The organism is Chryseobacterium sp. MEBOG06 (assembly GCF_021869765.1).
Lineage (GTDB): Bacteria > Bacteroidota > Bacteroidia > Flavobacteriales > Weeksellaceae > Chryseobacterium.
This window is the reverse complement of sequence record NZ_CP084580.1, coordinates 4,958,266-5,015,936: the sequence shown is the minus strand read 5'-3', so window position 1 is coordinate 5,015,936 and position 57,671 is coordinate 4,958,266. Positions and strand designations below refer to the sequence as shown.

52 protein-coding genes, 2 tRNA genes and 3 pseudogenes (2 of these 57 only partly in view) are annotated in these 57,671 nt (G+C 36.5%); 31 read left to right on the top strand and 26 right to left on the bottom strand.

From position 1 onward, the window contains the following. Positions 1-750, bottom strand: partial view of an aminodeoxychorismate synthase component I gene (locus tag LF887_RS22865; protein WP_236856549.1) — the 5' portion only. The gene continues 228 nt to the left of window position 1, outside the view; the window shows 750 of its 978 coding nt (coding positions 1-750); its start codon is at positions 748-750; the stop codon falls past the left edge of the window. Between the two features lie 44 nt (positions 751-794). On the opposite strand from LF887_RS22865, the gene LF887_RS22860 reads away from it, so the two are divergent. The 4 genes from LF887_RS22860 to LF887_RS22845 all read left to right on the top strand — a co-directional run bounded on the left by LF887_RS22860 (position 795) and on the right by LF887_RS22845 (position 3,666). After that, complete coding sequence (locus LF887_RS22860; RefSeq protein ID WP_236856548.1) at positions 795-1,520, top strand: hypothetical protein; 726 nt, start codon at positions 795-797, stop codon at positions 1,518-1,520. Between the two features lie 72 nt (positions 1,521-1,592). Further along, positions 1,593-2,324, top strand: coding sequence for a beta-carotene 15,15'-monooxygenase (locus LF887_RS22855; RefSeq protein WP_236856547.1), 732 nt, complete (start codon positions 1,593-1,595; stop codon positions 2,322-2,324). Positions 2,325-2,333: 9 nt separating this feature from the next. Then, positions 2,334-3,389, top strand: a complete 1,056-nt coding sequence (locus LF887_RS22850; RefSeq protein WP_236856546.1) for an AI-2E family transporter — start codon at positions 2,334-2,336, stop codon at positions 3,387-3,389. Between the two features lie 40 nt (positions 3,390-3,429). Next, positions 3,430-3,666, top strand: coding sequence for a DUF3820 family protein (locus LF887_RS22845; protein ID WP_262912496.1), 237 nt, complete (start codon positions 3,430-3,432; stop codon positions 3,664-3,666). 66 nt (positions 3,667-3,732) lie between these two features. On the opposite strand, the gene uvrB is transcribed toward LF887_RS22845, so the two are convergent. From uvrB to LF887_RS22830, 3 genes and pseudogenes are all read right to left on the bottom strand, one after another. Next, positions 3,733-5,727 (bottom strand): excinuclease ABC subunit UvrB, encoded by a 1,995-nt coding sequence (gene uvrB, locus LF887_RS22840; protein WP_236856545.1) that lies wholly within the window; start codon positions 5,725-5,727, stop codon positions 3,733-3,735. Positions 5,728-5,958: 231 nt separating this feature from the next. Beyond that, positions 5,959-6,225, bottom strand: coding sequence for a hypothetical protein (locus LF887_RS22835; protein ID WP_236856544.1), 267 nt, complete (start codon positions 6,223-6,225; stop codon positions 5,959-5,961). A 38-nt stretch (positions 6,226-6,263) separates the two neighbouring features. Continuing rightward, positions 6,264-6,598: pseudogene (locus LF887_RS22830) on the bottom strand (BlaI/MecI/CopY family transcriptional regulator). Between the two features lie 107 nt (positions 6,599-6,705). Between LF887_RS22830 and LF887_RS22825 the strand changes: the two are divergent. Next, positions 6,706-7,923 carry a PQQ-dependent sugar dehydrogenase gene (locus LF887_RS22825; RefSeq protein ID WP_236856543.1) on the top strand — a complete coding sequence of 406 codons (1,218 nt, stop codon included), beginning with the start codon at positions 6,706-6,708 and terminating at the stop codon, positions 7,921-7,923. A 114-nt stretch (positions 7,924-8,037) separates the two neighbouring features. Here the strand turns inward: LF887_RS22825 and LF887_RS22820 are convergent, their stop codons facing one another. The 8 genes from LF887_RS22820 to LF887_RS22785 form a co-directional block, all read right to left on the bottom strand. Continuing rightward, positions 8,038-10,476 (bottom strand): TonB-dependent receptor plug domain-containing protein, encoded by a 2,439-nt coding sequence (locus LF887_RS22820; protein ID WP_236856542.1) that lies wholly within the window; start codon positions 10,474-10,476, stop codon positions 8,038-8,040. A gap of 164 nt (positions 10,477-10,640) precedes the next feature. Next, positions 10,641-11,798, bottom strand: a complete 1,158-nt coding sequence (locus LF887_RS22815) for a pyridoxal phosphate-dependent aminotransferase (protein WP_236856541.1) — start codon at positions 11,796-11,798, stop codon at positions 10,641-10,643. Between the two features lie 3 nt (positions 11,799-11,801). Next, positions 11,802-12,881, bottom strand: coding sequence for an FAD-dependent monooxygenase (locus LF887_RS22810; protein WP_236856540.1), 1,080 nt, complete (start codon positions 12,879-12,881; stop codon positions 11,802-11,804). 306 nt (positions 12,882-13,187) lie between these two features. Beyond that, positions 13,188-14,564, bottom strand: a complete 1,377-nt coding sequence (locus tag LF887_RS22805; protein WP_236856539.1) for a tryptophanase — start codon at positions 14,562-14,564, stop codon at positions 13,188-13,190. Between the two features lie 96 nt (positions 14,565-14,660). Then, positions 14,661-15,278, bottom strand: a complete 618-nt coding sequence (locus LF887_RS22800; RefSeq protein ID WP_236856538.1) for a DUF502 domain-containing protein — start codon at positions 15,276-15,278, stop codon at positions 14,661-14,663. A gap of 24 nt (positions 15,279-15,302) precedes the next feature. Then, on the bottom strand, positions 15,303-15,881 hold the full coding sequence (locus LF887_RS22795) for a tRNA-(ms[2]io[6]A)-hydroxylase (RefSeq protein ID WP_236856537.1): 579 nt from the start codon (positions 15,879-15,881) through the stop codon (positions 15,303-15,305). A 74-nt stretch (positions 15,882-15,955) separates the two neighbouring features. Continuing rightward, on the bottom strand, positions 15,956-17,044 hold the full coding sequence (locus tag LF887_RS22790; RefSeq protein WP_236856536.1) for an acyltransferase family protein: 1,089 nt from the start codon (positions 17,042-17,044) through the stop codon (positions 15,956-15,958). A 117-nt stretch (positions 17,045-17,161) separates the two neighbouring features. Then, positions 17,162-18,049 (bottom strand): metalloprotease, encoded by an 888-nt coding sequence (locus LF887_RS22785; protein ID WP_236856535.1) that lies wholly within the window; start codon positions 18,047-18,049, stop codon positions 17,162-17,164. Between the two features lie 185 nt (positions 18,050-18,234). On the opposite strand from LF887_RS22785, the pseudogene rplU reads away from it, so the two are divergent. The 5 genes and pseudogenes from rplU to LF887_RS24490 all read left to right on the top strand — a co-directional run. Beyond that, positions 18,235-18,594: pseudogene (rplU, locus tag LF887_RS22780) on the top strand (50S ribosomal protein L21); the annotation flags it as partial. Between the two features lie 40 nt (positions 18,595-18,634). Beyond that, positions 18,635-18,892 (top strand): 50S ribosomal protein L27, encoded by a 258-nt coding sequence (gene rpmA / locus LF887_RS22775; protein WP_236856533.1) that lies wholly within the window; start codon positions 18,635-18,637, stop codon positions 18,890-18,892. 174 nt (positions 18,893-19,066) lie between these two features. Then, positions 19,067-19,234, top strand: coding sequence for a hypothetical protein (locus tag LF887_RS22770; protein WP_236856532.1), 168 nt, complete (start codon positions 19,067-19,069; stop codon positions 19,232-19,234). 216 nt (positions 19,235-19,450) lie between these two features. Then, the gene (locus LF887_RS22765; protein ID WP_236856531.1) at positions 19,451-20,644 is read left to right on the top strand and encodes a T9SS type A sorting domain-containing protein; all 1,194 of its coding nucleotides are present in this window, start codon (positions 19,451-19,453) and stop codon (positions 20,642-20,644) included. A gap of 170 nt (positions 20,645-20,814) precedes the next feature. Next, positions 20,815-20,982, top strand: coding sequence for a bacteriocin-like protein (locus LF887_RS24490; RefSeq protein WP_410680551.1), 168 nt, complete (start codon positions 20,815-20,817; stop codon positions 20,980-20,982). 99 nt (positions 20,983-21,081) lie between these two features. On the opposite strand, the gene LF887_RS22760 is transcribed toward LF887_RS24490, so the two are convergent. Next, complete coding sequence (locus LF887_RS22760; protein ID WP_236856530.1) at positions 21,082-23,613, bottom strand: DUF5686 family protein; 2,532 nt, start codon at positions 23,611-23,613, stop codon at positions 21,082-21,084. 445 nt (positions 23,614-24,058) lie between these two features. On the opposite strand from LF887_RS22760, the pseudogene LF887_RS24350 reads away from it, so the two are divergent. Then, positions 24,059-24,151 (top strand): annotated as a pseudogene (locus LF887_RS24350) (transposase); the annotation flags it as partial. A gap of 100 nt (positions 24,152-24,251) precedes the next feature. On the opposite strand, the gene LF887_RS22755 reads toward LF887_RS24350, so the two are convergent. From LF887_RS22755 to LF887_RS22735, 5 genes are all read right to left on the bottom strand, one after another. Further along, positions 24,252-24,328: transfer RNA gene (locus tag LF887_RS22755), tRNA-Asn, on the bottom strand. 380 nt (positions 24,329-24,708) lie between these two features. Next, positions 24,709-27,906: a S41 family peptidase gene (locus LF887_RS22750; RefSeq protein ID WP_236856529.1), complete on the bottom strand. Its 3,198-nt coding sequence runs from the start codon at positions 27,904-27,906 to the stop codon at positions 24,709-24,711. A gap of 388 nt (positions 27,907-28,294) precedes the next feature. Further along, a tRNA-Asn gene (locus LF887_RS22745) sits at positions 28,295-28,368 on the bottom strand. A gap of 81 nt (positions 28,369-28,449) precedes the next feature. Then, positions 28,450-29,940 (bottom strand): RIP metalloprotease RseP, encoded by a 1,491-nt coding sequence (gene rseP / locus LF887_RS22740; RefSeq protein ID WP_236856528.1) that lies wholly within the window; start codon positions 29,938-29,940, stop codon positions 28,450-28,452. A gap of 106 nt (positions 29,941-30,046) precedes the next feature. Beyond that, on the bottom strand, positions 30,047-30,487 hold the full coding sequence (locus tag LF887_RS22735; RefSeq protein ID WP_236856527.1) for a DUF6646 family protein: 441 nt from the start codon (positions 30,485-30,487) through the stop codon (positions 30,047-30,049). A gap of 234 nt (positions 30,488-30,721) precedes the next feature. Between LF887_RS22735 and LF887_RS22730 the strand changes: the two genes are divergently transcribed. Next, the gene (locus LF887_RS22730; RefSeq protein ID WP_236856526.1) at positions 30,722-31,474 is read left to right on the top strand and encodes a nitrilase-related carbon-nitrogen hydrolase; all 753 of its coding nucleotides are present in this window, start codon (positions 30,722-30,724) and stop codon (positions 31,472-31,474) included. A gap of 45 nt (positions 31,475-31,519) precedes the next feature. Here LF887_RS22730 and LF887_RS22725 read toward each other — a convergent pair whose 3' ends face one another. The 4 genes from LF887_RS22725 to LF887_RS22710 form a co-directional block, all read right to left on the bottom strand. Further along, positions 31,520-31,819 carry a thioredoxin family protein gene (locus LF887_RS22725; RefSeq protein ID WP_236856525.1) on the bottom strand — a complete coding sequence of 100 codons (300 nt, stop codon included), beginning with the start codon at positions 31,817-31,819 and terminating at the stop codon, positions 31,520-31,522. A gap of 17 nt (positions 31,820-31,836) precedes the next feature. Next, positions 31,837-32,211: a rhodanese-like domain-containing protein gene (locus LF887_RS22720; protein ID WP_236856524.1), complete on the bottom strand. Its 375-nt coding sequence runs from the start codon at positions 32,209-32,211 to the stop codon at positions 31,837-31,839. Between the two features lies 1 nt (position 32,212). Continuing rightward, complete coding sequence (locus LF887_RS22715) at positions 32,213-33,622, bottom strand: MBL fold metallo-hydrolase (protein WP_236856523.1); 1,410 nt, start codon at positions 33,620-33,622, stop codon at positions 32,213-32,215. Between the two features lie 200 nt (positions 33,623-33,822). Next, complete coding sequence (locus LF887_RS22710; protein ID WP_236856522.1) at positions 33,823-34,884, bottom strand: hypothetical protein; 1,062 nt, start codon at positions 34,882-34,884, stop codon at positions 33,823-33,825. Positions 34,885-35,028: 144 nt separating this feature from the next. On the opposite strand from LF887_RS22710, the gene LF887_RS22705 reads away from it, so the two are divergent. The 13 genes from LF887_RS22705 (at position 35,029) to LF887_RS22645 (ending at position 50,230) form a co-directional block, all read left to right on the top strand. Then, the gene (locus LF887_RS22705) at positions 35,029-36,555 is read left to right on the top strand and encodes a helicase HerA-like domain-containing protein (protein WP_236856521.1); all 1,527 of its coding nucleotides are present in this window, start codon (positions 35,029-35,031) and stop codon (positions 36,553-36,555) included. Between the two features lie 158 nt (positions 36,556-36,713). Next, positions 36,714-37,937, top strand: coding sequence for a PolC-type DNA polymerase III (locus tag LF887_RS22700; protein WP_236856520.1), 1,224 nt, complete (start codon positions 36,714-36,716; stop codon positions 37,935-37,937). Between the two features lie 261 nt (positions 37,938-38,198). Next, on the top strand, positions 38,199-39,401 hold the full coding sequence (lysA, locus tag LF887_RS22695; RefSeq protein WP_236856519.1) for a diaminopimelate decarboxylase: 1,203 nt from the start codon (positions 38,199-38,201) through the stop codon (positions 39,399-39,401). 360 nt (positions 39,402-39,761) lie between these two features. Continuing rightward, positions 39,762-41,495, top strand: a complete 1,734-nt coding sequence (locus LF887_RS22690; RefSeq protein WP_236856518.1) for a thiamine pyrophosphate-dependent enzyme — start codon at positions 39,762-39,764, stop codon at positions 41,493-41,495. Between the two features lie 130 nt (positions 41,496-41,625). Further along, a complete protein-coding gene (locus LF887_RS22685; protein WP_236856517.1) occupies positions 41,626-42,108 on the top strand; it encodes a hypothetical protein in 483 nt (160 codons plus the stop codon). Between the two features lie 3 nt (positions 42,109-42,111). Beyond that, a complete protein-coding gene (locus LF887_RS22680) occupies positions 42,112-42,531 on the top strand; it encodes an energy transducer TonB (protein ID WP_236856516.1) in 420 nt (139 codons plus the stop codon). A gap of 169 nt (positions 42,532-42,700) precedes the next feature. Then, positions 42,701-43,450, top strand: a complete 750-nt coding sequence (locus tag LF887_RS22675) for an energy transducer TonB (RefSeq protein ID WP_236856515.1) — start codon at positions 42,701-42,703, stop codon at positions 43,448-43,450. A gap of 109 nt (positions 43,451-43,559) precedes the next feature. Further along, positions 43,560-44,996, top strand: coding sequence for a tRNA (N6-isopentenyl adenosine(37)-C2)-methylthiotransferase MiaB (miaB, locus tag LF887_RS22670; RefSeq protein WP_236856514.1), 1,437 nt, complete (start codon positions 43,560-43,562; stop codon positions 44,994-44,996). A gap of 9 nt (positions 44,997-45,005) precedes the next feature. Continuing rightward, positions 45,006-45,524 (top strand): hypothetical protein, encoded by a 519-nt coding sequence (locus LF887_RS22665; RefSeq protein ID WP_236856513.1) that lies wholly within the window; start codon positions 45,006-45,008, stop codon positions 45,522-45,524. Then, positions 45,496-46,293, top strand: a complete 798-nt coding sequence (locus LF887_RS22660) for a tetratricopeptide repeat protein (protein WP_236856512.1) — start codon at positions 45,496-45,498, stop codon at positions 46,291-46,293. The genes LF887_RS22665 and LF887_RS22660 overlap by 29 nt, the downstream gene beginning before the upstream one ends. A 33-nt stretch (positions 46,294-46,326) precedes the next feature. After that, complete coding sequence (locus tag LF887_RS22655; RefSeq protein ID WP_236856511.1) at positions 46,327-47,616, top strand: sigma-54 interaction domain-containing protein; 1,290 nt, start codon at positions 46,327-46,329, stop codon at positions 47,614-47,616. 57 nt (positions 47,617-47,673) lie between these two features. Beyond that, positions 47,674-48,225 carry an LptE family protein gene (locus tag LF887_RS22650; RefSeq protein ID WP_236856510.1) on the top strand — a complete coding sequence of 184 codons (552 nt, stop codon included), beginning with the start codon at positions 47,674-47,676 and terminating at the stop codon, positions 48,223-48,225. 1 nt (position 48,226) lies between these two features. Further along, complete coding sequence (locus LF887_RS22645; protein ID WP_236856509.1) at positions 48,227-50,230, top strand: tetratricopeptide repeat protein; 2,004 nt, start codon at positions 48,227-48,229, stop codon at positions 50,228-50,230. A gap of 46 nt (positions 50,231-50,276) precedes the next feature. On the opposite strand, the gene LF887_RS22640 is transcribed toward LF887_RS22645, so the two are convergent. The 4 genes from LF887_RS22640 to LF887_RS22625 all read right to left on the bottom strand — a co-directional run bounded on the left by LF887_RS22640 (position 50,277) and on the right by LF887_RS22625 (position 52,790). Next, entirely contained in the window at positions 50,277-50,876 is a 600-nt protein-coding gene (locus LF887_RS22640) for a DUF4126 domain-containing protein (RefSeq protein ID WP_236856508.1), read from the bottom strand. A 192-nt stretch (positions 50,877-51,068) separates the two neighbouring features. Next, complete coding sequence (gene rnpA, locus LF887_RS22635) at positions 51,069-51,446, bottom strand: ribonuclease P protein component (RefSeq protein ID WP_236856507.1); 378 nt, start codon at positions 51,444-51,446, stop codon at positions 51,069-51,071. Next, positions 51,446-52,171 carry a ThiF family adenylyltransferase gene (locus LF887_RS22630; RefSeq protein ID WP_236856506.1) on the bottom strand — a complete coding sequence of 242 codons (726 nt, stop codon included), beginning with the start codon at positions 52,169-52,171 and terminating at the stop codon, positions 51,446-51,448. The genes rnpA and LF887_RS22630 overlap by 1 nt, the downstream gene beginning before the upstream one ends. Next, a complete protein-coding gene (locus LF887_RS22625) occupies positions 52,164-52,790 on the bottom strand; it encodes a TatD family hydrolase (protein ID WP_236856505.1) in 627 nt (208 codons plus the stop codon). Before LF887_RS22625 ends, LF887_RS22630 begins: the two co-directional genes overlap by 8 nt. A gap of 96 nt (positions 52,791-52,886) precedes the next feature. Here LF887_RS22625 and LF887_RS22620 point away from each other — a divergent pair, with 96 nt between their 5' ends. The 6 genes from LF887_RS22620 to LF887_RS22595 form a co-directional block, all read left to right on the top strand. Next, complete coding sequence (locus LF887_RS22620; RefSeq protein WP_236856504.1) at positions 52,887-53,516, top strand: TetR/AcrR family transcriptional regulator; 630 nt, start codon at positions 52,887-52,889, stop codon at positions 53,514-53,516. Positions 53,517-53,619: 103 nt separating this feature from the next. After that, positions 53,620-54,615: an outer membrane protein assembly factor BamD gene (locus LF887_RS22615; RefSeq protein WP_236856503.1), complete on the top strand. Its 996-nt coding sequence runs from the start codon at positions 53,620-53,622 to the stop codon at positions 54,613-54,615. 42 nt (positions 54,616-54,657) lie between these two features. Then, a complete protein-coding gene (locus LF887_RS22610; RefSeq protein ID WP_027372958.1) occupies positions 54,658-54,981 on the top strand; it encodes a DNA-directed RNA polymerase subunit omega in 324 nt (107 codons plus the stop codon). 121 nt (positions 54,982-55,102) lie between these two features. Then, a complete protein-coding gene (gene coaBC / locus LF887_RS22605; protein ID WP_236856502.1) occupies positions 55,103-56,308 on the top strand; it encodes a bifunctional phosphopantothenoylcysteine decarboxylase/phosphopantothenate--cysteine ligase CoaBC in 1,206 nt (401 codons plus the stop codon). Positions 56,309-56,344: 36 nt separating this feature from the next. Beyond that, positions 56,345-57,250: a DUF4835 family protein gene (locus tag LF887_RS22600; protein ID WP_236856501.1), complete on the top strand. Its 906-nt coding sequence runs from the start codon at positions 56,345-56,347 to the stop codon at positions 57,248-57,250. Positions 57,251-57,345: 95 nt separating this feature from the next. Then, a protein-coding gene (locus LF887_RS22595) for a DNA repair protein RecN (protein ID WP_236856500.1) crosses the window boundary here: on the top strand, positions 57,346-57,671 show its 5' portion. Its footprint extends 1,324 nt past the window's final position; the window shows 326 of its 1,650 coding nt (coding positions 1-326); it begins with the start codon at positions 57,346-57,348; its stop codon lies beyond the right edge, outside the window.

Here is a 57,671-nt window from a genome sequence, read left to right as displayed (position 1 = left end):
GGACTTTGGGGCGCCTAAAATAGAGCCTGCAGGAAGCAGTTTTTGCATAATACTTCCCAACTTTCCATCAAATTCAGATTTTACTGTTCCTGAGATCTCCGAGCTCATTGCATACAGATCCTTTTGCCGGGTTTTGATGAAATCAATATGCTGAAATTTATCAACCTTTACTTCATCGGCTACCCTACTCAGATCATTTCGCAGTAAATCCACTACGGTGTAATGCTCTGCTTTTTCTTTTTTATCATTCTTCAGTGTTTCTGCTGCATTTTCAAGAGAAGCATCAATAGTGCCTTTCATGGGATATGTCAGAATTTTGCCGTCAATAATTTTTACAAAAGTTTCCGGAGAAAAAAATACAAAAAAATCTTTATAATACAGTTTGTATTTCGCATTTGAGTGATAAAAAATTTCCTTCAGGCTTAAATTAGTCTTAATTTCAGTTTTTCTGGTATAATTTACTAAATAAGAATTTCCCAGTCGAATATTTTTCTGAACTTTATCAAACCCGGTTTTAAAGCTTTCCAGCGTTTCCGGAAAAAATTTCCATTCTACTTTTTTATCTAATTCATGCTGTTTTTTTGTGGTTGAAAATTGCTGAAAATCAACAAGTAAACTTGATTTTACTATTTCATTCTCTCTATAGATTTCAACATTCTCACAAAGAAAGTCGATAACAAAGAAATAGGGAACCTTCTGAAGTGAAAGTTCGTCCATTTCCATAAATTTTTGATGATTCACTGAAAACATTCTGCAAAAATAATTATTGATGTTTACTTTTGCATAAATTTTTTATGATGCAGAGCAAATATCCTCAGAAACCGGGAATAGATTTTATATTGAAGCAGGCTTTTTTTTATTGGAATAAAACACTGATTTTTCAGTTAATATTTTCAATCCTTTATTTTGGAATTTTTCTAACAGTCATTTTCGTTGCTGATTTAAAGTACGATATTATAAACCAGTATATAGAAACTACCAAGTATGCAAAAGATGGGGCGGAGATATATGCATCAGAGCTTACAAAACTTGCCGCAACTGAAAATTTTCAGATGTTTTCTCTGGCAATAATCGGGACTACTATTTTCTTATATCCTCTTAATCTGGGATTTTATCAGATTTACAGAAAAATTGATCTTAATGAAAAGCTGGAACTGGGCGATCTGCTTGTGGGATATAATGGTCTTAATTTCTTTAAATACATTGGGTATTATATTTTCTGGTTTTTTATCTACAGATTTACAGTTCCTACAGTAGTGCTTGCTATAATTTGGGTGGCAGTAACCCTATTTGTAGCACCACTAATGTTTTTTACTGATAAAAGAATTTTTGAAGCCATCTCATTGAACTTTAAGGCACTCAAAATGTATTATGTAGAAATATTGGTGTGTACAATTGTTGCTTTTCTGTTTAAATATTTGGGATTCACTCTATTTTTGGTAGGAGGTCTTTTTACATTTCCATTCTGGAATGCGATGATTTATTCACTATATAAAAGTGTTTTTTCAGAAAAAAGCTAAATTTCAATCAGTTTTAATATGTTTTGTTGCCAAAAAAAGTTAATTTTGGTAAAATCATAAAATATTAAAACTATGTCTGAATTTAACGAATTTGATCAGCAGGGTTCTGTCCCGAACAGGGAAACCGGATCAATTATTTCTCATGCTTTCGAAATGTATAAAGGGGTTTTTGGCTACGGAGTGGTTGCCATGATTATCTATATGTTGGGCGGATATGTCATTCAACTTATCTTCGGAATAGATTCTGCTTCTATGGTAGAAGAAATGAGAACTTCAGGAGGGCAATTTAACTACTGGAGTATGCCGGGAGTTCCATTGTATATGACTGCTTCTGGTCTTTTTGGGCTGGTGCTGTCCCCTTTGTATGTTGGCCTGATCTATATGGTGAATAAATATAATACCAAAGTTCCGATTGAGTTTTCCGACCTTTTTATTGGATATCGTCAGAATTTTGTTAATATTTTATTATACAGTTTCCTTTCAGGGTTAATTTCTGCAGTGGCAGCAGCACTGTGCTTTTTCCCTCTTTTCTTTGTTTATCCTTTACTTTTAATAGGATATCCTGTTCTTTTGTTTGAAAATGCTTCTGCTACTGATGCTTTGGCAAAATCTTTCAATATTGCAAAAGAGAATTATGGAACGTTCTTATTAACGGCTATTTTAGGAATGCTTATTTCTATCGCAGGAATTGTTCTTTGCGGAATAGGGCTTATTCTGACTGCACCGTTTATTATGATCGTGATGTACTCTACTTATTGTGCATTCTTAGGAAAACCAAGGCAAATTACATATAACAAACAGTAAAAAAAGAGTATGGATAAGGAGAAACAGATAAGCAGTACTGCTATAAAGCAAATTTCTTTGCTGGCTATTATTTTAATATTGGCAGGCTTGATTTGTTTTAATCTTTCCTTGTTCATTCCTTCCGTTTTAGGAGCGATCACTATTTATGTTGTCTGTAGAAAATATAATTTTTATTTGCAGGAAGAGAGAAAATGGAAGCCGTCACTTGCCGCATTTGCATTGATGTTTGCAAGTCTCATTGTCCTTATTTTACCAATCTACTTTATTGCTGATCTTATCATTGATAAACTGGGAAATGCACAGGCCTATATGGATAAGTTCAATGTTTTTCTGGATAAAATACACGATTATATTGATAAGAAGACGGGATTTGACATACTGAGTAAGGAAAATATGAATAAGCTGAAGGATTTCATTGGAAAATTTTCAACTTCAGCGGTCAGTGGAACATTCAATACCCTTACAGTGGTGATGTCCATGTATTTTATTCTTTATTTCATGCTGGAAAAACCAAAACTGTTTGAAAAGATTTTGACCTCTTCTGCGCCATTGAAAAGATCCAATGTCTCTTTGATCGGAGATAAAATGAGAAAACTTATTATGGCCAATGCTATTGGAATTCCGGTAGTGGCAGTAGGCCAGGGTATAGTCGCACTTATTGGATATCTTATATTCGGGGCACCGGGGGCGGTCTTGCTTTTTGCGCTTACGGCTGCAGCATCGGTAATTCCTGTAGTGGGAACGGCAATAGTCTACGTTCCGGTATGTATCTTTATGATTGCAGAAGGAAACACAGGTCAGGGGATTGGGCTTGCTATTTACTGTGTTGTAGTGGTAGGGCTTACTGATAATCTGCTTCGTTTTACGCTTTTAAAAAAGCTTGAAAATATACACCCACTGAATACCGTGTTTGGAATTATCATGGGAATGAACCTTTTTGGCTTTATGGGGCTTATTTTTGGCCCTATCCTGATTTCTCTTACATTGCTGCTGATTCAGGTCTATAGAAATGAATTTTCGGACGATAATGCACCTCCTGATCTTGAATTACCCAATGTGGATTGAAAATGATCTTAGATAAAAATTAATTTAATTATATAAAAACGTGGAAGGGGTAAATTCGGAAATATTAAAAGAAATATGTATTGTTAAAATGCCTTTCGGAAAATATGAAGGTACAGTTCTGGCAGACCTGCCGATAAGTTATCTGGAATGGTTTAACCGTACCGGAATGCCCAAAGGAAAATTAGGGATGCAGCTTTCAACGGTATATGAGATCAAATTGAATGGTCTGATGGATCTTCTGGTACCAATAAGGGCAGCTGTGAGAAATGGGAGGTAGAATCAAAATATAACTTAATATAAAATTTTGGCGGCATCGAAGATGCCGCCAAAATTTATGTATCAATTAATTAGCTTTCAAAGCTGCAATTTCATCTCTTAGCTTAGCTGCTTTTATAAAGTCAAGATTTTTAGCTGCGGATTCCATTTCTTTCTGCTTTTGGTCAACTATTTTATCTATATCTTCACCGGTATAGCTGGCTTTTGTCTCAGCAACTTTTTGCATGATTTCTTTCTGGGTATATTTCTGATCAGGGAAATCTTTACTTCTTCCGACAAGGTTTTCAGAAATCTTTTTATTTAAAGCCTGTGGTTTCTGTCCATGTTCCTCATTATACTGGATCTGTTTTGCACGGCGGTATTCTGTTTCATCCAATGTAGCCTGCATTGATTTGGTGATCTTATCCGCATACATGATGGCTTTTCCATTGATATTTCTCGCGGCACGGCCTACGGTCTGAATCATTGATCTGCGGCTTCTCAGCATTCCTTCTTTATCTGCATCCAGAATGGCAACCAGTGAAACCTCCGGTAAGTCAAGACCTTCTCTTAGTAAGTTAACTCCGATCAGTACATCAAAAAGCCCTAAACGCAGATCCTGCATAATCTGAATTCTTTCAAGAGTCTCCACGTCAGAGTGAATGTATCGTGTTCTGATTCCAAATTTTGTAAAGTATTTGGTAAGCTCTTCGGCCATTTTCTTCGTCAATGTTGTTACCAATACCCTTTCATCAACGTCTGATCTTTTCCGAATTTCTTCCATTAAATCGTCAATTTGATTCAATGAAGGTCTTACTTCGATAATTGGATCGAGTAGTCCTGTAGGTCGGATAATTTGCTCAATATACGCTCCTCCGGTTTTTTCCAGTTCATAATCTGCAGGGGTTGCAGAAACATAAATAACCTGGTTCTGAATGGCTTCAAATTCCTCAAACTTTAAAGGTCTGTTATCCATAGCTGCCGGAAGTCTGAATCCATATTCCACTAGGGCTTCTTTTCTGCTTCGGTCACCACCATACATGGCATGAACCTGTGGAACGGTTACGTGGCTTTCGTCAATAACCATTAAAAAGTCTTTAGGGAAATAATCAAGCAGGCAGAAAGGTCTTGTTCCGGGAAGTCTGCCATCCAGATACCTTGAATAGTTCTCAATTCCGGAGCAATACCCCAGTTCTTTGATCATTTCAAGGTCCAGTTCTGTTCTTTCCTGAAGCCTTTTTGCTTCCAGAGGTTTTCCGATAGAGCTAAAAAAATCTACCTGTTTTACCATATCATCCTGGATATCCTTAATTGCTCCATTTAAAGTTTCTTTTGAGGTTACAAAAAGATTGGCAGGGTAAATCTGTATTTGATCAAAATTTTCCTCTACATTTCCTGTAACAGGATCAAAGCTTTGGATCTTTTCAATTTCATCTCCGAAAAATTGTATTCTGATAGCATTATCAGCGTAAGCTGGAAAAACATCAATAACATCTCCTTTTACACGGAATGTACCTCTTTGAAACTCATTAAGTGTTCTGGCATACAGTGCATTAACTAATGAATGAAGAAGTGCCGTTCTAGTCAGTTTTTCCCCAATTGCTATGGAAATTAATGATTTATGAAACTCTGTAGGATTTCCGATACCGTAAATACAGGATACGGAAGCTACAATTAAGACATCTCTTCTTCCTGAAAGAAGACTTGCTGTTGCAGAAAGACGTAATTTTTCAACTTCTTCATTGATACTCAGGTCTTTTTCAATATAGGTTCCGGTAGTAGCAATATAAGCTTCCGGTTGATAGTAGTCATAATAACTTACAAAGTATTCTACAGCATTTTCAGGAAAAAATTCTTTGAATTCCATGAAAAGCTGTGCTGCCAGAGTTTTATTATGTGCCAAAACTAAGGTGGGACGCTGAACATTTTTTACAACATTCGCAACAGTAAATGTTTTTCCGGAACCGGTTACCCCAAGAAGTGTCTGATATTTCTCACCGATCTCTATTCCTGCGGTAAGTTTGTCAATAGCCTGAGGCTGATCTCCGGTAGGTTTATATTCTGATTGAAGCTTAAAATCCATAGAAAAGAATGTATACAACAAAAATACGAAAGAAATTTTTAGGCAGGATAATGTTTTGAAGATGAATATTTTGTTATTAAAATTTTCGCCAAATTTTTATGATAGTATATTGTTATTTATAAACACTAAGAAATCAGTGAGGATAAATAAAATTCGTGCATCCCTGTTTTTTAATCATGGATGCACGAATATCATTGTTGAAAATGCATTATGAATTCAGCACTTCTGTTTTTATTTACGTTCAAAAGTCATTGTAGCTGGAATTTTCAATACAGATGCTATCGTTTTGCCATCTTTTGTGGCAGGCTTCCAAGATGTTTTATTGCTAATGTCAGTAATCGTTTTAAGGAATTCCTTATTAAAATTTTCATTGTTACCGGAAGTAGCGATACGAGTTGCCTTTCCTGTTTCATCAATGTGAATGTATGCCGTTGAGGCTATCGAACCTTTTAACTGATCTATATTAGAGAGGTCTATTTTTTTCCTATCTGTGTTCATGACTATTCTTTTATCTGCTCATCGATAATATCCCGGAGTTATTTCAACTGTTTCTGGCTTAGCTTGGCATTGGAGGTAAAAAATGAAGCAAACTGAGTTACAGAGCTGTTAAAAAAACGATCTATCATGAAAGTCATTTCTTCCTTGAAATATTTCCCTTTTTCTATTTTTGGATAGTATTCACGGGAATTTCCATACAGTGTATAGCCTGCCAGCTCCTTATTCTGCATTCTTTTTAAGAGGGTTGCAATTGTGGTGGCAGCAGGCTTGGGCTCCGGGTAGGCTTTTAAGATATCCTTCATGAAAATCTTTTTTTCTCCCAAAGGATTTCCATTAGAATTTTTTCTGAAGCAGTAAGTTTAATCTCTTTCATTCTACAAGATTGTAATTTGTTCTACAGATGTAGAATAAAAATTTAATTACATAAATTTTTATGGCATTATTTTTCCATTCTTTATTCAATCACCTAATTGTAATATTATGAAAACCAATCAATTTTATGTTGTATTTCTAAGTATGTTTTTTATTTTGTCTTCCTGCAGTAAGAACGATGTAAAGGCTCAGAAAACAGGAAAAGATGGCAGTGTGGAAACGGAAAAGCCTAATTCTGAATACAAACCCGCTTTCCCGGGGCAGACAAGAATAAAGGCAGTAAAAACAAATACTTTATACAATGTGGAGATCATAAACCAAGAACTGGGAAAGCCTTGGGGAATCATAAATTTACCGGACGGAAGATTTCTTATTACAGATAAAAGAGGTTATATGAACGTTGTCTCCGCAGACGGAAAACAGATGTCAAAAATTGAAGGTTTTCCTAAAGTAGATTCAAAAGGTCAGGGTGGAATGCTGGATGTAGCTCTTGATCCAGATTTTAAATCCAATTCGATTATTTATTTCAGTTTTTCGGAACCATTTGGGAAAGGAAATCTAACTTCTGTGGCAAAAGGAAAATTGTCTTCAGATTTTAAAACGATTTCAGTGATCAAGGTGATTTTTCGTGCAGAACCTTCTTATGACGGTGATAAGCATTATGGAAGCCGTCTGGCTTTTGATAAAGATGGAAATTTATTTGTAAGTACAGGAGAAAGGTCAGATAAAGTAACGAGAGTATATGCACAGAAAACAGATAATTATTTAGGGAAAATAATCAAAATTACAAAAGACGGAAAGCCGTCACCCGGAAATCCGTTCATTGGAAAAGAAGGTTATAAACCGGAAATTTATGCCTATGGAGTCCGGAATCCGCAAGGTCTGGCAATAGACCCAAATGGAAATCTATGGGATGTGGAGATGGGCCCTAGAGGAGGTGATGAAATCAACCTGATTCAGCCTGGAAAAAACTATGGATGGGGAGACGTTACATACGGTATTGAATATTCGGGAGATAAAGTGGGGAAGGGGATTACCCAAAAAGAAGGTACAGAACAGCCGGTCTATTACTGGGATCCGGTAATTTCTCCAAGTGGAATTACTTTCTATACCGGAAATATAGATGAATGGAAAGGAAACCTTTTTATCGGATGCCTAAGTGGTGAACATATTAACCGGATCGTCATGAAAAATAATAAAGTAGTGGGGGAAGAGCGGCTTTTAGAAGATCAAAAGGAACGTTTTCGGGATGTATTAAATGGAATGGATGGAAATCTGTATGCGGTAACGGATAGTGGTAAGTTGTACAAGATTTCAAAGAAATAGAATAAGAAGAAAATATTAGTAGATATTTAATTTCTTTTTAGCTTAGGATATAAGATGGGCTGTCACTATTTTTGAGGCAGCCCATTTTTTTGTAAGAAAAATATAGATTGTCAATTAAAACTTAAAATTCAGTCTTGCAAAAATTTGTCTTCCTGAGAAACCCATTTGTACAGGATCAAAGATTCCTCCTCCTTCTGTATTTCCGGTAGTTACCTGAGTGGTTTGTAATGTTGGATATCTGTTAAGCAAGTTCTTACTTCCCAAGGTAAGATTTAGGCTTTTTGAAAACTCATATCCGAAAGAAAGATCAGTAGTTACCTTTGGATTGTAAATCTGTTCAAAGTCATCATAGCCTATTAAAGTTACCTTATCAAATCTTACCAATTGCAGATTGACATTGAACTTGCTGATTTTATAGTTGAGATTAAGATTGATTTTTGTTTTGGGAGCAGAAGCAAGAATAAACGCTCTTTCTCTCGGACTTAAATAGATATCTTCTTTCCCCTTCAGCTGATCTGAAGTATTCACACGGGTGATCTCCATATCATTATAGTTCCCTGCTAAAGTGGCCGTCAGTTTGCCGGGACCTATGTTTTCATTATAGCTTAAAATAAGGTCAATACCTTTAGTACGGGTATCTATAGCATTAGAGAAAAATTGTGCCTGGTCAATATATGGATAATCTGCCTGCACTGAAGCGGGAAGATCATCTCTGGAGAAGTTGCCGGTAAGAACAATTCTGTTTTTGACATTGATATAATAACCATCAATAGTTGCCGTGAACTTTCCGGTATTATAAGTAAAGCCTGCACTTCCGTTCAATGATGTTTCCTGTTTCAATTGGGAAATACCCACTCTGCTAGCCAGATCACTATCATTGGATGCCAGCTGAATAGTAACCAGTTTTCCACCCTGAAAATTCGTAAACTGCTGACTGTAATATTTCTGAGCCAAAGACGGAGCCCTAAAGCCTGTGGAAAAAGATCCTCGGAAAGCAAATTGCGGGGTAATGGCATAGCGCGTTGCAAATTTACCATTCAGAGTGCTTCCGAAATCATTATAATTTTCAAATCTTCCGGCGGCACTGATCATCCAGTTTTTGGTAATATCAAGCTCCGTGTCTACATAAGCAGCAAAATTATTTCTGCTTTTGCCAATGTCTGTAGAATATCCCGGAAATCCCTGAGAACCTCCCGGTCTTACCTCTCCACTTAAAGGGTTGGTTACCAGTAAATTTTGAGGAGTATGAGTTGTTACAATATTCCCGTTAACGTCATACATTGCGTAAGAAGCCTCTTCTCCTTTAATAATATTGAATTTCTCATAACGGAATTCTGATCCGAAAGCAACGTTAAGCCCTTCCAGTACTTTGAACATCCTGGTTGCATTGAATCCTGTTGTATTCTGCAGTAATGAATGCCCACCTGCGTCGAAACTGGTAGGAGAGTTTACTCCTAAAGTTGCATTAACGGTACTGTTAATATTATAAATAAACCTATTATCTCCGAATGCATTATAAGCATCTACTTCCCAATTGGCAACGTTGAATTTCAGACCGTTATCAAAAGTGAAATCCGTGATATTGGTATTTTCAATCGGATTAAAACCATTAGGATAGATCTCAGGAATGTTGCCGTCCGCATCCGGAGTCCTTGTCCACGCATAGGCTTTTGTATTTCTGTGAGAAAACCCCTGGCGGGAATAGAACTTTAACCCTTCAGATAGAGGAATTTCAATATTTCCGAAAAAATAGATATTCTGGGCTTTTGCATCTCCGAAGCGTTGTCTTGGCGCTGGAGAAGGATCATTGTAGATAGCCGGATTTGCATTTCTGATGGCATATTCTTTATTAATAAACTCTGCGGTAAAGTTACCAAAGCCTCCTTTCGATCCTATTTTCGTTCCCAGATTTCCACTGAAGTCAAAGGTGCCTCCATCAATCTTATGATCAGATACAACATCATTGTTCCCCGGGCTTTTAAAAAGGTTCATACCATAGAATGCGTTTCCTTCAAAGCCTTTATCACGATCATTAAGAATAACATTGATCACTCCGGCTATAGCATCAGAGCCATATTGCGCGGCAGCCCCGTCACGGAGAACTTCCACTCTTTTTATAGCACCAATAGGAATAGTATTCATGTCATATCCTGTGTTTCCTCTTCCTTTTGTTCCGAAAAGATTGATCAGTGAAGACTGGTGATATCTTTTTCCGTTGAGTAGGAGAAGAGTCTGGTCAGGACCAAGCCCTCTTAAGGTAGCAGGATCTACGGCATCGGCACCATCTGAGCCCGATTGTTTGTTAGAATTGAAAGAAGGGGCGGCAAACTGTAGTAGCTGGTTGACCTCTACCTGACCTGTGGCCTGGCTTACCTGTTTGATGTCAATGATATCAATAGGAACGGGGGTGTTGATAACCGTTCTTTTTTTATTCCGGCTTCCGGTGATGGCGACTTCGTCTATCTTTGACTCATTGAGGGTATCTCTTACCTGCTGGGCATACGATAGGGTAGAAGCTCCAAAAAAAATGATGCTGATGTATTTTATCTTCATATTGATAAATTTGAGTGGTGATTTACTCAAATTTATCAATATTTATTTTTAAATCAATACAGTATTTCAATATTTGTTGATAATGTATTAATTATTAAAGAAGCTTATTGAGTGTTATTGAAAAATAATAACATTTTTATGAAATTCAATGAAAAATTTTAATATTAAAAGCTTGAAATAATTCTATTTATTCCTTCTTCTAAGATTTCCTGCGAAGTGGAAAAACAAATTCTTACATGTCCTTCAGATCCTTTTCCAAACCATCTTTCCGAGCCGGGCACAATGGCTACTTTTCCATGGTGTAAAACGTGTTGCGCAAATTGATCACTGGACATTCCGTTTTTAATTTTCGGAAACATAACAAAGGTAGCTTCCGGAAGGCTGGGCTGAAGAATTTCGGCACCGTTCAGCAGTTTAAAAGCCAGATCCCGGTTATTTTGTAAATGATTCAGAAATTCCCGATACCAGGGCTTAGCTTTTTCCAATGCTACGCTTCCTGCAATTTGTGACAGCGTAGATACTCCTTCTATAGTAGAATTAAAATTGGATTTCTCTGTAAAGTCTTCCAGAATTTCCTGGTCATTACACAAAACAGCTCCTATTCTTAGTCCTGCAACCCCAAACGACTTGGAAAACCCATATACTGTAAAGCTTTTTTTCTTTGCTTCTTCAGAAACGGATGAATACGTGTGGAATTCTTTATTGTCATAAATAATATCACTCCAGATCTCATCACTCATTACCCACAGATTATGAGCAGAGGCTATCTCGGAGACTTTTTTTAATGTCTCTTTAGAATATACCTTTCCCAGTGGATTATGAGGATTGCATATGCTGATAAGCTTTGTTTTTGGATTGATTAAGGAAACCATTTTTTCAAAATCAATAGCTCCGCTTGTAGTATCAACGGGGCATAAGACTACTTTTCCTCCGGCTGTTTCTACAGATTTTTTAAATAGAAAATCCACAGGATCAAGAATAATAGCTTCATCTCCCGGGTTCAGTACATAAGAAGCAATCAGAAACATGCCCTGCGCTGCGCTGTTGACAGCAAGTACATTTTCAGGAGAGAAAGTGCCGTACTTTTCCTGATTAAAATGTTCGGCAACACTTTTTTTAAATTCGGGAAGCCCTGAAAAAGGGCCATAGCTAAGATAGCCGTCTTTAATATAATCAATGATTCCCTGTTCTATTTCCGGGGCTGTCCTGAAGTCCGGATCAGCAGCCGTTAAGGGAATTATTCCATCCTCCAGAGTAGCCCATCTTCCATTATAGGCTTTTCTTTTTAATGCTTCAAAGTTAATATCGTTGTTGGTAAACATTTTTTATTTATAAGATATGGGTAAAATATTTGATGATTGTTGATCAAGAGAGAGCAGAAACTGACTCAATAGCGCTCTGCCATTATGAATGTGCACCTCTATTTCCGGTTTTCTCTCAGCTTCATATTTACGGAAGGCTGTTGTGGTATTATCTTCTTCAACTAAATATTTAGTCAGAATAGAAGAGTCCTTTAAAGCTGAGGTTACTCCCTGGCTGGTAAATGGTATAAGAGGGTGCGCAGAATCTCCTATAAAAACAACATTATCCTTATAAAAAGGATTCAGTTTTTCCAGCTCATAAACACACCATAAATGTACACTCTCATAGTTTGATTTCTGTATAATGGATGAAACCAAAGGATGCCATTCTGCAAAAATATCAAGCATATATTTTTTTAAATCTTCAGATGAGTATTCATTGATTTTGTACTTTTCATTGTCAAACTGCGAGTACCAAAGAATAGTGTCATGAGAAAGCTTCAGAATTCCAAAAGTAAGGCCGCCTTCTTCATGGTGAAATTTTATAAAATCATTTTCAATGGAATCAGCAATTTCTTTATTGTGAATAATATTTACAGCTTCACTCTCTCGTACCTGTCTCATTTTTTCATCTTTAAAGAGATCCCTTCTGATACGGCTTTTCGAACCATCTGAAATAATGGCAATATCAGTATCAATATAAATCCCGTCAGAGCTTTTAAATCTTCCTTTTTCAGTCTTGCAGGGGGTTATACATTCTTCATAAGATATTTTCTCAGGAGAAATATTCTGAGCCAGGAGATTAATCAGCGAATGTCTGGAGATGGCAAATACATTTTCAAGCTCCTTTTCTGCCAGCATTTTTCCTGTATGGGAGTATTGTATATATTTTTTCAGAAAACTTCCATGTTCCAAGAGCTGTGAGCAGTCAATAATCTGAGAAAGATACTCCATTCCTTCCTGAGGAATAAGAAAGCCATGACCTGCTGCGAGGTCATCTTTTTTCCTTCTTTCATAAATGTGGTAATCAATCTGATTTTTTTCTAAGTAATTCGCCATGCTTAAGCCGGAAATACCAGCGCCCACGACAGCAATTTTGTTCATTTTCGGAATAATGGATTTTCAGGTTGGTGTTTAAATTTTTTTAAGATCTCTTTCATTGGATCGTTGCAAAATTAAATTAAAAACAGTCACTTTTAAAAAAATAAATTAGTTTGATTTTGCATCATCAGCATACTGCATAATAATTCGTATTTAGTATAGGGAGCCTGTTTTTTGTAAAATGGGTGGAGTTTAATTCTAGATCGAAGTTAATATACCTCACTATAAGCAGTTGCACATTTATATCTGATCACTAGAATAGGGTGAGCGTAAAAATAAAAAAACCGGAAAAAGCTTCCGGTTTTATGCTTAGGCTTTTTCAAGCTGAACTGTAAAATGTCTTAATATTTCAGGTTCCCATGTTATTTTATAGCCTTTTGATACCTCTTCACGTCTTTCATAAACGTTCTTGATGGCTGCTGCAATATAATCCATATGGTTATTCGTATACGTTCTCCTAGGGATGGCCAGACGCACTAACTCAAGCTTTGGGTAACGGTTTTTTCTTGTCTCAGGGTCTCTGTCAGCCAGTAAAGTTCCGATTTCTACGGTTCTGATACCTGCTTCTTTATAAATTTCAAGTCCTAACGTCTGAGCCGGATACTCTTCACGGGAAACATTTGGAAGGAAATTTAAAGAGTCAATGAAAACAGCGTGTCCTCCGATAGGTTTTTGAACCGGAATTCCATATTCGATCAGCTTGTTTCCAAGGTATTCAACCTGAGAGATTCTGCTTTCCAGGTAAGCAAACTCAGTCGCTTCATCAAGACCTACAGCTAATGCCGCCATATCTCTTCCTGCCATTCCTCCGTAAGTAATGAATCCTTCGTAGATAATAGTGAAATTGGAAGCTTTTCTGAAAACTTCTTCATTATTTAAAGCAATAAATCCACCGATGTTTACCAGGCCATCTTTTTTGGAACTCATAGTCATCCCATCTCCGTATGAAAAAATTTCTTTACAGATCTCTTTAATGCTTCTGTTCTCTTGTCCTGCTTCTCTTTTTTTGATAAAGTAAGCATTTTCTGCAAACCTTGCAGAATCAAAGAATACAGGGATTCCGTATTGGTCTGAAAGAGCTTTTACTGCTTTCATATTTTCCAAAGAAACGGGCTGGCCTCCGGAAGAATTACAGGTAATTGTAATCAGGCAGAAAGGAATGCTTTCTTTAGGGTGGCTTTTGTAAATTTCTTCCAGTTTTTCAAGGTTGATATTTCCTTTGAAAGGGTGAAGGTCATTAATATCAAAAGCTTCATCTATTGTACAGTCAATTGCATGAGCTTTTCTGAATTCAATATGCCCTTTTGTAGTATCAAAGTGAGAGTTACCGGGAACTACGTCACCTTCTTTTACCAATACCGAAAAAAGAACATTTTCAGCGGCTCTTCCCTGGTGAGTTGGTAATAAATATTTGAAGCCGGTAATTCTTTCTACCGTTTTCTGTAATTGTTCGAAAGAACGGGATCCTGCGTAGCTTTCGTCTCCTGTCATCAAAGCACCCCATTGTCTGTCAGACATCGCTCCGGTTCCGGAATCTGTAAGCAGGTCGATATATACCTGTGAGGATTTTAAATTGAAGAGGTTATAATTAGCATCTTTAAGCCACTGTTCTCTTTCTTCTCTTGTTGATTGGTAGATTTCTTCCACCATTTTGATGCGGAAAGGTTCCGCGTACGGTAATTTCATGAGTTAGAATATGTTTTAAATTGTTTTTTGTAAAGAAAATTAGTTTGAAAATAATTTTTCAAATTCATCAAAGTATCTTCAGGAAAGAGTATGGGATTACTCCGGTGCCTTAAATATGTTTTCGTCAGAATGAAATCCTGCCACACCACCACTTACTGCAAATTTCATAGCAGAAGCAGCTGTCATTCCCACTACAGGTTTGATGTTTTTTTCTTCAGTAACAATTACCCAACCCGATATTGCATAAGAATGGGGAAGGTATACCGCAACGTAATTATGTTTGTCAACGTCCGACATTTCTTTTTGAGTTAAAAAGCCAATTCTCCAGATTTCCGGATTTTCATTGGTTTTTACCCATACAGGATCGTTGAATTTTTTCTTGTCACCTACAAAGGAAGACATAACGTCTTTGGTAGGAGTGTAGATATGTTTTACTCCGGGAGTTTTTTCCAGTAAACTATCCATGGTATCGAAAAAGAATCGGCCCACCACAAATTTATTTCCAAGAAATCCCAGAATAGCTGTAAATAATATAATTGAAACAAAAACAAACCCAGGAATCTGTTGTGCAAGCGAAGGGATAAGATTATCAATAGCACTTACAATATACCAGATCACAAAAATGGTAAGCCCGATAGGCCCAATAATGACCAATCCCTGAAAAAAGTTTTTAAGGAAAAAATTGGCGATATTTTCAAAGCTCGGCTTCTTCAATGTATATTCTTTAAAGTTTATATTTTAACCGTGAATGGTTTCTTTGTTTCCGTAGGATTTAATGATGCTGGCTTCATATTCCAGCCATTCTTCCCATCTCTTATTCACTGCTTCCGGCTCTCCAAGCTGTCTTGCAAGACCAATGAAAGTAGTGTAATGATTGGCCTCTGAAATCATAAGCTCTCTGTAGAAAACTTTAAGCTCTTCATCTTTGATGTTTTCTGTAAGAACTTTAAATCTCTCACAGCTTCTTGCTTCAATCATAGCGGCAAAAAGTAATTTGTCAACGATTAGTTTTTCGCGGGTACCCTGTACTACAAATTTAGCAAGCTCATTGACGTAATCGTCTTTTCGGGCTTTCCCAAAAGTGTAGCCTCTTTTCTTTATAATCTCATGCACCTGGTTAAAATGATCCAGTTCTTCCTGAGCAATCGCAAGAAGTTCGGTAACAATATCCGGATATTCTGAAAGCATAATAATAAGACTGATTGCATTGGTAGCCGCTTTTTGCTCGCACCAGGCATGATCAGTTAAAATTTCCTGAATGTTTCCTTCTGCAATATTTGCCCACCTTGGATCGGTAGGAAGTTTCAACTTAAACATGTTGTAAATTTTTTGTAAATTTAAACAAATTGAGATAAGAAATATGACTTTATTTCAATTTGATCACTAAAGTCCTAAGCCGCGGTCTTTCTTCTTAGGGATTCCAAAATATTCCAGCCCAGTGTATCTACTTTTTTCAGCCCTGCAGAGATAATGAATGCCAGTATAATATTAATAATGTAAATGATCATCATTAAAAGCCACCAGGGCATATTTTCTTTTAAAGGAACTACCAGAAAATAAACCAGTGATGAACTTATTCCCTGTCCAAAATAAAAGAAAATAGCATTTTTACCTATATAGGTAATGAAATTGTCTTTGGAAATTTTTAATCTGTTATAAAGGACAAAGAGAGTTACCAAAGAGAATTGTGCCCAGATGATATATGGGATTTTGGGTGGAAATTTGTTTTTATTGATTTTGTAAAAGATCTCATTTCCATAATACCAGAACATCCATAATAGAGCTCCTGCAACTAAAGCATACAAAAGAGGTATAATCTTGTTGGGGATCTTTTTGCCACGCATTCTGTTTCCGATTAAGAAGACAGCGAGATAAAATGCTACGTAACCCACCTGCCCTGTTGGATAATATTCCGGAAATATATTAAATAACAGAGTTAATGCAATACATATACCTATGAACCAGTTAATATGTTTTGGGAAAAATTTTAAAATTAATACTCCAAATACGGTGAGGATAAAATAAACTTTAAGATACCAGAAGCTTCCCATCACAACCGGGAAAGTATCTGCATTGGTATACTGATGAAGATACCAGTTTCCGAGATTTTGCCATTGAGGTACAGCTGAAATGCTGGTGGTAGCATACTTTGACCCAAATGTAGAATAGAAGCTCTGGAGCCATTCCTGGGAGAAGAAGGTGAGTCCAAAGACTTTAAAGAAGTAATCCATAAAGAACAGAAAAGTCACAAAGATCATATAGGTGATCTGTAATTTTAATAAACGGTAAAATGTCTTTTCAATATTGGCTCCTGAGGTAATTCCGCTGAGTGCATAGAAAAGGGCCACATCAAAAACGAGGGAAAAGACTCGTACTTCCGCAGGAATATAAAACTGTCCTGACCAGAAAGCTGTATGAATGAATATAATAGATAAAGTTGCCAGTCCTTTGGCAAAGTCAATATAGAGATCTCTGTTCATTATTATAGGATATGGCTCAAAAGTAAATAAACTTCTGTTATTTTTCAAGACAAATAAAAAGAGGTTGAACATAAAGCCCACCTCCTTTCTTAAATATATTAAAATGAATGTTTAATTTTATTTCAGGTTTTTGAATTCTTCCGCAGAAATTTCTCCGGACTGAATTTTTCTAAGCTCATCAATATATTGGCTCATATAGGCATCAATCTCCGGATTTACCGTGTTTTTAACCATTTTATAAGTTCCATTGAGAACTCCCTGATAATAGTAAAAGAAGTTATAATCAAAATTTGCGGCGTTCAGGTCATATTGGCCCAACAGGAAACCTAAACGTACAGCAGATCTCCTTTGTGCCGGAGTTCCGTGGTGGCCGGGGCTGTTTGTCTGGTAATCTCCAATACTTTGAGCAAATTCATATGCTGCAGCAATTTCTGTAAAATTGGTTTTGTTGTAACCGTTCGGTCTTCTTAAATAGTATCCTGCAAAACCATCTGCTTCCAATTCGTTTGGTCTTGCTGTGTTTTCATTTACGGAAGGCAGTCCAAAAATGTATTGTAACTGATGTCCATATTCATGGGCAAGAATCATAGCATTTACAATATCGCCTCCTTTTGACTTAGCATCATAATAGATAGCATATCCGTAATAAATTTTTCCGTTGCCGTAGGAAATAGCGTTGTACGTTGAATTGAAGTTGGAAGGATCATCTACATACTGTAATACAGGATTACTTCGCCCCCACATACTTGCAATTTTAGTCATTTGACCATTCATAAAACTGGTATCTGCAGAATTTTGAAGTCCTGATTTCAAAACTGCCGAGTTGCTCCAATTGTTGTCTACATAGTAGCAAACTTTTTCAAGTGCTCCAGGTTGTTCAATTTTTGCACTCAGTGCTGCTTGCTGCGGTTGAACGGTTTCGTCCATTTTATCATCGCTACATGCTGATAATGTGGTAACAGCAATAGCACCTGCTAATAAGCAGAGATTAAAGTTTTTTTTCATATAAAAATTCAATTTGGTAAAGCGAAGTTATGAAATTATCTCTTAAGTGTGAATACATTATTGTTAAAAATTATTCAAAGCATAGTGAATAGGATTGAAATAAAAAAAACATTGCTTTGATTGTAAGTTAATTAGAAATTAATTTGTATATTTGCACCTCGAAATAACTAAAAATTTTATAAACAATGTTTGCAATTGTAGAAATAGCAGGGCTTCAATACAAAGTTGAGAAAGACCAGAAGTTGTTTGTAAACCGTTTAAAAGGAGATAAAGGAGGAAAAGTTTCTTTCGATAAAGTTCTTCTTACTGTAAACGGTTCAATCACTGTAGGCGCCCCAGCTGTAAGCGGTATCACTGTAGATGCAGAGATCTTAGACCACGTAAAAGCTGATAAAGTAATCGTTTTCAAAAAGAAAAGAAGAAAAGGTTACAAAGTAAAAAATGGTCATAGACAATCTTTAACTCAGATTCAAATCACTGGTATTACCGGATTTGATGAAGCTAAAAAACCAGCTAAGAAAACAACTAAGAAAGTTGAAGCTGAAGACGCAGAATAATTTATAAACCAAAAAACCTTAAAATAAAATGGCACACAAGAAAGGAGTTGGTAGTTCCAAGAACGGTAGAGAGTCTCACTCTAAAAGATTAGGTGTGAAGATTTTCGGAGGACAAGCAGCAATTGCCGGAAATATTATTGTTAGACAAAGAGGTACTCAGCACCACCCAGGTGATAACGTGGGAATCGGTAAAGATCACACTTTGTTCGCATTAGTAGACGGTAATGTAGTTTTCAGAAAGAAAGCAAATAACAGATCTTTTGTATCTGTAGAGCCAAACGCATAGTTAATAGCGTTTTATAAAAAAAAAGCCTTAGCATTCGCTGAGGCTTTTTTTTGTGAATATTTGTTAAATGTGAAATATCTGCATTAATTTTCTATTGATAGTGAAATATTTATATATTTGTTATAATTAAGTAATCAATTGGTTACAGATGCCAAAAAACTAAAATAAATACCTATGAAAAATTTAAGAAAATTAAACAAGAAAAGTTTAAAAGTAATCAGTGGAGGAGTAGCAGCAAGTTGTCCTTCTATGTTCCAGTCATGTCAGGAGTGGTGCAGATGGAGCCCATGGCAGAAGTCGCACTGTATACTTTCTGAGCCTTGTACGGAATGTCTTGATTAAGTAATGTGAAAATAAGAATGGTCTGAACATTTTGCAAGGCTGTTTAATGATCAATAAAGATAGATAATAGTTTGTAATACCGTAGCTTCCCTGAGGCTGCGGTATTTATTTAAATTTTAATTGAATTTTAATTTTTATCAGTTCAATGCATTTCAAAGTATTCTAATTTTGTACCCCATTTTAAATAACTTGAACATGAAGGGTAAAATTATACTAATGTTAGGACTGTTGGCTTCTGTAAGCTGGCAGGCACAAATAAAAATACTTTTTGACGCCACCAAGGCAGAGTCAGCAGGAAATGCAGACTGGGTTATTGATGCTGATGTGCATAATCTCTATTTTAATGCAACAGGAGTTGCCACTACAGGGTCAGAATCTAATCCGCAAAGATTTCCAACGCCTGCACAAAGTACAATTACTGCTGCGACACCGGAAACCTATTGGCAGGGAGCATTGAGTAATTGGGGAATAGACCTTGTTAAACAGGGGTATAGTGTAGAAACGTTACCATACAACGGAAGTATTACGTATGGAAGCTCTTCGAATCCACAGGATTTGTCCAACTACAAAGTTTTTGTCATAGATGAGCCTAATATTAAATTTACTCCTTCAGAAAAAACAGCGCTGTTAAGTTTTGTAGCAAATGGTGGTGGACTTTTTATCATTTCTGATCATAATCAAAGTGATAGGAATAATGATGGTTGGGATTCTCCTGCTATCTGGAATGACTTTTTTACAACAAATGGGGTGGTTTCCAATCCATTCGGAATTAGTTTTGACTTGAATAGTATATCTCCATCCACATCTAATTTTGCGCCAATAAGTGTCAACCCAATGATTTTGTCTGGTCCTCAGGGGACTCCAACGCAAATGAAATTTTCAAGTGGTGCAACAATGACTCTGGATAAAAGCAGTAACGCATCTGTACAGGGACTGGTTTTTACTTCCGGTTCATCTAATACGGGAAGTACTAATGTAATGTTTGCTACAGCAACCTATGGAAATGGCAGAATATGTGCTTTAGGGGATAGCTCTGTGCCGGATGACGGAACGGGTGATCCTAATGATACTTTATATAACGGTTATACAGGAGACGCAAACGGTAATCACAGGCCTCTTTTGGTGAATGCAGTAATTTGGCTTGCCAGTTCATCAAATCTTGGGGTACAGAATATGATATCTGAACAACAGGATATTGAGGTGTATCCTAACCCGGTTACGGACTATGTTTATATTAAAAATAATAAATTTAAGACCTATAAACTTATAGATGAGGTTGGAAAAGTTGTGCTTTCCGGGTTACTACAGGAAAATGGCTCAGTTAATATTAAGGATTTGCCGGTAGGGGTGTATTACCTCTTACTGCAGTCCGATAAGGATGTGAAATCAACTAAGCTGATCAAAAAATAATAATTAGGAGCTGAACTTTAAATAGAGTTCAGCTTTTTTATTTTTAAGGGATTCTGACTATTCTAATTATACTCCTTTATTCGTGAAATATTTTTATATTTGCTCAATCACAGACCCTATGCGGAAGCCGAAAAGCATATAGAGTAGGCCGAGAATCAAAACTAAATAATATGAAAAATCTCAAAAAACTAACAAAGAAAAATCTAAAAAGTATTAATGGTGGTGGAGAACAATGTCCTCCAGCTCCCACTAAAACATGTGATAAATGGTGCAGGCTGACCCCATGGCAGAAAATACATTGCCTGCTGGACGTTGAGGAACCTTGTACATGTTTTTAATAATGGTCTTTCGAAGAGTAATCTGTACTAGATCTTAAGCTTTAAAATAAGAATCGGCGGCTTCGAAGAAGCCGCCGATTCTGTTTATATTTTTCTTATTTAGAAACCTACCTGGAATCCTGCTTTAACGCCGAATTTTGAAATATCGGGTCTGTCAAGATAATTTCCTCTCCAGTTGAAATCTACTCTGAAGATTCTAAGGTTGCCAATTCCTATATTTTCAATACCAAATCCGTATTCATAATAAATATGCTCGCTTGGAGCGGAATATTTAAATCCTTCAACATTGATGGCCTTAGAAGCATCACTTAAGGTTCCGTATGCTCCTCTGATAAATGCAATTTCTCTAAGCTTCAGTTTTTTGATCAAAGGAATGTAAGAAAGTATTTTACCATTAAAATGATGTTCCAGATGCAAAGTCGTATAGGCATCGGCAACAAATTCATAATAATTAAGCTGTGAAAATGTATTCGGAACTAAACCATATGAAAGATTAGCCGGGATTATATTCTGTAATGCTAAAGGAACTGTATTAAAGTTTTTCCCAGCCTCAAAATTAACAATCATTTTTCCCATACTTCCAATTAAGAAAGGTTTATACAGCATAAACTGCAGCTTGTCATAATTGAAATCAGCATTGAATAGACCTTCTATTCCTCTCGTATATCTTAAAACAATAGTAGGTGCCAGATTTCTTGCCTGATAGCGGTCTATTCCCGTTTGAGAAAATTTCGCTCCCGGTTTTGCAATCAAACTAATCGTAACATGAGAATCGTTTACTGTTTTTCTTAAATTTCCATTCTGATAATACATAAGGTTGAATTTCTCAGGAATAGCAGATTTAATACTTTGCATCACTCCGTCAACTCTTATCTGAAAATTTTTCCAGGGTTCAATCGCTGCAAAAACATTTGTTTGGTTTACAGAACTTAAAGAAATATTTTCTCCTCTTGCAAAAAAAGTACTGGAAGATAAAGAACGGGATGCAACTCCATCACCTGATGTAAGCTGTCCTCCAAGCTGTATAATATCTCTGCTGGTTCCGGCACCGACCATAAAACGGTTAAGCCTGTTGAACATATATCGTGCATCAACACCGTATTTTACCTGGTGGTCTCTGAATCCATAGGCTGTATAAAACTGAGCCCTCCAGGTGTCATTTAAGCCAAAATAGGTTCTCGCTCCAAGTCTTATACGGTTTCCTTCAACTTCATTTTTCCCGTAAATGGAGAAAATAGGACCAATATCAATTCCCTTAAAAGCGTTATAATAACGGGACCCAAGAGTTTCTACCAGTTTTACCATTCGGTTGAATTTAGGAGTCTGCTGAAGCTGATCCAGCATATTATAGACTCCCTGTTCTGCTTTAGATAACGTGTCAGGTCTGGCTTTGGTCCAATACGCATCATCTTTATCTGTAAATTTATCTTCATATTCCTCTTCAGTCCGCTTAAATACTTTTGGATCAAGAGGTTTATTGAACTGATAGTCGGAGTAGTCTACGGATCTTTTTGCTATAATACTTTTGGCGCCTTTCTTTTTTGAGAAAGGGCTCATTTCAAATTCTGTAACAAGCTTTTTAGGAAGAAAAGTAGTGTCATCAGGATTATCATATTCCAGCTGTGTATAAACACTGTTGACGAAATTGACGTTTATCTTCTGTGTTGATTTTAAGGTGGCTCCCAACACAGCATACGTGTCTGTGTCTATATAAAGATTTCCCTGAAATGCAAGGATATCTTTTCTCTTGGGCTGATATCTTATTTGGAAAGCCTTTTCGCCACGGATGGTTATAGTGTCCATCAGGCTGTAGTCATAAGTACTGAATCCATCAGTTCCTACCGGACTCTGGAATCCAATATCGAAATAATTGAGGGTATTATCATAAATATTGATATCCCGGTACAGGTTTTTAGCTGAAACAGTTATTACCTGATTATCTTGAAAACCAGAAGTTTTCTGAGCAATCAAAGTTCTTTTACTATCCTTATCAGGTCTGTTTCTACCATAGTTTTCATAAACAGCTTCATTCAGGAAGATAGGAAGCCCTAATCTTCCACTGGCAGTAGAGTCGGCATAACTGAAAATAAAATCCAGTTTGTTGAAGATCTTTTTCTTCATGAATGCGCTGTCCAGGTTGTTGAGATCAAATTGAGTCTTCTCATATTCTTTAAACGAATAGGTGTCAAATTTCTCTAACCCGTTATTTCTTTTCTGAGCCCATACTTTCTGCATAATAGCATAAGCAGGGTTCTCCTTTTTGTTCTTGTACTTGGGTTTTCCGCTTTGAAGAACAATTTCTTCGATGTTGCTTACCTTGGCCTGGGAAAGCTGTACAAAAATATTGTCAGCAGTCTCTGGAGTAATGTCCAGTGTTTCTGAAGTATAATTTTTTTTAGAAAATTTTAATTTATGAATGATGCTGTCCGACTGCACCATGAAGCTGCCGGATGTTGTGGTAAGAGAGGGAGTTTTATTATCATTGATAAAAATATCAACTTTACTTAGTTCTTTGTTGCTTTTTTCATCTGCAATTTTACCACTGGCCCGGTTTTGAGCATGTGCTGAACCGGCAAGTATCAGGAGAAAAAATAAAAAATAGTGTTTTTTGGAATTATTATTTAACATCATTCGTTTCTTCAGGCAATTAGCATAAACAAAAAGTATGCAGTTTATTTAAAAAAATACGTAAAAAAATAAATTATTTTTATTCTTACATATAAAACGGCAAATGTAACGAAAATAATATACTGTATACTAAAATTAAATAGGAAATTTTTAGGCTTAAGGTATAAAGAATCAGTGAATTAATGAATAGGATAACCCTTTAGATTTATTATGTATTCAGCTGTTCTTTTGGGTACAAAAACTATAAATAAAAGAATTGTTCTCTTTCTTTCAATTTTACTGAAGAAATTAATGTGATCTTTTTTTAAGTAAATACTTTTTTGTGAGGCTTTTAACTTGTATTTAAAGTGTTTTGAATAAAAGTGCTAAAGGTAGCCACTTTGATGAGATCTCGTGGGATAACAAAGTTTGTAATAACAATCCATGTATTAATTCTGATAAATAACCTTTCAACGCGAAAATCAAGAACTTCAGGATGCAGCTCAGAGGGGTGAAGGACAGATCATTTTTTTTATTCAGATTAACCAAACTTTTTGCGTAGCCCCCAACTTTTGCACCTGATCCATAAAAACCCTATTTCATCAGCTCATCGGGTAAAAGTTTTAGGCATAAAAAAAGACCTACATTGCTGTAAGTCTTTTTGGCTCCTCCTGCTGGGCTCGAACCAGCGACCCTCTGATTAACAGTCAGATGCTCTAACCAACTGAGCTAAGGAGGAATGTCCTTTGTTTTAAGTGGTGCAAATATAATATGAATATCCATTCGACGCAAGTTTTCTTGCCTATTCTGGATGATTTTTAACTAAAAGTATTGAAATTCAATAAGAAATATTTTATTTTTTTTTCAACAGATTCCCGGAAATTTCAAAAAATGGCAAAAATCTAAAAGTTGTTCCTCTAAAGTAACCTTGAGATTTAACAAATTTTTCTCTCCTATGAAGATTTACAGGAACAAATATTTGATGAAATACCCTCAATGGCCCAAAAAAATTGGGTCATCAAAAAAAGCCAATCATATAATTTTTGATTTAATAGGTTATGGAGTAAGTCTGTTATCATCAAAAAAAACAAGACCTACATTCCTGTAAGTCTTGTTTTTTTATTTCTTTATATCTTTAAGTATTTCCTGAACAGCCCGTTCCAGTTGAGGATCGTTGTCTTTTTGTCGGTCTATGAAGGTGTTTTTAACATAGATATCAGGTTTTACACCTGTTTTTTCCAGATTTTGCCCATCCAGAGTATAAGTTCCCCATGAAGGAAGTCTGTAAAAAGAACCGTCTACGAGGCTTTTTCCTGAAGTGAAGATAATCCATCTGTACGTATCCTGTCCAATAATTTTCCCCAGTTTCAGTGCTTTGAACCCAGCTGCGGTCATTTCAGCATCACTTAATGAGCCTTCATTAATCAGTAGAACAATAGGTTTTCCGGAAGGAGCAAAATTAGGCTGCATAGTCATTTTCCCTTCACGGTATTTCCATTGTAAATAAGGTCTTTGGGAAAGGAAGTTTAATACTTTATCATGAACATTTCCTCCAGTATTGTAGCGCAGATCAAGGATGACAGCATCTTTTCTGTTTTCCTGTTCTACCATATCCAGAAGGAAACGATCCAGCTCATCGGTAGACATGTTTTTCATGTATGAATAAGCAATTCGGTTGTTGCTGAGCTTATTAACACGCTGGCGGTTGTTGAATATCCAGTCGTCGTAAAGCAGTGTTTTTAATTCCGTATTTGAAACCGGATGTACTTTGGTGGTTACATTCTTACCGCTACGGCTCAAGGTAAGAGTGAGCTCATCCTGTTTTTTAGGACTTGTGAAATAGGTTTCACGATTTTCAGCAGTATCAATGTTTTTTCCGTTTACAGCAACCAGCTGATCGCCAGGTTTAATGTCAACACCTGAACGGAAAGCCGGAGATTTTCGAATAATACTTTCTACGGTATAAGGCTGGTCTTCTTTAAAGACAATCCCGGTTTCGTTTGTAAAGTAGTTCAGGTATCTGGTTTCTTCTTTTCCTGTTGAGGAAAATCCGGTGTGTGAAGAATTAAGTTCACCCAGAAGATCATTTAATAAAATTCGAAGATCATTTCTGTTGTGAACGTAGGGTAGATATTTTGCATACTGCTCTTTTTTTGCTTTCCAGTTAATGCCATGGAAATTCTCATCGTAGAAGTTTTCATCAACACCAGTCCAGGCTTCGTCATACATCTGATTAAATTCAGAGGCCAGATCCTTATCAAAAGTATACTGAATACTTACTTTCTCGGGCTTTAAGGCAGCCAGAGTCATCTTATAAATATTGCCTTCTACTAATGCAAAGAGATTCTTATCACTTTTTGTGATGTAGTAAGCTGCTTTATCAAATACTTTTTCAGATTTGGCGGGTTCAAAATCGCTGAAGACTTTCTTAAAGAGCTGTTTTTTTCCATTATCCTGATTAGAATTAAAGAAAAGGATCTCCTTTTTGTCATCAAGAAAAACCGAAGGATCATCCTGATATCCATATCGGTCGGTCACCAGCTCAATTCTGTCCAGAGTATTTTCAGGATTTACTTTTAATTCTTTTATAACCGGTTCTTTCTCTTTTTCATCCTTTTTGTCTTTCTCTTCTTTATTTTCGGTATCTTTTTTGTCCTTTTTATCCTTATTATCTTTTTCTTTTTCTGAAGGTTTAGTTTCCTTTTTTTCTTCAGTAAAAAGCTTGTCGAACTTTTCAGACTTATAAGGTTCATCAAACCAGTCCAGAGCCATGCGGTAAATATTAGACTTCTGCATACCTAAAGGATAAGACGGGTTTGTTCTGTCGCTGGCGAAATAAATATACTTACCATTGGGAGACCAGAAAGGATCTTCCTCTGAAACGCCGGTATTCGTAAGGTTTATAGTCTGTTGCTTTTTGATATTATAAATGAAAATATCCAGCTCAAAGTTTCTTTTTGCAGAGAATAAGACATATTCGTTGTTCGGCGAGAAAGAAGGGGTTGAGTTTTGGAATGCCCAGATTTCGTCTTTTACAATGGTTGTGGAGCTGAAGCTTTTTAAATCCATTAATCTTACTTCATCCCTTCCGCTTAAGTAAACGGCTTTTGTAAGATCGCTATTAAGTGTTATGTTGCGATTATTACGCGAATCGTGAGTCAATTGTTTTAAGGGATCTTTGCCGTCTGCAGAAATGCTAAACCAGTTTTGATACCCCTTATCGGTCTGACTAAAAAGTAATGTGCGGTTATCTTTCAGCCATTTTACCTCCATTGCACGTTCTTTTCCATCAGAAACCTGCTGGGTAAACTTCCCTTCAATGTCTGAAACAAACAAAACACCACGGCTTATGAACGCCATTTTTTTACCATCCGGAGAGACATCATAGTAGGAAATATTATTTTCTACTCCGAAGTTCTGTTCTTTTTCCAGTGTTTTATTAGTATTTAAATTGATATTCAGAGCCTTCGTCGCTTTTGTGGCAACGTCGTAAATATAGAGTTGATAATCCTTTTCAAATATTACTTTGGACCCGTTTGCCGAAACAAAAGGTTTTTTAATAGAAGTGTCAAATTGGGTTAAAGGTATCTTTTTACCGTTTTCGATTTTATAAAGATTGTATTCATTATTATTCTCATCGGAAATGAAATAAATAGCCCCGTTTTTATCTACGCTAGGGTTGAAATCTTTTCCTTCATAGTTAGTATATTGTTTGAAAGTGCCGTTCTTTGGATTATATCCTAAAATATCAGGATTGTTTTCACCTTTGTAGCGCTTACGGTGTACCTGATTGGCGCTTTCTGAGGAGTTGGTGAAGAGAAATTCTCCAGCCGGAGTTTCTGCAAGGCCATTAGTATTGTTGAAGTAATTATTAAAAAGCTTTTGTGGAGTTTTTCCTTCAACCGTAGTTTTGAAGCTTCCGAAGTTATTGTTTCTGTTTGAGGTGAAATAGATGGTTTTACTGTCCCATCCCCAGTTTTCCATTTCATCTTTTCCTGTATGAAAGGTCAGTTGTTTAATATTTCCTCCTTCAGCAGGCATTACATAGACGTCGTAATTTCCATATTGATTAGAACTGAATGCAAGCCATTTTCCGTCGGGAGAGACACGTGGATTAATCTCTTCTCCATCCAGAGCGGTGATTCTTGAAGCATTTCCACCGTTGGAATCTGCTTTCCAGATGTCTCCGTCATAAGCGAAATAGGCAGTTTTCCCATCAGGACTTAGTGAAGGGCTGGATAAAAAGTATGATTTGTCCTGTGCTGAAGCTTGGATAATAGCAAAGGCAGTTAATAATGAGATATAAAGTTTTTTCATGAGATAAGTGGGTATTTATGCCTTCCCGAAGACATACTATGAAACTGGTTTGTCATGGTAGATTAATAATAAGTTACAAATGTCTAAATTTTTCAGAAATAAGAAAGATTTTTCTCTGACTTATTTAGAGCGAGAGATAACCTAAAAAGGACCTGCGCTTTTGTGACCTCTTCATACTTTATCATTCTGTTAATAGAATGAACATCTGATTTTTGATGACAGGAAGATTGTGTCAGAAAAGACTCGTTTGAAATATGAATACTCCGTAAAGTTTTAAAATTTAAACAAGTTGAGATGTTCTCCCAACTTTTGAGCCTGGCGCATTAAAATACGATTTGTTACAGGTCATAAAATGAAAAAAGACCTACATTACTGTAAGTCTTTTTTGCTCCTCCTGCTGGGCTCGAACCAGCGACCCTCTGATTAACAGTCAGATGCTCTAACCAACTGAGCTAAGGAGGAATGTCCTTTGTTTTAAGTGGTGCAAATATAGGACGAATATTTATACCCTACAAATATTTTTTAGAAAAATTTTCAAAAAAATTATAATTTCCCTGTAAAGATCTTGAAGATATCGCTTCCGAAGATTAGTAACATTAAGCCTAACAGGAAGATAACCCCAATCATCTGTGCATTCTCCAATACCTTTTGTGGAACAGGTTTCCCTACAATAATTTCATACAACGTAAATAAAACATGTCCTCCATCAAGGCCTGGAATAGGAATAAGGTTTAGGAATGCCAACCATATCGAGAACATTGCTGTAAAACTCCAGAATGCAGCCCAGTTAATGGTAAAGCTTCCGTCAGCACTTTTATCAACAGGCATATTCTTTACAATAGCAATAGGGCCTCCCACGTTCTTATATCCCTGAACTTTGGAGTTGAACATGATTTTAAACTGTTTTACCTGTGCAGTTAATGCCTCAATAGTTCTTGTAAATCCTCTTGGAATAGCTTCTCCAAAAGAATATTTTTTATTGGTTACAATATTTTTGGCAATACTTTTAGTATCAATTGCTACACCTAATTTTCCATTTTTGTCAACAGAAACATTAGATACTGTTTGTAAAGCGCCATTTCTTTCAACGTCTACAGTAATTGTTTTTCCTTTATTTTCAGCTAAAAGAGCACTTACTTCATCAAAGAAAACTGCTTTTTTTCCGTTGATTCCTACAACTTTGTCTCCTTTAGCTAAGCCTGAAGCTTGAGAAGAAGGGGTTGCCAGGGAATCAATTACCATCTGAATCCTGGGAGTAATATAAAGCTTTGCTTCCTTCTGCTTAAGAACAGCTGCTACACCATCTGCTTCTACAGGGAAAGTAACTTCCTGCCCGTTTCTCAGTACAGTAACATTATTTCCTAAAAGGATATTGATAGATGTGTTTTCTAATCTTTCTGCAGGTTTCCCATCCACATTGATGATTTTGTCCCCGTTTTGGAAGCCCATTTTCTTTCCTGCGTCACTCGCCTCAATTCCATTGTTGAATTTGGTGATGTCCGTATACGTTTCTCCATTGAAGAATGATAGGGAGCTGTAGATTAACCACGCAAGGAAAAAGTTTACAGTAACCCCTCCCATCATAATGATAAGCCTCTGCCAAGCCGGTTTGGATCTGAATTCCCATGGCTCTGCCGGTTTTTTCATCTGAGCAGTATCCATACTTTCATCTACCATTCCGGCAATTTTCACATAACCTCCAAAAGGAAGCCATCCAATTCCGTATTTAGTTTGTTCAGGATGTTTTCTCCAGTCGTTGTCCGGAAGTTTTGATATATCGATAGGAACTTCTTCCTTCTTTCCGTTAACCTCTATTACTTCAGAATCCGGTAAATTCTGTGAGAAGAATTTATACTGCCATTTTCCGTTGATTTTCTTCATTGAGAATAAAGAAAAATAAGGATCGAAAAACAGGAAAAACTTCTCCGCTCTGGTTTTGAACCATATTGCCGGTAAAAAATGCCCAAGCTCATGAAGAAGCACAAGTATAGAGATGCTCAGAATGAACTGAAAGAGTTTGATTGCTATTTCCATTAATAAATTTTAGATTTTAATTTGCAAAGGTAACAATTATCAAAACTATGCCAAATAAAAAAGCCTCCCGAAACGAGAAGCTTTGTCATATTTAAAGACGATTTGATTATAAATTGAATGAAACTCCAAGGCTGCCGTTATTACCAACCTCTGCAAAGATTCCTATTTTCTCAGTAAAGAAGTAGCGTGCTCCTATGTGGGCCCCTATTCCAAAGTCGCTTCCTACCACTCCCATATCTACTCCCGGATAGATATCCCACTTCGCCGGAAGGTTCAGTGCATCCTGTAAGTGAAAATTCAGTCTTCCAAAAACAAAAACACGATTGTCTTTATCATTATTCTTATAATTATCAAAATAACCATTAATTCCGGCTCCTACAGAGATGAGTTTGTTCAGTCCGTAATCATAAGTTCCCGTTATACCAGTTCCATATCCCCAGGCACTTAGACCCAGTTGAATTTTCTGATCTCCCTTTCCATTCCATGCCTGAGCATTTGCCGTGGCTCCGAAAAAGAATATCATCACCATAAAAACCAATTTCTTCATAAATTTTCCAATTTTTAATGATATTAATAAAAAATACCTGTATCAAAAATGAAACCGAAAGAAGTTTTATAGCTGAAAAACGCATGACTTTAATAGTTTGTTAAGAAATTCAGATGTTGAAAATAAAATCTTCGCTACACCGAAATATAATTCCGGAAGTAAGTTTTTTTGATCAATATAAAAGGCGTATTTTTATAAATCAGATTTGAAATAATTTAAAAAAACAATAAAAAGATGAAAGTTGCAGGGCTCAATTTAGATATCATCTGGAAAAATAAATCAGAGAATTTTAAACTTATAGAACATGAACTTCAGCATATTGAAGCAGATCTCTTTCTTCTTCCTGAAATGTTTTCAACAGGTTTTTGTATGGATGCTTCTGAAGTTTCGGACCGAAATGAAGAATCCCTTGAGTTTTTGAAAAGGATGGCAAAGGATAAGAATGCCGCATTTTCCGGAAGTGCTCCGGTAGAAGAGGATGGTCGTTTTTATAATAGGATGTATTTTGTAAAACCGGATGGTCATATTTCATGGTATAACAAAAGGCATCTGTTTTCTTTTTCAGGGGAAGATAAAGTGTATACTCCAGGAAATGAAAGAGTGATTGTAGATTATAAAGGAGTACGAATTCTGCTTCAGGTATGCTATGACCTTCGTTTCCCGGTCTTTGCCAGAAATAATGATGATTATGATGCCATGCTGTATGTTGCCAACTGGCCGGAAAAAAGGGTAGGAGCATGGGAGCATCTTTTAAAAGCAAGAGCTATAGAAAACCTGTCTTTTGTATTTGGTCTAAACAGGATAGGAACAGATGGAAACAATCTGTTTTATCAGGAAAGCTCCCACTGCTTCTTCGCAGACGGAAAAGAAATTTCTCAAAAAGAAGGAAATATTGTATCCACAGAATGGAATATGGATGAACTGATAGATTTTAGAAAACACTTCCAGTTTTTGAATGACCGGGACCACTTTTCAATCCAATTATAAAAAATAAGGCTGAGGTTTAAATTTCAGCCTTACTTATATTTTATGTTACATATATTGTTGCAAAAGTTGGGTTAATGTATTCACATCATGTACCCCGCTTTCCTTCCATAATAATTCTCCATTTTTGAAAACCGCCAGTGTAGGAACTCCACGTACACCATACTGGGATGCTATTGCAGGATATTGATCCACATCTACCTTTATGATTCTGGCTCCTTCACCGATGTTTTCTTTTACCGTATTCAAAACCGAAGACTGTACTTTGCAAGGCTGACACCAGGTAGCAAAAAAGTCAATAAGTACCGGTCTGTCGGAATTGATAATTTCCTGAAATTTTTGTGACATAGTTTTTGGTTATTAATTTATTTTTTATCAGTTTCTTCCTGAATGGCTTTTACATTCTTCCAACTGGTGCCATCGTAGGCCTCTACACCGTTTTTCTTTAAAATATCCATAGCCTGGTCTGCCTGTATTCCTTTATTACAGAACACGACAACCTTTTTGCCTTTAAGCGTTTCAATATTATTCTGAACTTCTGCCAAAGGGATATTGATTGCATTTTTTGCAGTTCCCGCAGCATACTGTTCCGGGATTCTGACATCTATCAGGGTCACCTCTGAACTGTTTACCACTTCTCTGATATTCGCCTTTGGGACATCTGCCACATGAGATGATTTACAGGCGCTTACCATAAATGTTATAGCCAGAATAAGACCGAAAAAATGAATTTTCCTCATCCTATGATGTTTTAGATTGGCAAACAAAATCAGATGTTGGAAATTTTTCTGTTTTTTTGATACCGTTAAAACCACCTTCTATTTCAGTGAAGTTCCTGATTCCATTTGAATTAAGGATGCTTGCCGCAATCATGCTTCTGTATCCGCCTGCACAGTGAAGGAAGAAATGTTCCGAATCATCAATTGTGCGTGCCCAGTCGCTGATAGTATCTAATGGCTTATTATAAGCGTTATTAATATGTTCTGCAGAATATTCAGTTAGTTTTCTTACATCAATTACCTTGCTGTCTTCTGTAAATACTTCTGCAAATTCAGCCGGAGAAATTCTTTTGATCTCATCCGTTTCTTTACCTGTATTTTTCCAGGCTTCAAAACTTCCTTTCAGATATCCAACCACATTATCAAATCCTACTCTGCTTAGTCTGGTAATCACTTCCTCTTCTGTTCCTTCATCAGCAACCAATAGTAAAGGATGATTTACATCTACTATAAGATTTCCCACCCATGGTGCAAAATCTCCTTTTAATCCAATGTTGATAGAGTTGGGTACAAAACCTTTATGAAAGTCAGCAGCCGCTCTTGTGTCTAAAATCAAGGCTCCCATTTCTTCTGCCAATGCTTCGAAATCTTCTGCAGCAACTGGCTGTAGTCCTTTGTTCATTACTACATCCAGACTTTCATAGCCGCCTTTATTCAATGCTACATTCATTCCGAAATACTTTGGAGGAGCAGTCAGTCCGTCCAATACTTCTTTGATAAAAGATTCTTTATCAGGCTGGTTAAGTGCGTAGTTAGTCTTTTTTTGGTTTCCTAAAATGTCAACAGTTTCCTTCTGCATATTTTTTCCACATGCAGAACCTGCACCGTGAGCCGGATAAACAGTGATGCTGTCATCTAAAGGCATAATTTTATTTTGAAGGCTGTCATACAGAATACCTGCAAGATCTTCTTGTGTAAGATTGGTTGCTTTCTGAGCCAGATCAGGTCTGCCTACATCTCCCAAAAATAAAGTGTCGCCTGTGAAAATGGCGGTTTCAATACCGTTTTCATCAATTAAAAGATAAGTACTGCTTTCCATCGTATGACCAGGCGTGTGCATTACCTTGATTTTTATTTTCCCAATCTCAAAGATCTGGTCGTCCTCTGCTATAATGGCTTCAAATTCAGGGGCAGCAGTAGGCCCGTATACAATAGGTGCACCTGTTTTTTTGCTTAGATCCAGATGTCCGGAAACAAAATCAGCGTGGAAATGAGTTTCAAAAATATATTTTAACGTAACGTTGTCTTTTTCCAAGCGATCAAGATAAGGTTTTACCTCTCTTAGCGGATCAATAATCACAGCTTCATTCTCTGATACAATATAATAGGCACCCTGAGCCAGACAGCCCGTATATATTTGTTCAATTTTCATTGGGGTATTTTTTTAATGAGTTAAAGATACAAAGTATTAGATGAATTCTAAATGAAATGTTAAATGCCATTGATAGTTTCTTTCAATACTATGTTAAACGATTGTTTAATGTTCTTCGTCTTTTCAGCAAAAAGAATGCCTTACATAGTGTTAATTTCCAAATGCTGTTTTTTATCATGTTCAATTGATAGAATCTTCAATTATTCTAAACGATAATACAGTTTGTAGAAAATCTGATTAGTATCTTCCGAAATATGGTTATCAATTTTGAATTGGATATAGTCATCTGTTCTGGCGTCACCTTCATCATACTGGATCAACCGGTTATACTTTGCATAGATATGATCTTTTATTTTGCCACTATCAGCGATTCTGATCATTTCATTAAAATATTTTTTCGTGTCTTCATGTATAGGCCAGTCTTTTTCATGAGCTTTATAGAACTCTATCATTTTTTCAATAGCATACACCTCCGAATCAATTTTCATATCATTGAACCCGGCGAGGAGTTCCTTTTTTTCTAAATTTGTGCCTAGCCATTCTTTTTTAGCCTCTGCAGCAGCAATGGTTGAGCGGATCATCATAGTGTCTCTTTTGATGACGGGTGATAGAATAATATCCGGTGCCTGATCAATGGGAAGAGGTTTTTTTGAAGCAACTTCCAGTATACTGAAATAGTTTTCTATTTTGTTTTTCATCTCAGCTAGCTGATCCGCGGTCATATGATCACTTGATATTCTGATTTTAAAACGCCAGCCTCCACATTCATAAATAGAAATAAGAGATTTTTTATCAGTGTATTTTACACCTTTAAAAAAGTCACGTTCACCCATTGAATGGTCAAATACCGAGTAAATATAATTTACTTTTACCCGGTCATTAGAAATATTTCCAAATAATGGTTTTAAATCGACTCCTTTGTTGGAATTCTGATTCAGCACATATTCATAAGTTGAAAATTCGCTTCTGAGAAGTTGGTTGTCAATTGATTTTATAGGATATACGTACAGGGTAAGTGCTGTTTTGTTTTTCTTTCCTTCTTCCTGCACATAACTCACCGCGACATGCTTATTCTGCATATCATAAGAGTATATGGATTCTCTTTGAAAACCTGACCAAAGTAAGGGGAAAATTACTGAAGTGGAGATATGGGTGAAATCTCCTTTTATGGCTAATTTTACAGGTTCCTTCCTGTTTTGAGTGAAAAACAGAGTGTACAAAAGGGAGAAAATAATAAATAGATTTTTTTTTAATGGAATCATGTGTGGTATATATGTTGTTATTGTCAACGCCAAATTAAATATATAAATTAATGAATTTAGGACAAAATTTAATCATAATAATATTGTTTTAATCATTAAACATTTTACAAAAACTTCTATATTTATAAGTTAAAAAACGATCAGATGGCAGACAAAGCACAATTTATTGAAGAATTAAATGCGAGATACACTCCAAAGGGAGAACATATTATATTAGGAAAAGGAATGCTGGATGGAGAAGTGGTTCCTGAGGTGAATGTAACCATTCCTTTGAAAACAATCAACCGTCATGGTCTTATTGCAGGCGCAACAGGAACGGGAAAAACAAAAACATTACAGGTGTTTGCTGAACAACTTTCCCATCAGGGAATTCCGTCTCTTGTATTAGATATTAAAGGTGATTTTTCAGGAATTGCAGAAGCTGGTCAGATGAATTCGATTATTGAAGAAAGATACGCTAAGACACAGCTTCCTTACAATCCACAAGGATTTCCGGTGGAACTAATGACAATTTCCGGTGGAAAAGGGGTGAAATTAAGGGCAACGGTTACAGAATTCGGCCCCGTTTTATTAAGTAAAATCCTGGAACTTAATGATACCCAGCAAAGTATCATGTCTATTGTTTTTAAATATTGTGATGATAAAGGACTTCCGCTGATTGACCTGAAGGATTTAAAGAAAGTTTTACAGTATGTTACAGATAATGCAAAGGGAAAAGCTGAACTTGCCGCTGATTATGGATCGATAGCATCGGCCTCTTTAGGTGCTATCTTAAGATCTATTGTTGCACTGGAGCAGCAAGGAGCAGCAGACTTTTTTGGAGAATTGAGTTTCGATGTGCAGGATTTACTGGAAACGCGCAATGGAAAAGGGGTTGTCAATATCTTGAGAGTCGCAGATATTCAGAATAAACCACAACTGTTTTCGACCTTCATGCTATCGCTTTTTGCAGAAATTTATATGACTTTCCCGGAAGAAGGAGATAGTGGCAGGCCCAAACTGGTCTTGTTTATAGACGAGGCTCACCTTCTTTTTGATGAAGCATCAAAAGCCCTTCTTTCACAAATTGAAACAATGGTGAAACTGATCCGTTCTAAAGGAGTTGGGATTTATTTCATTACCCAAATTCCGGGTGATGTTCCGGAAAGTGTACTTTCTCAATTAGGGCTGAAGATACAGCATGCCTTAAGAGGGTTTACGGCTAAAGATAAAAAAGAAATCTCCAAAGCAGTAGAAAATTATCCTACTACAGAATACTATAATGCATCCAGCCTGATCCAGAATATGGGGATTGGAGAAGCATTTGTAACAGCTTTGGACGAAAAAGGAATTCCTACACCACTTGTTCACACTTACCTTATCTCTCCGGAGTCGAGAATGGATGTCCTGAGTGAACCGGAGATTACAGAGCTTACCGCAAAATCAGCAATGGTTGCCAAATATGAAGAGGCGATTGATAGAGAATCAGCGTATGAAATGCTAACCAGCAGAATGGAACAGGCAGCCCAGAATGCTGCTCCAACACAAAAAACCAGGCCGGTAAAAGAAGAACCGGGAATGTTCGAACAGGTATTGCAGAGCAAGGCCGGAAAAACTTTCACCAGTACATTAATGCGTGAAGGGGCAAAGGCTATTCTCGGAATGCTGGGGTTAGGAGGCCGAAGAAGATAGTTTTAACGTATAATATAAAGTAAACTGCTATGTTTTTGACATATTTTTTGTTATTTTAGCAGGTTATCTTTACTTATATGGTAAAAGTAAACCCAGATTTTGATGGGAATTAAAAATGGGTTTAATATAAATTAGAAACAGCAGTTAACAGAAATTCAATGTATTCAATTATAGATATAGAAAGTAATGGTGCAGGTTATAGAAATGAATGCATTATAGATATCGCCATCTACAGATATGACGGTCAGAAAATTACGGACCAGTTTATATCTCTTGTAAACCCTGAAAGTGATATCACTCCTTTTGTTCAAAAGCTTACGAGTATCACTCCTAAAATGGTGAAAACTGCTCCTAAATTTCATGAAATAGCCAAAAGAGTTATCGAAATTACCCAGAATACAACATTGGTAGGGCATAATATTGATTTTGATTACAGAATGCTTCGCCAGTCCTTCAAAAGGCTTGGTTATGATTTTAAAATCAATACTTTAGATACCATTCCATTAGCTAAAAAAATGATTCCGGATGAGGTAAGCTACTCATTGGGAAAACTGGTGAAGTCACTGGGAATTCCTTTGACCAATCATCACAGGGCTGATGGAGATGCACGAGCCACATTGGAACTTTTCAAACTGTTGATCTCAAAAGATACCGAAAATGAGATCATTCAAAAGCAGCATGATGAGTCCAATGCGAAAACCTATATCAACAAGATTAAAGAGCTTACCCAGGATCTTCCGAATGAAAAAGGGTTTGTTTATTTTCAGGATGAAGTTGGACGAATTATTTTTTCTGATTATGTGCAGGATATCAACAAGTATTCAAAAAAAATGTTCAATTCCAAGTCAAAGAAATGGGAGCCGATCCAGAGAGATGTTGAGCAGATTAATTTTGAACTTACCGGAACAGATATTATTGCGAAGCTGATCCTGAATTCTAAAAATATTAAAAAGAAAGAAGTTTTACCTTTTGGACTTTATTTTAGGAACGGGAAATATATCGTTGAAAAAAATCAGCTCAATAAAACAGAAAAGCCGGTTTTAAAATTCAGATCATTTACACAGGGTACAAAAGCCGTTCAGTTTATTAATTCTCATGAAGAATACAATGATTTTTCTGTATTAAAACATAAAATTGATTTCAAAAAAAGAAATGAATTGTGGCTGGGTGCCGGAAGAAAATTAGGTGAGAAATTATTTTTGATTATTGAAAACGGGAGGGTAATGTCTTTTGGTTTTTATGAGCTGTTTACACAGATTCAGACGCTGAGTAAGCTTGCCAAATTAAAAATTGATCTTCCTTTATCTTCTACGGATCTGAACAACGAATTGCAGCTGGCAATGCTGCGTGGTGACTTTGAGACACTGCCTTTGCCAAAATAACGGAAGAATTTAGACTGTATAATCTTTTATAAAAAAGAAGATGCTTTTCAAATCAATTTTCTTAAAATAAAAAATAAATAGTATTTTTGTAAAAAATAAAACGAAGCAATGCAAAATTTTAAACAAATTAAAACTGGAAAAAAGGGAGCTGTAAAGTTCTCTAAGGTTTGGAATATTTAAAAGAGTTGTCTTGCATAAAAATAATTAATGTGGCAGACTCTTTATCTAAGAATCTGCCTTTTTTTATGTTAAAATGAAATTATGAATTCAAAAGAATTATTAAAGATTGCCAATGAGTTTGGCACCCCGGTGTATGTTTACGATGCTGAATCCATCAAAGTTCAATATGAAAAACTTACATCTTCTTTTTTAAAACACACAAAGTTTTTCTATGCTGCGAAGGCATTGACAAACATCAATATTTTGAAGTATGTCAAGAACTTGGGTGCTTCTTTGGATTGTGTATCTATTAATGAAGTCAAACTTGGACTGAAAGCAGGATTTCCGAAAGAGAAAATATTGTTTACTCCAAATTGTGTTGACTTAGCAGAAATAGAAGAGGCAATGGCTTGTGGAGTTCATATAAACATTGATAACATTTCTATTCTTGAGCAATTCGGGAATAAATACGGAAATACATATCCGATTTTAGTAAGGATCAACCCGCATATTTTTGCTGGTGGTAACTATAAAATTTCAACAGGACATATCGACAGTAAATTTGGTATTTCTATTCACCAGGTTCGTCACATAGAAAGAGTGATGAAATCTACCAACCTGAATGTGGAAGGACTTCACATGCATACAGGAAGTGAAATCAAAGATCCTGATGTATTTCTTCAGGCTTTGGATATCATGCTGGAGCTTTCTGAGCATTTCCCCAACCTGAAATATCTTGATATGGGAAGTGGCTTCAAAATTCCTTATCAGGACAGCGAAGAGGAAACTGACGTTAAAACTTTAGGTAAAAAAGTAGAACACGTTTTAAGCGAATTTTCAAAAACAACGGGGAAAAAATTCGAGTTATGGTTTGAGCCTGGGAAATTCCTGGTAGGAAAGAGCGGCTATCTATTGGTGAAAGCTAATGTGATTAAGCAGACTACCGCTACAGTTTTTGTAGGTGTTAATTCTGGATTTAACCACCTGATCCGTCCGATGTTCTACGATTCTTACCACACGATTGAGAACTTATCTAATCCAAAGGGAGCGGAAAGAATCTATACTGTAGTAGGAAACATTTGTGAAACAGATACATTCGCATGGGACAGGAAGCTGCATGAAGTGAGGGAAGGGGACGTCCTTGCTTTCCATAATGCAGGAGCTTACGGGTTTGAAATGAGTTCTAACTTCAACTCAAGATTGAAACCTGCAGAAGTATTATTCCTGAATGGAAAAGCTCACCTGATCCGTAAAAGAGATGAATTTGAAGATTTATTAAGAAATCAGATCGAAGTAGTGATCTAAAGACTTAAAAAAATATATATAAATGGCTGTCTTTTGGATAGCCGTTTTTCTTTTACCGGAAAATACGGTACTATTTATCCAATATAAATACTGCAAGATTTTTTGCTTTTGTTTTAAAGGGATTTTGTCTTTGTGTTTAACAGATGTTTAAATCCAAAGAACCTTGCGGATTTTGCCTGAAAATAATAATTCTTTTCTTCCCAAGAACCTATAAAGTCTGATCATGAATTTAGGAACCTTTAACATTGAAACCCTGCGGAAGTTCCAATTTAATTAGTTAATTTTGATAGAGATATAGAGGCTTATCTTTATATCCATTACTATTTTTCATAGAAAAACAACCACCAAAACATATTAATTATGGCTAAAAATATAGCAGAGCAAATTGTAGAAATGCTCGAAAGTGCTAATGTGAAAAGAATTTATGCAGTAACGGGTGACAGCCTTAATCATCTTAATGTAGCTGTTAAGAAAAGCAGTATTCAATGGATCCATGTACGGCACGAGGAAGTGGGAGCCTATGCGGCGGCGGCTGAAGCCGAGCTGGATGGTTTGGCGGTATGTGCGGGCAGTTGTGGTCCGGGACATGTCCATTTGATCAATGGGGTGTATGAGGCGCACCGGTCTCATGTTCCGATGTTGGTCATAGCTTCCACTATTCCCAGTGAAGAAATGGGAATGGATTACTTTCAGGAAACCAATACGATAAAGCTATTTGATGACTGCAGTTATTATAATCAGATGATTACAAGACCGGAACAGGTGCAGAGAACTATTCAGACAGCCATTCAGCATGCAATCTCTAAGAAGGGAGTTGCGGTAATAGGGCTTCCGGGAGATGTCTCTGAACTGGACGCGGAAGAAACAACTACCTCTACCCAAATATTTAGGACTAATCCCGTTATACGCCCTTCAGATGAAGAGCTGAAGCGTTTAGCTAAACTGATCAACGAAAGCAAAAAAGTAACCCTGTATTGCGGAATTGGAGCAGCAGGAGCAAGCACAGAAGTAATAACATTATCTGAGCTCTTAAAAGCTCCTGTAGGATATTCATTCCGTGGAAAAATGGATATTCAGCCTAATAATGCTAATGAAGTAGGGCTTACCGGGCTCTTAGGATTTCCATCAGCGTTTCACGCAATGCATGAAGCAGAGCTGGTTATCCTTCTCGGAACAGACTTTCCTTATCAGAAATTCATGCCTTTAAAAAATAAAATCGTGCAGATAGACGAGAGCCCGGAGAGGCTGGGCAGAAGAGCGAAACTGGAATTGGGGCTCACAGGAGATATAAAAGAGACAATCCTTGCTTTGCTTCCTTTGCTGGACGAGAAAACAGACGTTCATTTTCTTAATGAGCAACTAGCATTTTACGAAAAAGTAAAAGAAAACCAGTTAGAATACGTCAAAGACTATGGTAAAGAGAATGCAATTCAGCCGGAGTATGTTGCACATACTTTAGACCGGCTTGCTGATAAAGATGCTATTTTTACCGTAGATACAGGAATGTGTTGTGTGTGGGGTGCCAGATTTATTACCGGAACCGGAAAAAGAAAAATGCTGGGATCTTTTAATCATGGATCAATGGCTAATGCAATGCCTATGGCTATTGGTGCTGCTCTTTCACATCCGGAAAGACAGGTTATTGCAATGTGTGGAGATGGAGGACTGTCGATGCTTTTGGGAGACATGGCAACCATTTTTCAGTATAAGCTTCCCGTGAAGCTCATTGTATTCAATAACAGGACGCTAGGAATGGTAAAACTTGAAATGGAAGTAGGCGGAATGCCGGATAATGAAACAGATATGATCAATCCTGATTTTGCAATGGTTGCCCATGCAATGGGATACCCTGGGAAAAATGTGCACCTACCTGAAGACGTACAAAGTTCTATAAAAGAATGCCTGGAGCATAACGGACCTTACCTCTTGAATATTTTTACAAATCCTAATGCCTTGGCGCTCCCTCCCAAAATTGAATTTGAACAGGTTATGGGAATGACGAAATCTATGGCACAGCTCATGCTTGGCGGAAAAATGGATGAGGTTTTTGAAACAGTGAAAACTAATTATAAGCATATCAAAGGCCTGTTGTAAAATGACGGTCCTACAAAAGAGATAAAATCACCATATTTTTAAAAACTTCACATCTGATGTGAAGTTTTTTTTTCCTATCAATGAGGTAAATATTTACCTTTGCTAATAATTAATACTAGCTAACAAAATTATGAGAACGATATTTTTATTCTTAGCCCTATGTGTTGCCAATTTTTCCTTTGCACAGGACCAGGAAGATAGAGATGATTCTTTTATCAGAGACAGCAATAAGAATCTTTTAAAGATAGATATCAAGGAACCCTTTATGCAGGTTGCTGTTAAATGTAATGACTTTAGGCCCGCGGGCTTTGAAGGAGGGGTGGCAGCGTATAAAAACATATTGAATAAATATATGTATGCCTATCTGAATTCGGATTTCTATGCATTGTCAGGAGATTTTACATTCACATTAACTATTGATGCTAAAGGAAAAGTAATTGATGTTACAGGAGTGCCTAAGGTGGAGAATAGCAAGGTTTTCTTTGATGATATGCAATATGTTGTAAGAAGAATTAAGAAAAACTGGACTCCTGCATCATGTGGCGGACAGCCTGTATCTTCACAGATGAAAATTAAAATGAGCTTTTCATCCATATCTACAGATATTGATTAATCCATGAAAAAATATCTTTTAATTTTACCTTTATTACTTTTAAGCGGTAGGGGTTTTTCGCAGGAAGCAAAGGCTCAGATTCAAACTCAAAATGGAGAAAATTTCCAGAAAGCAGAATTTCCAGGTGGAGATGATGCCTTTCGGAAAGAATTTCTGAATATGGTACATGCCTATATTGATGTTGCTTTATATGCCATTCAGGGACAAGTGACTTTCCTGTTTAATATCAATTCAAAAGGGAAAATTGATAAAGTAGATATACTTCCAAGATTCAGAAATGATGAAACATTTATTGATGATATGAAGTTCGCTCTTAAAAAGGTAAAAGGAAAGTGGACTCCAGCTACAAAGAATGGCGTCCCCGTTGATTCTAAACTTATCATGAAAATCAATTTTCAGAATAATGTCTATGACCATGATTAAAAATTGATTGAAAATCATTTTGGCCCTTTTCGGAAAATTAGAATGAAGTCTTCTGAGAATTGTTCCACGTGATATGTCTATACGAGACTTAAAACAATCGAAGTTTTGTATTTCTGCAGCCATTCTACATCTTATATATTAAAATAACTAATTAGAAAACTATATACTATTGAATAACTTTAATTGGGGGGCGGAGAAAATCCTCTTTATTTTGTGCCTTGCTTTTGCATCTCAAAACAAAGCACAAGTTCTAGATGAATACCCCCGAAATCAGGATTTTTATGAAGGCGGCCTGGTCAATTTTTATAAAGAGGCTCATGAATATATTGTCAACAATAAACTGAAAGAGTGTGATGAAAATGAGATTTATCAGCCAAGAATCTTAGTTACAAAAGAAGCAGGAGTAAAGCTGGTTAAAGATTTTGACACCATAAATATTGCAAAGAACAAGTGTGCTTACAACCTATCCAGAGAAGTTATAAAAAATCTTATCCATTGGAAAGCAGCTGAAGTAAAAGGAGGTAAAATAGGAGCTGTTGCAGAATTCATTATTTATCCTAAAGATCTGATGAGCAATTATAGATCAGGATATAATGCCAATGCTTTTGTGAGGCCGGCTGAATATGCAGGAGGAAAAAAAGAATTTAATAAAGATTTTCATGATAACTTTATGGTATTGTTCGAAGATTACCATATCAACGGAAAGATAAATCTGGAATTCTATATCAACAAGGAGGGGCATATTGTAAATCCAAGATTTTATCCGGAGGTCAATAACCGAAGTTTTAATATGGATTTCCTGAGAACACTTGCGAGAATGAAAAAAGTGTGGAAGCCAGCTCTGTATGCTAGCCTTCCTATAAAACAAAGGATTGCAATCCCAATAGATTTTTCAATAACATTCAGAGAAGATAGATAGCCCTGACATTCTGTCACAATATTTTGTATCTTTGCAGACTTATTTGTTCGTAATTTAAAATTCACGGAAAAATTCTCTGTGTTTTAATCCCGAACCTAAATTGATTATCGTGCAGGAAAAATATATTGACGAAACAAAACAAGGCGAAGCTTTTGCTATTGCTGAAAAACCTGAGAATTCTAAAAAATTGTTTTTAGAAAGTTATGGTTGTCAGATGAACTTCTCTGATTCTGAAATCGTTGCATCCATTCTTAATGAACAGGGGTACAATACGACGATGAAAGTAGAAGAAGCAGACCTTATTTTGTTAAATACCTGTTCCATTCGTGAGAAAGCGGAACAGACTGTAAGAATGCGTCTTGCCCAGTTCAAAAATCTAAAGAAAGAAAGACCGGGCATGACGGTAGGAGTGCTGGGATGCATGGCGGAAAGGCTAAAAACTAAATTCTTAGAGGAAGAACAGCTTGTTGACCTCGTTGTAGGTCCGGATGCTTATAGAGATTTGCCTAACTTATTGAAAGAAACTGAAGATGGTAGAGATGCTATTAATGTCATTCTTTCCAAAGAAGAAACATACGCTGATATTAATCCGGTACGTTTAGGCGGGAATGGAGTGACTGCTTTTGTAACCATTACCAGAGGTTGTGATAATATGTGTACATTCTGTGTAGTCCCTTTTACCAGAGGAAGAGAAAGAAGCCGGGATCCACATTCCATTCTTGACGAATGTAAAGATCTTTGGAATAATGGGTATAAAGAGATTACCCTTTTAGGGCAAAACGTAGACTCTTACCTGTGGTATGGAGGAGGTCCTAAGAAAGATTTCGCAAAAGCTTCTGAAATGCAGAAGGCTACAGCTGTGAATTTTGCAAATCTGCTTGATTTGGTGGCTAAAGCTGTTCCTGAAATGAGAATCAGGTTCTCAACTTCAAATCCTCAGGATATGAGCCTTGATGTATTCAGAATGATGGCAAAGCATAATAATATTTGTAAATATGTACATCTTCCTGTACAAAGCGGAAGCAATAATATGCTTGAAGCGATGAACAGACAGCATACCCGCGAAGAGTATCTGGACTTGATCAGAAAGGCCAAAGAAATAGTTCCTGACGTATCTTTTTCTCAGGATATGATTGTTGGGTTCTGTAATGAGACCGAAGAGGATCACCAGGATACTTTAAGCCTGATGAAAGAAGTAGAATATGACTACGGATATATGTTTGCGTACTCAGAAAGACCGGGAACTCCTGCTCATAAAAAAATGGAAGATAATATTCCTGCCGATGTGAAACAGAGACGCCTTGCTGAGGTGATTGATTTACAGCGTGAGCTTTCCAGACAGAGAATGGAATCTTATGTTGGAAGAACGCACCAGATTCTGATTGAAGGAACTTCCAGGAAAAATGAAAATCAATGGAAAGGAAGGAATTCTCAGAACGCAGTATGTGTTATTGATAAGATTGAAGGGCAGAAAGTGGGTGACATTTTGGATGTTTTTGTTTATGACAATACCCAGGGCACACTTTTAGGGAGGCTGACAGAATAAAATAAAGTTTTGATCAAAGCGGTTTATTTCTTTACCCTGTTTTCTTCTGTCTTGATTTCCTGTCAGGTGGAAAAAAATAGTAATAAATATCCCAATACCGTAGGAGATATTGAATTTGATGGAAAACCGGATGATATTGATTTTAAAAAATGTGGAGCAGGAAAAGACGCTCCCTTTAGTTTTCAGTATTATCAGGGGACAAAAGGGTTTGATTATAAAGGAGAGAAAATTGCCATTGTTGAAAAACTTAAAAAAGAAAATATATACTCTAAAAAGAAGATCTATGGTTATATTACCGTAAGATTTTTAGTAAATTGTGAAGGAAAAACGGGGTTATTCAGACTGAAAGCTATGAATTCAGATCTGAAGGATGACGTTTTAGATGAAGAAGTTGAGAATAAACTGCTGAAATTTACAAAATCATTGGATGGGTGGCAGCCCAAGGATATCAAAGGTTTCAAAGTAGATTACTATCAGTATTTAACCTATAAAATTGAAAATGGAAAAGTTTCAGAGGTATTACCTTAGCTTTTTGTTACTTATAGTTTATACCAATACTATTGCACAGGTTAACTGTAATGCAGTAGAGGGAGAGGACTGCAAAAAAGCGTGCGAGTTATACAACTGGGCTTCATACTTACAAGGTTCAGGAGAATCTCAGGAAGGCTTTGATAAAGCCATTGGGCTATGTCCGGATTTCTCCCATGCTTATATGGAGAAATCAGTTCCATATCTTAAAAACGGAGATTTTGTAACCTGGAAAGTACTTATAGATAAAGCTGTTGATTTAGATCCTAAATTGTATCTGGGCTACAGAGGCTGGTGTAAATTCCAGTTTCTGCGTGATTATAGCGGAGCTATCCAGGATTTAGAAGAATTAAAGAAGTACTATCCTGAAGACTTAGGAAGATCTCAAAACGGAGATTATAATCTGGATGTAGTGAGAGCTATGTCTTACAGTGCTTTAGGAAAGAAAGGAAAAGCTGCAGGAATAATAGAAAGACTGCTGGCAGCAAGAGGTTATGTCAAAGGAATGTTTGACCATTACCAGCTGGGAGTGACTTATTTCGAACAGGGAAAATATGACAAAGCCCTGGAAAATTTTGAAAAACAAAGCAAAGAATACAACTTTGCTGAGAACATATACTTTAAAAGTAAAGTTTCTAAGATCAGAAACAAAGATTATTTGGATTTAAAAACGTTGGCACTTAGAACGTATGATGAAGGAAAAACGATGAAAGACATCTACACCCATCATTTTAACAAGGTCTACAGACAACAGATAGAAGAGCTGTAGATTATTATTAAATCAATAATCAAAAATTTACTTATGAGCAATGAGCTGCAAAATATAAAAAACCGTTTCGGAATTATCGGGAACTTTCCGGCACTTAACAGGGCCCTGGAAAAATCAATTCAGGTCGCTCCCACAGATATTTCCGTTCTTGTAATAGGAGAAAGTGGAGTGGGAAAAGAATTTATTCCGAAAATTATCCATTCAGAATCCAGAAGAAAACATCAGCCTTATATCGTTGTAAACTGCGGGGCCATCCCTGAAGGAACAATAGATTCCGAACTTTTCGGGCACGAAAAAGGAGCCTTTACAGGAGCTACGGCTACCAGAAAAGGATACTTTGAAGTGGCAGATGGAGGTACAATCTTCCTGGATGAGGTGGGAGAACTACCACTACAGACGCAGGTTCGCCTTTTAAGGGTGTTAGAAAGTGGTGAATTTATGAAAGTAGGTTCTTCACAGGTGCAGAAGACCAACGTCCGAATTGTAGCGGCTACCAATGTTAATATGATGAAAGCGATCCATGACGGAAGATTTCGTGAAGATTTATATTACCGTTTGAACACCGTTCAGATTGATATGCCTCCTTTAAGAGAAAGAAAAGGAGATGTTCATCTGCTGTTCAGAAAGTTTGCAATAGATTTTGCTGAGAAATACAGGATGCCTGAGCTTGAACTGGAACCTAGTGCTGTTCACTATATTGAAAACTACCCTTTCCCGGGAAACATCCGACAGTTAAGAAATCTTGTTGAGCAAATGACTGTTGTGGAAAGGAACAGAAGGATAACAGCAGAAAAACTGGCTGAGTATATCCCGATGGAGACCCACCTTCCAATGGTGGTGAATACTCAGAATATATCCAAACAGAATGACTTTGGAAGCGAAAGAGAAATCATGTATAAAATTCTTTTCGATATGAGGAATGATATTAATGATTTAAAATCCTTAACTTCGGAATTGATCAAAAACAGAGGCGCAGGAGATCTAAGCAGTCAGGAAAAAAACCTGATCAACAGGATTTATACCCCTGAAAGCCAGCCTCAGGTAAGTTCAGGGTCTTTATTATATTTTGAAAATAACAATGATGCACCGGCTGTTCAGACCCCTACAATCATGTCGGCACCTGAAGATAGCTACGAAGACATTGAGGATATTGAAGTAGAAGAAAACAGACCCGAGTCTCTTTCTCTTCAGAACAATGAAAAAGACTTGATTATCAAAGCATTGGAGAAGCATAAAGGCCGCAGAAACAGAGCGGCAGATGAATTGGGAATCTCACAAAGAACATTATACAGAAAAATAAAACAGTATAATCTGGAAGATTAGATGAATATCTAGACCTTTAAATAATTCCGGAATTTAATTATACGAAATAAGTGAAAAATGAATATTAATATCAAAAATATTAGTCTGAAGCAGTCAATGGTAGTTGGAGTGCTTTTTGCGCTGCTGGGAGTTTTAAACTCCTGCTATAGCTTTACAGGATCCTCCCTGAAAGATGAAAAGACTGTTCAGATCAATGAGTTTCCTAATAATGCATCTCTTGTAAACCCGGCACTGGCACAACAGTTTTCTACTGATATTCAGAACAGGTTTCTCCAGAGAACAACGTTGAAGGGAACCAAAGAAAATCCTGATATTCTGATAGAGGGGGAAATTACAGACTATACAATTACCCCAACCACGATAAGTTCCGGTACACAGACCAATTCTGCGGGAGGAGTAGTGCAGCAGGCTCAGAATAAACTTACGATCACAGTAAAAGTGCATTATGAAAATAAACTGCATCCGGAGCTGAGTTTCGACAGAACTTACACTGATGAAGCTGCTTTCAACAGTAACTTATCACAGAGTGATATCGAAACCTCACAGGTGAAAATTGTTACCGAGAGAATTATTAATAAGATATTTAACGACATTGTAGCGAATTGGTAAGATGAATCCGAGAATTTTAGAATTAATAAAAAATCCGAAAAATATTCAGTTAGAAGACCTTGGTCTTTTGAAAGAAGAGATTCACACTTTTCCTTATATCCAAAATATCAGGGCACTTCATCTGTATGGGGTGCATCTGTATGAAAAAGAAAATTATCAGAAAGAATTATCTGTTACTGCGGCATATACCACAGATAAAAAAATTCTTTATCAACTGATCAACGGAAAAATAAAACAGGAAGAGAAAGTAGAAGTGCAGCCTGCCAAACCAGCTGATAAAGCAGTACAGCAAGCTTATAAAAATAAAAGCTTCCCGATTAAAAGAGAAGACGAAATTCCTTCGGAGCAACAGAAGGAAGAGGAAAGTGTCTGCTTATTATCCACTTCAGAGGAAATTCTCCCTATCTATGTGAATGGGGAAAGAAACAGAATCCTGTTTGAAGGAGAAGAAAACTTTTTGGAAGACAAAAACTCTGAGACTATAGATATTGAATCTACTTTGGAATCAGGTACTTTAATCACTCAAAAAGCTGAGCCCGCAACAGAACCTGAGCTGAATGAAAAGGAAGAAACACAAGCAGAAATAGAAGAAAATGGCGGTGAAGAATTTACTTCAGAAACCATTATTAACGAAGATGAAATTTCATCAGAACCGGAGGAAGAAAAAATAGTAGAAGAAGAGAATATAAGCTTTGAAGAAACAGAAGCAATATTGCCGGAAGTTACTATTGAAGAAAATACCAGCGAAAAATCTACAGAACCTGAAGCAGTATCTGAAAATGAAGATATCCGTTCTGTAGAAGTAGAACAACAGGTACAGGAACCCGATGCAGAAGTCAGTTTCCATGGTACAGAAGCCTTCCTGCCTGATGTAAAAATAGAGACCAGTAACGAAGAACTTGCGGAGACTGCAGAAGTCTCTCAACCGAATGTCAATAAGCATGAGGATGAAATGCGACGCCTTATCGAAGAGGTTGAGAAAAAGATGAAGGAAGCGAAATCTGCTCCTGAACACGAAAAAGTGGAAACAGAACCTGTGCCTGATCACGAAATCAGTTTTGCAGAAACGCAAAGCTTTCATTTTTGGTCAACCAGTGAAGAATCTATCCCATCAGAGGAAGTAAAAACAGAGGCAGAACCGGAAGAAATTACAGAAATAAAAGAATCTGTAAGAACTGATGATTCTAAAGAAGAGATCGGAGGCAAAGAACTTCCTGAAGTTCAGTCTACATGGAAACCAATGAGTGTTGAATCCAATGTTCCGGATTCTTTAATCAACAAATCAGCTGAAGTTTCAACTCCTCCGGTAGCAGCTTCTATAGAAGAAACTACGGTGGTGGCTGCTGAAGAAGTGAAAAAAGAAAACCAAGAACCGGAAATTGCCGAAGAAACTCTTTCTGAAGAGATTTTACCTGCTGCAGATCCTGTTTCGAAGCTTGCCAATGATCACGCTGAGAATAATGAAGCCCTGAAAGAATCTCCTGGGACCATTGCCACAAAAGAAGATGAGGTAGCTGTAATGAATGTTTCATTCTTTGGAACAGACATTTCAAGCCTCAGCGTCCAGGAAAAAGAAAATAAAGATAAAGAGGAGTCTGTAAAAGAAGAAACAGCACAAGAGGCTATGATGAAAAAGACAACTCAACCTCCGGCAGACAGCAATGTCCCCGGATTTATCAATACATGGCAAAGCTGGCTGAAAATCGACAGAATAGAAGAGGTGGAAAAAGTAAAAGTGGAGATTAAGGAGAAAGCAATTGAGACTTTTATTGAAAATAATCCTAGAATCAGTCAGTTAAAAGAGGAAAGCACCTATGTCGTTAAAGAGAAAAATGATGATATTTCCCACTTGATGACAGAGACTTTGGCCAAACTTTATTTTGAACAGAAACTTTATACGAAAGCAATAAAGGCATTTGAAATATTGATTAAGAAAAACCCTGAAAAGAAAGACTATTTCAAATCAAAAATTCAGGAAGTCAAAGATTTCAGAAGTAAAAACTAAATAAAAAGGTACAGTGTTTTGAGACTGTACCTTTTTTATTTTAAATCTAGAGCGTCCCTTTTCTGCGCTGTATTTTTTTCAATGCTCTGCGACCGAAGACAATGATGAGAATCAACAAAACAATTGAAGCAATGGCTGCAACAAAAGGAAGTGCTATAGCTAGAACAGACATAATCCCTGCTCCGGCTGTTTCAGTAGTTCCTACTACAGAATTTCCCAATCCACCAGTCGTAGCAGTAGAAGCTGCCCGTATTCCCGCAAAGCCTGTACTTATGGTAGCTGCCGTTCCTCCGCCTGCAATCAGTGCTAATGCCCATTGAGGAAAAGTTCCCAATTCAGCAAACTGACTGGCAAATAAAATAGAACCCGCCACAGTAGCCATAGGAATAGAAATAGTGTCCAGTAAATGGTCTATAAAAGGAATATAATAGGTAAGAATTTCTGCAACCGTTGCGATTCCTGTTGTGATAAGAGCAGGAAGGCCGGCAAGCCATTCAAAGTGTTCATTCATGGGAAGCCAGTGAAAATAAGAAGCCAGACTTACAATGAACATGGGAAGAAAGACCCGGAAGCCTGTAGCCGCAGCCAGCCCAATACCGATGAATGCGCTCAGTATATAGGACAAATAGGGAATATTGTCTAACATATTAATTTTCAGATTTATTGTTTTCCTTAAAAATACAAAAACTATCCGAAGAATTAATAGAAATTTCAGCTCATAAAAACTTTCACATCCATTTCCATCACTAGAGTTTATCCTCCCTGTAAAATGGGATTAATATTATACACCATTATTGATGAAGGATTGATACAGGAGAGTGAAATTATCCTGATGTATCTAAGCCTGTTTTTTCTGCGCCTCACAAAGCTTTATAAACTGTGCCTCTACCTCCTGATACTTTTGAGGCATTACAGGAGAGACCCAGAATAACATTGCCATCGTCTTTTCTCCAAAGGACTGCCGGAAGAGTTCCTTGTTAAGGCGGTAGCATTCTCTCAGTAATCTCTTTATACGGTTTCTGTGTACCGCTCTCTTGAAATATCTCTTAGAAACCGAAACTCCAAATCGGGTAGCTTCTATAGGAAGGGTGGGCTTATCTTTCAGAATGATGATTCTGAGATTTCCACATGTCTTCCATTTACCTTTGTCAAAAAGTAAACTGATCTCAGTGTTTTTTTTAAGCTTTTCCGCTCTGGAGTATTGGAAATTCTGCATTAATCTTTTTTTACTAAATAATTGATTACTTCAGCAGCAGCATACAGACCAAAAATAGCCGGAATGAAGCTTACTGTTCCATAAAAAGATCTTTTATAATTTGCCCCGTCCGTCATTTTCAGACTTTCTTCATTTTGAAGCTCATTAGAAAAAACACATCTGAAACCTTTATTGATGTTTTCCTTTTTTAATCTTTTTCTTATCTGTCTTGCAAGAAAGCAGTTTTGTGTTTTACTGATATCCCTTACCATTACTTTGCTTGGGTCGCTTTTACCACCCGCTCCCATAGAACTGATAAGTTTTATCTTTTTCCTTTTAGCGGCTTTTATCAGACATAATTTGGGAGTTACACTGTCAATACAGTCAAGAACATAATCAAACTTAGCAGAATCTAAAACTTCTTCCATTCTTTCAGGATTTAAAAACTCATTTATCTTCACCAGTTTGATTTGTGGGTTGATATCAAGAAGCCTTTCAGCTACCACATCCACTTTGTGCTTTCCAACAGTAGAGTGCAGCGCGGGAAGTTGTCTGTTGATATTGGTAATATCTACCGTATCTCCATCCACAATCGTCATATTTCCCACTCCTGCTCTAGCAAGGAATTCCGCAGCAAAAGAACCTACACCTCCTAAGCCTATCACCAGCAGATTAGCTTTGATCAGCTTCTCTAATCCCTCTTCTTTTATTAGCAGTTCAGTTCTTTCCAGCCAGTATTTATCCATTTCTTATCGTGTGTAAATTTTCTAAAATTTGTTCGTTGAGTTGTTCCAAAGAAATCGCCCTTATTTCAGAAACTTTCAGGTACAATTCTTCGATGTTAAAATCCTCATTGTCAGTTTCTAAAAAGATTTTGTCCAACGGGGTGTCTTTTAAAATATTCTGCAAAGATAAATTATACAAAACAGCTTTCCCAAAACTCAGATAAAAATTATTGGCCAGAAGGTCTTCTGCAATTTGTCTTTTCTTATTGAAACCGTGGATGATCATAGGCTGTTCAGCCTTCTTCTTAAAAGAAATAACCTCATAAAACTTTCTGACACAATGAATAATAATAGGTTTCTTTACCTCATTGGAAATCATTATTTGTCTTAGAAAAACTTCTTCCTGAATACTCTGGTCAATAGGAACAAGAGAATCTAATCCACATTCCCCGATAGCAAAACAGTTTTTAAACATCATACTTTTCATCCAGCTCAGCTGTATATCAATAGTATTAATATCAATATCATTAGGGTGAATCCCTATGGAATAAGAGAAGTCAGGCGGAATTTGTTCAATATCCAAATTGTAAATTCCGTTGCTGATATATTTCTTATGATGATGAAAATCAAAAAAATCCATTTTCAAAAATAGGACTTTCTACAATTAATTTAAAATTATTAAACGATCGTTTATAAATGTGTTAAAAATTTCTTAACTTTACTCAAAGTGCACTCTATGAAAAAAAAATTTACGGACAAACAGATTCATATACTTGATATCGCGGAAGAGCTGATTGCAAAAAAAGGATATGAAGGTACATCTGTGAGAGACATATGTTCCAAAGCCAATATTAATGTGGCAATGATCTCTTACTATTTTGGTTCCAAAGAAAAAATGATGTCTTATCTCTATCAGTACAGAGTATTGAAAACCAGAGAGAATTTTTCAGAATTTGCAGATACAATCAAAGATGGGAAGCCGGAAATGCAGATGCGTGAAATGATAAAATACATTGTTTCTCAGTTATTTAAGTATAATTATTTCCATGGGTTTGTAACGCAGGAGCTTCGTCATACAGAAAACCTGAAAGATGAATTGCTTGATTTTTACCAGCTATTTGTAAAAAAACTGGATGAAGTTATTAAAAAAGGAGTGGCTTCCGGAGTTTTTACCTTCACTCCAAAACCCGAAGATATTCTTACCATGATCATCGGATCCACCCTATTTGTGATCAGAAATAAAAACTTTTATGAGCTCTATGTCCCTAGCAAAAATGAAGAAACCTATACAAAAGAAGCCGAAAAAAAAGTGAGGATGAACCTTTTATTGAGTGTTTTTGCAATTTTGGGATACGCTGCAGACTAAAATTACGTTAAATATTCATAAAAAAAAATCTATTGGCAAAAAAGTTATATTTTTGCAAATTAGTAAATCGGCTGTGTAATCCGTAAACTGTTGAATTTTTTATATGAAAAAATATATTTTAGGTCTTTTTGCTGTAGCGGTAATTTCATCTTGCGTAAGCCAGCAGGAAAAAGCAATGAGAAGTGCTGACAAAGAGTTTATCTTAAAAGCAGCTAATGAAAATTTCGCTAAGAAAAAGTGGAAAAACGCATTGGCTCTTTATGACAGACTTGCAAATCTGGTAGCAGGAACAGATGATTTTCCTAACGTAGGTTTTAATACTGCCTATGCCAATTATTATGATAAAAGTTACAAGTTGGCAGGTCACCAGTTTAAAAATTTTGCAGTTAGTTTTCCAAAAGATCCAAGAGCAGAAGAGGCTGCTTATATGTCTGCCCTTTGTTATTATGAAGGATCTATGGATTACAACTTGGACCAGTCCAGCACAGAGTTGGCTATCAATGAGCTTCAGGACTTCCTGACTAACTATCCTAATTCTGAAAGATCAAAAAATATTACCCAGCTTATTGATGAGCTTTCTTATAAATTAGAGTTTAAAGCTTATGAGAACGGACGTCAGTACTTTAAAATGGCTGAATATAAAGCGGCTGGAGTTGCTTTAGAAAATGTATTGGAAGACTTTCCAAGTACAAAACTTCGTTCTAAAATTTATGATTATATCATGAAATCGCGTTATGAATTGGCAGCAAAATCAATTTATAGCCTTAAAGAAGAGCGTATTGAAAGTGCACTTACCTATACAAAAATGGTAGAAAAGGAACTTCCTAATACAGAATATTCAAAAACGGCAACAGACCTTAGAGAAAAACTGGAGAAGGAAAAACAACACTTCGCTATCGTTAAGAAAGAAACAGAAGCAAAAATCGCAACTTTAACTGCAAGACAGAAAAAAGAGGCTGATAAGCTGGCAGATAAAAATAAAACTGAGCAGCAAATCAAAGATCAGATCAGTAATGAAAAGCAGGCAAAGCAGATCCAGAGGGATAGTGCAGCACTTCAGACCCCTCCTCCTGCAGCGACTTTCAAAATTCAAAGATAATTCGTAAATTTGTCGTCTTATAAATAAAATAATTTTCTCAAAATGAGTGTAAAAGATACAAAAGCAGAAGTAAATACTATTACTTACGATAAAGATAAGATTGAAGATAAAGTGGGTTCAATCTATGAAGCTATTGTTATCATGGGAAAGAGAGCAGAGCAGATCAATGCGGAGATCCGTACGGAACTTCATAACAAATTGGATGAATTTGCCGTTCACAATTCTACATTAGAAGAAGTTTTCGAAAACAGAGAGCAGATAGAGATCTCTAAGCATTACGAAAAGCTTCCAAAGCCAACTTCAATTGCTATTGAAGAATGGTTAAATGAAGATATCTATTTCAGAAAAACAGAAGACAGAAAATAATCATCTGTGTTTTTATAAATGAAGGTCATAAAGGAATCAGGTTCTTTTATGACCTTCTTTGTTTTAAAGCCTTATTGTGGGAAAAAATAAGTATTTTAGTGTTTCAAAAAATTAAAACTAAATGAGTATTTCCGGTAAAAAGATACTGATCGCCGTTTCTGGAGGAATTGCAGCTTACAAAACTCACTTTCTGATAAGAGATTTTGTAAAAAAAGGAGCCGATGTACAGGTTATTATGACCCCTGATGCTGAACAATTCGTAACGAAACTAAGCCTGTCTACCTTATCCAAGAAACCTGTATATTCAGACTTTTATGGAGATAACGGAACATGGAACAGCCATGTGGAGCTGGCTTTATGGGCAGATATCATGATGATAGCTCCCTGTACTGCTAATACCTTATCTAAAATGGTTCATGGGATGTGTGATAATTTGGTGATTGCCACTTATATGTCTGCGAAATGTCCCGTATTCATTGCACCTGCAATGGACTTAGATATGTATATACATCCGTCTACAAAAAAAAACCTTAAACTTGCAGAAGACTTTGGGCACATTATAATTCCTGCAGAAAGCGGTGAGCTGGCAAGCGGACTGATCGGACAGGGAAGGATGGCAGAACCGGAAACAATTTATACTGCTGTTGAAAACTATTTTACAGGAAATATCCCTGCAAAAAGTCTTGAAGGGAAAACTGTTCTAATTACGGCTGGGCCTACCTATGAAGCCATAGACCCTGTAAGGTTCATCGGAAATCATTCTTCCGGGAAAATGGGGTTTTCTCTTGCGGAGGAAGCTTCAAAAAGAGGGGCAAAGGTTATCCTTATTTCTGGGCCCAGCGCTCAGGTCCTTAAAGATTCGAACGTAGAACTTTATAAAGTAACTTCTGCCAGGGAAATGCTGGCAAAAGTATTCGAGTTTTACGACAAGATAGATATTGGAATTGCAAGTGCCGCAGTAGCAGACTATGCACCAAAGGAGGTGGCGAAGGAAAAGATTAAGAAAAATGATGATAACCTGACTATCGAGTTGGTGAAGAATCCTGATATTCTTAAAATAATGGGAGAAAAGAAGACCCACCAGTTTCTGGTAGGATTTGCGCTGGAAACCCAAAATGAAGAAGAAAATGCAAAAGGAAAACTGGAAAAGAAAAATCTGGATATGATTGTTTTGAACTCCTTGAGGGATGAAGGAGCCGGGTTTAAAAACGATACCAATAAAATCAAAATATTTACCAAAACGGAAAAGAAAGAATTTAACCTGAAGTCTAAAGGAGATGTGGCCAGAGATATTCTCAATTTTGTTGAATCTCAACTTTTAAAATAATTTTAATAAATTTCCGTTCTCAATTTTTAATAGACAATGAAAAAAATTATAAGTTTATTTTTTCTGTTTTTTCTATATACTCAAAGTTTTTCACAGGAATTGTTAGCAACAGTTCAGGTAAACTCTCAGCAGATAGGAGGAAGTAACCAGCAGGCTTTTAAAGCGTTGGAAAAAAGCCTTAGAGACTTTATTAATAACACCAGCTGGACTGGAAAAAAGCTACAGAATTTTGAAAAGATAAAATGTGGGTTTGCCATTGTTATTTCGGAAAGAGATGTCAACAAATTCAAAGGTTCTATTGTAGTCCAGGCTGTACGTCCCGTTTACAATACCACTTACGAAACCCCTTTACTGAACCTTCAGGATCAGAGATTTGCTTTTGAATATATTGAAAATGAGAATCTTATTTTTAATGAAAGACAATTCTCAGGTAAAAACCTTACAGATGTTATCAGTTATTATATTTATCTTATTTTAGGATATGATGCTGATAGTTTCCAGTCTATGGGAGGAACTCAATGGTATGCAAAAGCCCAGCAGATTGCCCAGAACTCACAGAACAGGAACTATGAAGGATGGAATACCATCAATGAGCCAAGAAGCCGAAGCATACTGATCAATGAAATTGTTAACCCCAACTGGAGCCAGCTGCGCTCAACGATATATACTTACCACAGAGCGGGAATGGATAACTTATTCAATCAGGATCAGACTGCAGGAAAGAAAGTGATCTTTGATGCGCTGATGCAGCTGAAAATGTATGAAAATACTTTCCAGCAGGCTTATTTCTTTAATCTTTTTATGGATACGAAAAGTGATGAGATCTTCAATATTTTCAATTCCGGAAACAATGGAGGGCTTATGCTTAATGATTTAAAACAAACTATGATCATTCTGTCTCCTAAAAATATTGAGAATAAGTGGAATAAATGGAAGATTTAAAGAAGGGAAATCCCTCAAAAACATTTTCGTAATTCATTAAAAAAAAACTTACTTTTACAGTTCAAACTCAAATTGGATCATAACCCGGACTATCAATGCTTTCGAGAATTTACATTAAAAACTTTGCCCTGATTGATACTCTCGAAGTATCATTGAAAAATGGTTTGCAGGTAATAACCGGTGAAACAGGTGCAGGGAAATCTATTATTTTAGGAGCACTTCGACTTATTTTGGGAGAAAGAGCCGATGTAAAATCCATTGCCAAAACTGAAGAAAAAAGTGTGGTAGAAACCGAGTTTAATCTCAATAATCAGTTCAAGAAGTTTTTCATTGAAAATGATCTGGATTACGAACTTCAGACCATTATAAGACGAGAAATACTTCCTTCAGGAAAATCAAGGGCATTCATCAATGATGTGCC

Bases quoted from the DNA above. Each gene is read 5' to 3' on its own strand.
- LF887_RS22855 (WP_236856547.1), top strand. From the start codon at position 1,593: ATGTCTGAATTTAACGAATTTGATCAGCAGGGTTCTGTCCCGAACAGG.
- LF887_RS22655 (WP_236856511.1), top strand. From the start codon at position 46,327: ATGAGCAATGAGCTGCAAAATATAAAAAACCGTTTCGGAATTATCGGG.
- lysA (WP_236856519.1), top strand. From the start codon at position 38,199: ATGAATTCAAAAGAATTATTAAAGATTGCCAATGAGTTTGGCACCCCG.
- LF887_RS22615 (WP_236856503.1), top strand. From the start codon at position 53,620: ATGAAAAAATATATTTTAGGTCTTTTTGCTGTAGCGGTAATTTCATCT.
- LF887_RS22685 (WP_236856517.1), top strand. From the start codon at position 41,626: ATGAGAACGATATTTTTATTCTTAGCCCTATGTGTTGCCAATTTTTCC.
- LF887_RS22650 (WP_236856510.1), top strand. From the start codon at position 47,674: ATGAATATTAATATCAAAAATATTAGTCTGAAGCAGTCAATGGTAGTT.
- LF887_RS22770 (WP_236856532.1), top strand. From the start codon at position 19,067: ATGAAAAATTTAAGAAAATTAAACAAGAAAAGTTTAAAAGTAATCAGT.
- LF887_RS22795 (WP_236856537.1), bottom strand. From the start codon at position 15,881: ATGTTTAAGTTGAAACTTCCTACCGATCCAAGGTGGGCAAATATTGCA.
- LF887_RS22815 (WP_236856541.1), bottom strand. From the start codon at position 11,798: ATGTTTACCAACAACGATATTAACTTTGAAGCATTAAAAAGAAAAGCC.
- LF887_RS22810 (WP_236856540.1), bottom strand. From the start codon at position 12,881: ATGAACAAAATTGCTGTCGTGGGCGCTGGTATTTCCGGCTTAAGCATG.
- rseP (WP_236856528.1), bottom strand. From the start codon at position 29,940: ATGGAAATAGCAATCAAACTCTTTCAGTTCATTCTGAGCATCTCTATA.
- LF887_RS22710 (WP_236856522.1), bottom strand. From the start codon at position 34,884: ATGATTCCATTAAAAAAAAATCTATTTATTATTTTCTCCCTTTTGTAC.
- rpmA (WP_236856533.1), top strand. From the start codon at position 18,635: ATGGCACACAAGAAAGGAGTTGGTAGTTCCAAGAACGGTAGAGAGTCT.
- LF887_RS22835 (WP_236856544.1), bottom strand. From the start codon at position 6,225: ATGAACACAGATAGGAAAAAAATAGACCTCTCTAATATAGATCAGTTA.
- LF887_RS22750 (WP_236856529.1), bottom strand. From the start codon at position 27,906: ATGAAAAAACTTTATATCTCATTATTAACTGCCTTTGCTATTATCCAA.
- rnpA (WP_236856507.1), bottom strand. From the start codon at position 51,446: ATGCAGAATTTCCAATACTCCAGAGCGGAAAAGCTTAAAAAAAACACT.
- LF887_RS22725 (WP_236856525.1), bottom strand. From the start codon at position 31,819: ATGTCACAAAAATTTCAGGAAATTATCAATTCCGACAGACCGGTACTT.
- LF887_RS22720 (WP_236856524.1), bottom strand. From the start codon at position 32,211: ATGAGGAAAATTCATTTTTTCGGTCTTATTCTGGCTATAACATTTATG.
- LF887_RS22850 (WP_236856546.1), top strand. From the start codon at position 2,334: ATGGATAAGGAGAAACAGATAAGCAGTACTGCTATAAAGCAAATTTCT.
- LF887_RS22620 (WP_236856504.1), top strand. From the start codon at position 52,887: ATGAAAAAAAAATTTACGGACAAACAGATTCATATACTTGATATCGCG.
- LF887_RS22785 (WP_236856535.1), bottom strand. From the start codon at position 18,049: ATGAAAAAAAACTTTAATCTCTGCTTATTAGCAGGTGCTATTGCTGTT.
- LF887_RS22660 (WP_236856512.1), top strand. From the start codon at position 45,496: ATGGAAAAGTTTCAGAGGTATTACCTTAGCTTTTTGTTACTTATAGTT.
- LF887_RS22805 (WP_236856539.1), bottom strand. From the start codon at position 14,564: ATGAAATTACCGTACGCGGAACCTTTCCGCATCAAAATGGTGGAAGAA.
- LF887_RS22640 (WP_236856508.1), bottom strand. From the start codon at position 50,876: ATGTTAGACAATATTCCCTATTTGTCCTATATACTGAGCGCATTCATC.
- LF887_RS22790 (WP_236856536.1), bottom strand. From the start codon at position 17,044: ATGAACAGAGATCTCTATATTGACTTTGCCAAAGGACTGGCAACTTTA.
- LF887_RS22730 (WP_236856526.1), top strand. From the start codon at position 30,722: ATGAAAGTTGCAGGGCTCAATTTAGATATCATCTGGAAAAATAAATCA.
- LF887_RS22600 (WP_236856501.1), top strand. From the start codon at position 56,345: ATGAAAAAAATTATAAGTTTATTTTTTCTGTTTTTTCTATATACTCAA.
- LF887_RS22705 (WP_236856521.1), top strand. From the start codon at position 35,029: ATGGCAGACAAAGCACAATTTATTGAAGAATTAAATGCGAGATACACT.
- LF887_RS22680 (WP_236856516.1), top strand. From the start codon at position 42,112: ATGAAAAAATATCTTTTAATTTTACCTTTATTACTTTTAAGCGGTAGG.
- LF887_RS22860 (WP_236856548.1), top strand. From the start codon at position 795: ATGATGCAGAGCAAATATCCTCAGAAACCGGGAATAGATTTTATATTG.
- uvrB (WP_236856545.1), bottom strand. From the start codon at position 5,727: ATGGATTTTAAGCTTCAATCAGAATATAAACCTACCGGAGATCAGCCT.
- LF887_RS22630 (WP_236856506.1), bottom strand. From the start codon at position 52,171: ATGGATAAATACTGGCTGGAAAGAACTGAACTGCTAATAAAAGAAGAG.
- LF887_RS22610 (WP_027372958.1), top strand. From the start codon at position 54,658: ATGAGTGTAAAAGATACAAAAGCAGAAGTAAATACTATTACTTACGAT.
- LF887_RS22700 (WP_236856520.1), top strand. From the start codon at position 36,714: ATGTATTCAATTATAGATATAGAAAGTAATGGTGCAGGTTATAGAAAT.
- LF887_RS22625 (WP_236856505.1), bottom strand. From the start codon at position 52,790: ATGGATTTTTTTGATTTTCATCATCATAAGAAATATATCAGCAACGGA.
- LF887_RS24490 (WP_410680551.1), top strand. From the start codon at position 20,815: ATGAAAAATCTCAAAAAACTAACAAAGAAAAATCTAAAAAGTATTAAT.
- LF887_RS22825 (WP_236856543.1), top strand. From the start codon at position 6,706: ATGAAAACCAATCAATTTTATGTTGTATTTCTAAGTATGTTTTTTATT.
- LF887_RS22645 (WP_236856509.1), top strand. From the start codon at position 48,227: ATGAATCCGAGAATTTTAGAATTAATAAAAAATCCGAAAAATATTCAG.
- LF887_RS22735 (WP_236856527.1), bottom strand. From the start codon at position 30,487: ATGAAGAAATTGGTTTTTATGGTGATGATATTCTTTTTCGGAGCCACG.
- LF887_RS22765 (WP_236856531.1), top strand. From the start codon at position 19,451: ATGTTAGGACTGTTGGCTTCTGTAAGCTGGCAGGCACAAATAAAAATA.
- LF887_RS22760 (WP_236856530.1), bottom strand. From the start codon at position 23,613: ATGATGTTAAATAATAATTCCAAAAAACACTATTTTTTATTTTTTCTC.
- LF887_RS22820 (WP_236856542.1), bottom strand. From the start codon at position 10,476: ATGAAGATAAAATACATCAGCATCATTTTTTTTGGAGCTTCTACCCTA.
- LF887_RS22690 (WP_236856518.1), top strand. From the start codon at position 39,762: ATGGCTAAAAATATAGCAGAGCAAATTGTAGAAATGCTCGAAAGTGCT.
- coaBC (WP_236856502.1), top strand. From the start codon at position 55,103: ATGAGTATTTCCGGTAAAAAGATACTGATCGCCGTTTCTGGAGGAATT.
- LF887_RS22715 (WP_236856523.1), bottom strand. From the start codon at position 33,622: ATGAAAATTGAACAAATATATACGGGCTGTCTGGCTCAGGGTGCCTAT.